Below are 54,446 nucleotides of genomic sequence, written 5' to 3'. Positions count from 1 at the left end.
GTGGACGTAGTCGAGGAGGATGCGGCGTAGTTCGCGGCCTGCGTGGGTGGGGACCACGTCGTGGCGGCGGGCCACCACTATGGTGCGCCGTACGCCCGGCGGGGCGAGCCGGGTGACCCGGATGCCAGGGCGGCGGGCCACCACGATGCCGGGCACCAGGGCGACGCCGAGCCCGGCCTCCACGAAGCTAAGCACGGCGTCCATCTCCCCGCCGTCCACCGAGAGGGTCGGCTCGAACCCGGCCTCCCGGCATGCCTGAAGGGTCGCATCGCGCAGGTCGTACCCCTCGCGGAACATCACCAGGGGTTGGTCGCGCAGGTCAGTGATGCGCAGCTCGCCGGTCGGCGAGGCGGTCGGCAGCGGGTCGACGGAGGCGACCACCAGGCTCTCGGTCAGGATCGGGTCGACCCGCAGCCCCGGGTCGGTGCCGTGCGCGGGCATGATGATCAGCGCCAGGTCCAGATCACCGCGGAGCAGGTCGCGGACCAGGTCCTGGGAGCCGCCCTCCTCCACCCGCAAGTCCACTGTGGGATGGGCGTCGCGGAACCGGCGCAGCACCGGTGGCGCGAGGGAGGTGGCCAGGCTGGGGGTGGCGCCGAGGCGGACCCGACCGCGCCGCAGGCCGACCAACTCCTGCACCTCGCGGGTGGCGGTCTCGACGTCGGCGAGGATCCGCTTGGCCAGCGGCAGCAGCACCTCCCCGGCGACGGTCAGGGTGATGTTGCCCCTTACCCGCTCGAAGAGCGGCGCACCGAGGGTGTCCTCCAGGGCGTGAATTTGCTTACTCAACGAGGGCTGGGTTATCCCGACGATGTCGGCCGCCTGGGTGAAATGTCGTACTTCAGCCACCGCGACGAAGTACTTCAGCTGATGGAGCTGCATCTACATAGCCTATGGCTATCAAGACTGCGGTGTCGATGCATTGGACGACTGATCGAAGTACTCCTAGCGTCGGTCGCGTGGCAGTCACGACAAGAACCCGGTCGCCCATCCGATCCAATGTCGGCCTGAAGGCCGTCATGGCGGTGACGGGCATCATGCTGGTGCTGTTCCTCATCGCGCACATGCTCGGCAACCTGAAGGTCTTCGCGGGCGACGCATCGTTCAACGGCTACGCGCACTGGTTGCGCGAGATCGGCACCCCGGTGCTGCCGGACGTCTGGTTCCTGTGGATCATGCGGGTCGGGCTCCTGGTCGCGGTGCTCGGGCACATCTGGGCCGCCACGGTGCTCGCGCTGCGCGCCCGCGCCGCCCGCCCGGTGCGCTACGCCCACCGCAAGAAGGTCCAGGGCAGCTACGCGGCCCGCACCATGCGCTGGGGCGGCGTGATCATCCTGCTCTTCGTGATCTACCACATCCTCGACCTGACCACCGGCACCCTGAACCCGGTCGGCGACCCGTCCCGGCCGTACGCCAACGTGGTCGCCGACTTCGCGCCGGAACGCTGGTACGTCACCCTGTTCTACACCCTGGCGATCGTCGCCCTCGGCTTCCACCTGCGGCACGGCGTGTTCAGCGCGGTACGCAGCCTCGGTCAGCAGACCCCGCGCGGCGAGCAGCGTGCCCGCGCGGTGGCGCTGGTCTTCGCCGTCGTGCTCTGCGTCGGCTACCTCGTGGTCCCGTTCGCCGTACTCACCGGATTGGTGTCCTGATCATGGAGCTGTACATCGAGGGCGACCCGGTCGCCGACACCAAGGCTCCCGAGGGTCCGATCGAGACCCGTTGGGAACGCCGCCGCTTCGAGGCCAAGCTGGTCAACCCGGCCAACCGGCGCAAGATGACGGTGATCGTCGTCGGCACCGGCCTGGCCGGTGGCTCTGCCGCGGCCACCCTCGCCGAGCAGGGTTACCGGGTCAAGTCCTACTGCTACCAGGACAGCCCGCGCCGGGCGCACTCGATCGCCGCCCAGGGTGGCATCAACGCCGCCAAGAACTACCGCAACGACGGCGACTCGGTGCACCGGCTCTTCTACGACACCGTCAAGGGCGGCGACTTCCGCTCGCGCGAGTCGAACGTACACCGGCTGGCCGAGGTCTCGGCGAACATCATCGACCAGTGCGTCGCCCAGGGTGTGCCCTTCGCCCGCGAGTACGGCGGCCTGCTCGACACCCGCTCCTTCGGCGGCGCCCAGGTGCAGCGCACCTTCTACGCCCGGGGTCAGACGGGCCAGCAGTTGCTGCTCGGCGCGTACCAGGCGCTGGAGCGGCAGATCGGCCTGGGCAACGTGGAGATGAACGCCCGGCACGAGATGCTGGAGCTGATCGTCATCGACGGCAAGGCCCGGGGCATCGTGGTTCGGGACATGGTCACCGGCGAGATCAGCAGCGAGTTCGCCGACGCCGTGGTGCTCGCCTCCGGCGGCTACGGCAACGTCTTCTACCTCTCCACGAACGCCAAGGGCTGCAACGTCACCGCCACCTGGCGGGCGCATCGCAAGGGCGCGTACTTCGCCAACCCCTGCTACACGCAGATCCACCCGACCTGCATCCCGGTCTCCGGCGACCACCAGTCGAAGCTGACCCTGATGAGCGAGTCGCTGCGCAACGACGGCCGGGTCTGGGTACCGAAGGCCAAGGATGACGACCGCGCCCCCCGCGACATCCCCGAGGACGAGCGGGACTACTACCTGGAGCGGATCTACCCCTCCTTCGGCAACCTGGTGCCCCGGGACATCGCCTCCCGCGCCGCCAAGAACGTCTGTGACGAGGGCCGGGGCGTCGGCCCGACCAAGCTCGGCGTCTACCTCGACTTCTCCGACGCCATCTCCCGGCTCGGCCGCAAGGCCATCGAGGCCAAGTACGGCAACCTGTTCGAGATGTACGAGCGGATCACCGGCGAGGACCCGTACGAGGTCCCGATGCGAATCTACCCCGCCGTGCACTACACCATGGGCGGTCTCTGGGTCGACTACGACCTCCAGTCGACGATTCCCGGGCTGTTCGTGATCGGCGAGGCGAACTTCTCCGACCACGGCGCGAACCGGCTCGGCGCCTCGGCGCTGATGCAGGGCCTGGCGGACGGGTACTTCGTGCTGCCCAACACGATCGCCAACTACCTGGCCGCCGGCCCGTTCGAGGCGGTCGACGGCACCCACCCGGCGGCGATCGAGGCGCGCCGCGACGTGGAGGACCGGATCCAGCGGCTGCTCGCCATCAACGGCGACCGCACGGTGGACTCGTTCCACCGTGAGCTGGGCCAGATCATGTGGGAGCACTGCGGCATGGAGCGCTCCGATGCCGGGCTGCGCAAGGCGATCGACGAGATTCGTGCCCTGCGTGACCAGTTCTGGCAGCGGGTGCGGGTGCCCGGCGACGGTGAGGGGCTCAACCAGTCGCTGGAGAAGGCCGGCCGGGTGGCCGACTTCTTCGAGCTGGCCGAGCTGATGTGCATCGACGCCCTGCACCGCGAGGAGTCCTGCGGCGGCCACTTCCGGGCCGAGCACCAGAGCGCCGACGGCGAGGCCGAGCGCGACGACGAGCACTTCTCGTACGTCGCCGCGTGGGAGTTCACCGCCACCGGGCAGCCCTCGGTGCTGCACAAGGAAGACCTGAACTTCGAATACGTCCACCCCACGCAGCGGAGCTACAAGTGAATTTGACCCTGCGCATCTGGCGCCAGTCCGGCCCTTCGGACCAGGGTCGGATGGTGACCTACCAGGTCGACGACGTCTCCCCGGACATGTCGTTCCTGGAGATGCTCGACGTACTCAACGAGCGGCTCATCCTCGACGGCGAGGAGCCGGTCGCCTTCGACCACGACTGCCGCGAGGGCATCTGCGGCATGTGTGGCCTGATGATCAACGGCAACGCGCACGGGCCGCAGCGCGGCACCACCGCCTGCCAGTTGCACATGCGGCAGTTCAAAGACGGCGACACCATCGACATCGAGCCGTGGCGGGCCCGCGCCTTCCCGGTCATCAAGGACCTGGTGGTCAACCGGGGCGCCTTCGACAAGATCATCGCGGCTGGCGGGTACATCACCGCACCGACCGGCAGCGCGCCCGAGGCCCATTCGGTGCCGGTGGCCAAGGCGAACGCGGACGCCGCGTTCTCCTCGGCCGCCTGCATCGGCTGCGGCGCCTGCGTGGCGGCCTGCCCGAACGGCTCCGCCATGCTCTTCACCGCCGCCAAGGTAACCCAGCTCTCGCTGCTCCCCCAGGGCCAGCCGGAGCGCCACACCCGGGTCATCGGCATGGTGGACGCGCACGACGAGGCCGGCTTCGGCGGCTGCACCAACGCCGGCGAGTGCACTGTGGTCTGCCCGAAGGGCATCCCGCTGAGCACCATCGGCCGCCTCAACCGCGACTACCTGACCGCCACCACCAAGAGCGGCGACAACACCCCCGGCACCTGACCCATCGGGCTTCGACCTGTTGGGCCCGACCCCGCACCTGGTCCCCGGCGCTTGACCTTTGCGGCCCACCCCCGCGCCTGGCCACGTCGAACGGCCGCCCTGCCACCCCCGGCACGGCGGCCGTTCGCACACCCGGCCCGCACCCGCAGCATGCGCCCGATCATGGAGTTGTGGCTGCGGTTCTGTGGCGATTCGGAGGGCTTCAGACCACCCAGGTGACCGCCGAGGGCAAGGACGCGACGCGATGAAGGCCGTCCGGCGCGGCGGCACGGTCTCGATCTCCGGGGTGTACGGCGGCGAGGTCGACCCGCTGCCGTTGATGGAGATGTTCGACCGGGGCATCCAGTTGCGGATGGGCCAGTGCCACGTACGCCGGTGGACCGACGAGATCGTCCCGCTGCTCACCGACGAGGACCCGCTCGGTGTCTCGGACCTGCGCACCCACCGGCTGCCGCTGGAGCAGGCCCCGCAGGCGTACGAGATGTTCCACCCCAGCCGGGTGACGGTGGGGCACGTGCTGGCGAACCTGCTCACCGTCTCCGACGACGTCGCGGTGCAGCTGTGCGCGCTGGTCTGCCCGGCCGTCGAGGTCAACCGGATCCTGGTGGCGAAGGGCTTCCCGGACACGGCTGTGCAGCCGGTGGCCGACTCGCCCCGGTTCCACCTCGGCACCAGTACGGCCCGCGAGACGCACGACCTGCTGCGGGCACTCGTCGGCGGCACCCTGCTCTCCCCCGCCTCGACGGCGTTCGTGCTGCGGCTGCTGCGCTCACCGGTGGCGTTCACCGACGGCATCCGGCGCAGCATGTCCTCGGCCGAGCGAGCCCGGATCGCCACCAAGGCCGGCTGGTTCCGCGACGCCCGACACGAGGCCGGGGTGATCTTCGACACGACCGGGACGCCCCGGCTGACGTACGCCTTCTTCGCCGCCGGCCAACCGGGGGCGGACGGCTTCGGGGCGACCCACCCCGCCGTGCAGGCCCGGGCCCGGTTGGGCCGGCGGCTGCTGGACCTGACCGACCGGCTGGGCTCGGGCGAGCCTCGCCCCCTCCGCCCCGCCATCCACAGCTGAACCGGGCGGCGAGGGCTAGCGTGGACTGCGGGGATCAGCAGAGGGGGGCAACCATGCATGCGCCGAAGGAGCCGACAGGACGAGTCACCGGCCGACGCATCGGTGGATCGGTGGTCGGGGTGGCCGTGGTGGCCGGGCTGGCCGGGCTGGCGTGGGCGGCCCGGGGCGTACCGGCCGCGCTCGGTGGCCGACTGGCCGGGGCGCGGGCGGAACGGGCGGCCCGGTCGCCGCAGTTCCACGACGGGACGTTCCACAACCGGACGGGCACCCGGACGGCGCCCGTCCCGGACAGCAACCTGTTCCGCGAGATGATCTTCGGTAAGCAGCAGCGCCGGCCGACCGGTGCCGTGCCGCTGGTCCGCCCGACGCCCGCACCGGACGTCGACCGGGCCCGCGAGCTGAACCTCGTCTGGTACGGCCACGCCTCCACGCTCATCGAGATCGAGGGCCGTCGGGTGCTGCTCGACCCGGTCTGGAGCGACAGGTGCTCGCCGTCGGACGCGGTCGGTCCGCGTCGCCTGCACGAGCCGCCGGTACGCCTCGACGAACTGCCGCAGCTCGACGCGATCCTGATCTCCCATGACCACTACGACCACCTCGACATGGCCACCGTGCGGGAGCTGACCGCCCGACAGTCGGCGCCGTTCCTGGTGCCGCTCGGTGTCGGCGCGCACCTCGACCGGTGGGGTGTGCCGGCGCACCGGGTAATCGAACTGGACTGGTCGCAGACGCACCGGGTGGCCGACCTGGAGATCACCTGCACCGCCGCGCAGCACTTCTCCGGCCGGGGACTACGACGCAACGGCACGCTCTGGAGTTCCTGGGTGGTCTCCGGTCGGCAGCGGAAGGTCTACTACACCGGGGACTCCGGCTACTTCGACGGGTACGCCGAGATCGGGGCGGCGCACGGGCCGTTCGACGCGACGCTGGTGCAGATCGGCGCGTACGACCGGGCCTGGCCGGGGATCCACATGTTCCCGGAGGAGGCCGTCGCCGCCCACCTGGACCTACGCGGCGGGCTGTTCGTGCCGGTGCACTGGGCGACGTTCAACCTCGCGCTGCACGACTGGTCCGAGCCGGTGGACCGGCTCTGGGCCGAGGCGAAGGCCCGCGACGTCCGGCTGGCCGTGCCCCGACCCGGCGAGCGGGTCGTGGTGGACGACCCGCCGCCGGTCGACGGTTGGTGGCAGGCGGTCGCCTGACCGGTCGTCCGGCGCGTCAGGCGGCGCCTGCCGCCTCGCCCGCGAAGTGCAGCGTCAGGAGGAACTCCTGCACCTCGGTGGCGCCCGCCACGGCCACGTGCTCCCGGTCGGCGGCCGAGAGGAAGTGAGCGATGTGCGGCGAGTCCCGCAGTATCTCGCCGGTGCGGGGGTCACCGTAGACGCCCGCCATCGGCGAGTACGGCACCCAGTCCTGCTGGCGGCGACGCCAGTAACCGGCCTCGGCCCGGTGGCGGACGGGGGTACCGCCCACCGGAAAGGCCATCAGCTGCGGGGCGTTGCGCGCGATCACCCTACGGTGGAAGTTGCTACCCAACTTCTCGGTACGCGGCAGCGCGGCGACCGCCCGGATGACCCGGGCATCCAGGAACGGCGACATCGGCGCCGTGAAGTAGCCGCACAGATTCAGGCCGTTACCGATGAAATGCCGCACCCGTTCGGTGGCGTAGAACCGGTCGAGGACGTCCAGGCCGTCGGCACGCGTGGTCGTGACGAGCCGCAGCGACCGCTCGCTGAAGGCGATCGCGTCAGTCCTGCCGTTCGGTGTCAGGAACGGTAGGAACGCGGCCATCCGCCGGGCCCGTCCGCCGATTCTGGCAGCCCAGTAGGCGCGGGCGGCCAGTCGCCCACCCAGGCCCACGCCACGGGCGAGCACCCCCTTGTCCCAGAAGAATGTCCGGGCGAACTCGCCGTTCGAGCCGACCAGGTGGGGTTCGTTCGGCGGCCGATCCTGACAGTAGAAGAACGCGTGCCAGTTGCCGATGGTCTTCGTACCCCCGGTGAGTCTGGTGATCAGGGCGGCGTGCCGGAAGTAGTCCTCGGCCTCCAGCTGCACGACGGAGTGCTTGAGGCCAGTGGCCTCAGCGATCCGCGTGGCGATCACCACGTCGGTGCTGCGTCCATGCCCCATCGTGAGGGCGTCGGGAGTCAGGCCGACCGCCAACGCACGTGCCAACAGGGCCCGGGAGTCGAACCCGGCGGTGAGGGAGATCAGCGGCCGATGGGCCAACTGCTCGTCGAGCACGGTGTCAAAGATGTCGACCGCGTCGTCGAGTCCGATCCGCGGAGTGCCGAACGTGTCGTCCCAGAACGGGTCGGCCGTCACCCGCCAGTGACTCCCGCTATGAATCAACACCGAGGCGGGCGGCACCCGCTGAATCTCGGGATGCAGCGTGTGGGTTCCTACCGTGTGGCCGAACCAGGCGACCCCGCGCAGCGCGTCGAGGTTCCAACGCCACGGGAGCCGAGCCGACCGGGCCAGGGCGAACAGGTCTCTACCGTGGTGGGGCGTACCGGGCCGATCAAGGTAGAAGTAGGGCCGCGTCCCCAACACGGAGGTGGCGATCAGTTGCGGACCACCGTCCGGGCGACTGGCGATCAGGACGAAGTCTCCGGGCAGGTCCCCCACACGCTCACCTGCGACCAGGGCCGACAGCAGCCTGGAGGGGGGCCAGGGCGAGTGGCCGATCAGGTCGAGGCGAGTCTGCCCGTCGGTCCAGATCCTGCTGTCCACGCTCCGGCTCCTCCCGCCCGTGCGATTCCCACAGGCCACGGGCACCCGCCAACGGATGCACGCAACCGGCCAGGTCAACGACCGAGGCGTATCGAGGTGTCGCCTGAGCTTCCCGGACGACGTGAGGAAGGGTCCCCTGCTATACCGCAGGCGTTAGCAGGGGGCCCTTCCTTTCATCACTGTCAGAGGACGAAGGCGTCGGTCCAGAGGGCGCCGGAGCGGCCGGAGAGGGCGTCCAGCATCGCCACCGCCTGCCCGTCGGTGAGCTGGGCGACGAAATCCACGATGGCGCGGCCCCGGGCCTTGCCGATCCGGTCCGGGGTACGCGGGTGCAGCTCCGCCTCGGCCAACTCCACCAGGTCGTGCAGCCGCCGGGGCAGCCGAGACTCCTCCTCCGGGTCGAGCAGCCATTCCAGCAGCGCCTCGACCAGCGTGCCGAGCAGTCGGGCCTGGCCGCGCTGGTGCAACGCCAGGTCGGGGCGGGCCAGCACGAAGCGGTGGTGGACGAACTTGAGCACCTGCACCTCGTGCCACTGCGCCGGGGCCAGCAGCACGTGCCCGGAGCGCATCGACGGGGCCTCGACCACGGTGATCGCGTCGACCAAGCGGGTGGTCCAGCGGGCGGAGAAGCGGGCCACGTACTGTTCGGCCTCGATCGAACCGTCGAACGGCAGCGCGAGCAGCCCCTCCACCAGTTCCTCGCGGACGTGTTCGACGGCGGCGGCGAACGCGTCGTCGGCGGCGATCCAGCCGTCCTTGTGGTGCAGTTGGCGGCGCAGCCGTTCGATCGCCGCGCCGGGCCGCCGGGCCGAGGCGGTGAGCGCGGCGTCGGTGATGGCGCGCAGGCTCGCCCCCTCGCGCTGCCAGGCCATCAGTTCGGCGGCCACCGCGCCCTGCTGGAGCACGCCGACCCGGTAGAAGTCCTCCACGTCGTGGATGGCGTACGCGATGTCGTCGGCGGTGTCCATCACCGACGCCTCGACGGTCTGCTGCCAGTCGGCGATCCGGCCGGCGAACGGCGCGCGGGCCTGCCGCAGGTCGTCCAGCTCGGTGCGGTACGCCCCGAACTTCGCCGAGCCGCTCTCCGGGTCGTCCGGCGGCGCACTCGCCCCGCGCGGCGGCGGGTCCATCAGACGCGGATGCGGGTCGGGATGGTCGAGCCTCGTCCACGGGTATTTCAGCATCGCCGCCCGCACCGCCGCGGTCAGGTCCAGGCCGGTGGTGGCCGCGCCACGGATCTCGGTGGAGGTGACGATCCGGTACGACTGGGCGTTGCCCTCGAACCCGTCGGTGAGGCCGAGCCGGTGCCGGGCCAGCCGGTCCAGCACCCGCTCCCCCAGATGCCCGAAGGGCGGGTGACCGAGGTCGTGGGCGAGCGCGGCGGCCTCCACCACGTCCGGGTCGCAGCCGCCCAGCTTCTCCACCAGGTCACGTTGCCAGTCGTCGGCGGTGAGCCGTTCGGCGATGGCGCGGGCTACCTGGGCCACCTTCAGGCTGTGGGTGAGCCGGTTGTGCACCAGCAGTCCCGACCCGCCCGGACTGATCACCTGGGTGACGCCACCCAGCCGGGTGAAGAACGGCGAGCCGACGATGCGGTCCCGGTCGGCGCGGAACGGGCTGGTCGCGAGGTCGCCGAGGGCCCGGGCGCTGCCGCCGAAGAGACGCCTGGCGCGCGGCTCCACAGGTGGTTCCATGATCGCCACGGTAGCCCGGCAGAATGCACCACGGAACCCACACCCGAAGGCGGAGCCACATCGTGACCCTCACTGTTCATCAGCGCATCGCCGAGGAACTCGGCGTCGCCGAGCGCCAGGTACGCGCGGCCGTGGAGCTGCTCGACGGCGGCGCGACCGTGCCGTTCATCGCCCGGTACCGCAAGGAGGCCACCGGCCTGCTCGACGACACCCAGCTGCGCACGCTGGAGGAGCGGCTGCGCTACCTGCGCGAGCTGGACGAGCGCCGGGCGGCGGTGCTGGAGTCGATCCGCACCCAGGGCAAGCTGGACGAGGCCCTCGAAGCGCAGATCATGGCGGCCGACTCGAAGTCCCGGCTGGAGGACATCTACCTGCCGTACAAGCCCAAGCGGCGGACCCGGGCGCAGATCGCCCGCGAGGCCGGGTTGGAGCCGCTCGCGGAAGCGCTGCTCGGCGACCCGTCGCGGGATCCGCGCGAGACGGCGGCCGGATACGTCGACGCGGACAAGGGGGTGGCCGACGCCGCCGCCGCGCTGGACGGGGCGCGGGCCATCCTGATCGAACGCTTCGCCGAGGACGCCGACCTGATCGGCACGCTGCGCGAGCAGATGTGGTCGCGGGGCCGGCTGGTGGCCAAGGTACGCGAGGGACAGGAGAGCGCCGGGGCGAAGTTCGCCGACTACTTCGACTTCGCCGAGCCGTACCCGAAGCTGCCCTCGCACCGGATCCTCGCGATGTTCCGGGGCGAGAAGGAGGGTGTGCTCGACCTGACCATGGACCCGGAGGCCGACGGTGACGTCGACGCGCCCGTGACCGGCCCGACCCGGTACGAGGCCGCGATCGCCGGCCGGTTCGGGGTGCGCGATGCCGGCCGGCCCGCCGACAAGTGGCTGGGCGACACGGTGCGCTGGGCCTGGCGTACCCGGATCCTGATTCATCTCGGCGCGGACCTGCGGATGCGGCTGTGGCAGGCGGCCGAGGAGGAGGCCGTCCGGGTCTTCGCCACCAACCTGCGCGACCTGCTGCTGGCCGCACCGGCCGGTGCCCGGCCCACGATGGGGCTGGACCCGGGGCTGCGGACCGGGGTGAAGGTGGCAGTGGTGGACGCGACCGGCAAGGTGGTGGCCACTGACACGATCTATCCGCACGAGCCGCGCCGGCAGTGGGACGCCTCCCTGCACACCCTCGCCACGTTGGCCGCGAAGCACGGGGTCGAACTGGTCGCCATCGGTAACGGCACCGCCAGCCGGGAGACCGACAAGCTGGCCGCCGACCTGATCAAGCGGCATCCCGAGCTGAAGCTGACCAAGATCGTGGTCTCCGAGGCCGGCGCCTCGGTCTACTCGGCTTCGGCGTACGCGTCCCAGGAGTTGCCCGGGTTGGACGTGTCGCTGCGCGGCGCGGTCTCCATCGCCCGGCGGCTCCAGGACCCGCTCGCCGAGCTGGTGAAGATCGACCCGCGGTCGATCGGCGTCGGGCAGTACCAGCACGACCTGTCCGAGGTGAAGCTCTCCCGGTCGCTGGACGCGGTGGTGGAGGACTGCGTGAACGCCGTCGGGGTGGACGTCAACACCGCCTCCGCTCCCCTGCTCACCCGGGTCTCCGGCATCGGTGCCGGGCTGGCCGAGAACATCGTGCTGCACCGCGACGCCAACGGGCCGTTCCGCACCCGGGCCGAGCTGAAGAAGGTGGCCCGGCTGGGCCCGAAGGCGTTCGAGCAGTGCGCCGGCTTCCTGCGCATCCCCGGCGGCGACGACCCGCTGGACTCCTCGAGCGTGCACCCCGAGGCGTATCCGGTGGTGCGGCGGATCCTCACCTCCACCGGCCAGGACCTGCGGTCGGTGATCGGCAAAAGCGCGATCCTGCGTGGGCTGCGGGCCACCGACTTCGTCGACGACACGTTCGGCCTGCCCACCGTCACCGACATCCTCGCTGAGCTGGAGAAGCCGGGTCGTGACCCGCGACCGGAGTTCAAGACCGCGACCTTCGTCGAGGGCGTCGAGAAGATCAGCGACCTGACGCCGGGGATGGTGCTGGAGGGTGTGGTCACCAACGTGGCCGCCTTCGGCGCGTTCGTGGACGTCGGGGTGCACCAGGACGGGCTGGTGCACGTGTCGGCGATGTCGCGCACCTTCGTCAAGGATCCGCGTGAGGTGGTCAAGTCCGGCGACGTGGTCAAGGTCAAGGTGCTGGACGTGGACGTACCACGTAAGCGCATCTCGTTGACGCTGCGGCTGGACGACGACGCGGAGGCCGCACGCGCAGGCACGCGCGAGCGCGGTGGTCGGGAGAACCCGGGCCGTCCGGAGAACCAGGCCGGTCGGGAAAACGGGGACGGCGGAGGGCAGGGCGGACGCGGCCGGGACGGCGGCGGGCAGGGCAGTGGTGGACAGGGTGGACGCGGCGGCGGTCGTGGTGAGCGGGGTGGGCAGCGCGGCGGCCCGCAGCAGCGGCAGAGCCGGGGTCCGGCCGGGCCGGCGAACGACGCGATGGCCGAGGCGTTGCGTCGGGCCGGACTGGCCTGAGTCCTTCCCCGGTGGGCGGCGTACGGTGAGCGCCATGGCGGGCGACGAGGACTGGCGGGAGCAGCGGCGGCGGGCGGTGCACGCGCACGCCGAGGCCGAGTCCCGGGCCCAGGCCGTGGAGCAGGCCGCGGCGGCGGAGCTGGTGCACCGCTTCGCCGCCGACGCGACCGCACGCGGGCTGCGCCCGGAGCGGCTGCGGGTGACGTCGTACGACGGGCGGCACCGCTACCGCACCGGGCTGACCGGCTGGTACGTCGACCGGGCGCGGTCCCGAGCGGTCGACACCCGGGGGAACTTCTATCTGCTGACCGTGCCGAACAGTCTGCGTGCGCTGCTGTTCGGCACGGTCTGCCCGCCGGTGCCGCCGCCGCTGGTGGTCGGCCGGGGCGGCCGGGACGGCGAGTCGCTGCCGCTTGCGGAGCTGCTCGACCGGCGGCTCGCCGCCGGTGACGACTGGCCCTGACGAAGCGACCCGACCATGACCGTCCGAGGCCGGGCAGCCGTCAGCGTCGGTGGACGTGGACCACCTCGGACAGCGCCCGCTCCACCCGTTGCGCACCTGCGGCAACCGAGAAGACCCGCTCGTAGTGCTGCCGACCGGCCTGCCCGAGCAGGTCGAGCTTCTCCCGGCCCAGGCCGCAGAGTTCGCGCAGCGCGGCGGCGATCGAGTCGGGGTCGCCGGGCCGGGCGGTGATCCCGGCTCCGCTGTCGCGGGCCACGTCGGCGGCGTCGCCCTCGGCGGCCACCAGCAGCGCCCGTCCGGCGGCCAGGGTGGCCTGCACCTTGCTCGGCATGGTGTACGCCGACATGCCGCCCGGCCGCAGGCTCACGTAGTGCACGTCGCCGGTGGCCATCAGCGCGGGCATCCGTTCCCGGGGCAGGTGCCCGAGGAAGCGCACGTTGGCCGCGCCCAGTTCCTCGGCTCGGCGACGCAGCCGTTCCTCGGTGGTGCCGGAGCCGGCGATCACGCAGACCAGTCGGGGGTCGGCCACCCGGGCGCAGGCGTCGATGAGCGAGTCGAGCCCCTGCGCCTCGCCGAGCGCACCGGCGTACACCAGGACCACCTGGTCGGGTCGCAGGCCCAGCTCCGCGCGCAGGTCACCGGCGCGGGGCCGGGGTGTCTCGTCGGCCCACATCGGGATGTGCCGCAGCTTCTCCCGGGGCACACCCCGGGCGGCGAGCAGGTCGACGGCGCCGGGCGAGACACAGGCGACGCGGGCGGCGCTGCGGTACATCGCGCCGCACCAGCCGGCCATGCCCCGCTGCACGGTCCGGGACAGCCGCCCGGTGCCGAGGAAACCGCTGGCCACCACGCTGTCCGGCCAGAGGTCGAGGACGTGCAGCAGCACCGGCACCCGGTGCGCGTACCGGGCGAACCACATCGGCAGGGCGACGCTGATCGGCGAGTTGCCCACCCAGAGCGCGTCCAGCCCGCGCAGCACCGGCGTGCCGGAGGCCAGCGCGGAGACCGCGAAGGAGCCGTAGTTGGCCACCCGGCGCAGCGCGGAACGGTCGTGACTCGGATAGAGCGCGACCCGCCGGATCCTGGTCGCGCCGACGGCCTCGTCCCGGCGGCGGGCCATCCGGTAGCCGGGGGCAAGCCGCCCGGTCGGGTAGTTGGGGAAGCCGGTGAGCACCTGCACCTCGTGCCCCCGAGCGGCGAGGGCGGTGGCGAGCATCCCGGGCAGGGCGGCCGGGCCGGGTTCCGGGTCGAACCATTGCGTGAGCAGGCCGATCCGCATGCGCCTCATGCCGTCTCCAGTTCGACCAGCGGGCGTACCGGCGGCGCGGCGCCGTCGGCACGCCACAGCGCGGTCAGCGACTCGCGCAGGTCGTACGCGGGCGCCCAGCCGAGCACCCGCCCGGCGCGTGTGGTGTCCGCGCGCATCCACGGCACGGTGGCGGAGCGACCGGCGTCGGCAGTGCAGCTACCGTCCCGGATGTCACCGGTGAAGCCGGCCACCTCGGCCAGCAGGCGGACCACGTCGCGGACGGCCACCGCCCGGCCGCTGCCGACGTTGACGACGCGGTCGGTCGTGGGCGCGCTGCGCGTCGCCGCCAGGACCGCCGACGCCACGTCCCGCACGTCGACGAAGTCGCGGTACGTGTCGTGCAGTCCGAGCGCGATCCCGTCGTCCCCGGCTGCCTCAGCGGCTCTGATCAGCGCGGTGACCCGACCGAGCACGTTGCCCGCTGGCATGCCCGGCCCGACCGGGTTGAAGACCCGCAGCACGACCGTGTCGAGCCGGCCCGCCGCACCAGCCAGTTCCGCCAGCCGGGTGGCGGTCAGGTGGCTGAGCCCGTACTCGCTGACCGGCGCGCACGGGTGGTCCTCTGGCACCGCGAGGCCGTCCGGCACAGCACCGTACTCGGCGGCCGATCCGATCCGGACCAGCCGGGCCGTCGGTATGGCCGCCGCCATCGCCTCGATGAGTTTGGCGGTGGCCAGCACGTGCGCGCGGACGAAGTCGTACCCGGAGCCGACGATCCGGCCAGCGGCTGCCACCACCACGTCGGGCCGTTCCCGATCGAGCAGCGCGATCAGCGCCGGCAGGTCGATGCGGACCAGGTCACAGGCCATCCGGTCGGGTGCTCGGACGTCGGCGTGCGTGGCGAGCAGGGCCCGGACATGCCGCCCGAGGAACCCGCCGGCGCCGAACAGCAGGACCCGGCTCATCGGCGGTTCGCGGGATCCGCCTCGGAAACCGACGACTGCGGTGGATTGCCGGTGAACTCGTGCCAGGTGGCCGCGCCCGGGGCGGAAATGCCCTGACGGCTGGCCACCACCCAGACGGTGGCCAGCAAGATCTTGAGGTCCAGCAGGAAGGAGCGCCGGTCGACGTACTCGACGTCGTAGGCGAACTTGGCCTGCCACTCCAGCGCGTTGCGGCCACGAACCTGCGCCAACCCGGTGATGCCGGGTCGTACGTCGTGCCGGCGGGCCTGTTCCGGGCTGTAGAGATCGAGGTACTGCACGAGGTGCGGGCGGGGGCCGACGACGCTCATCTCCCCCCGCAGCACATTCCAGAACTCCGGTAGCTCGTCCAGGCTGCTGGCCCGCAGCCAGCGGCCGGCCCGGGTCAGGCGTTGCGCGTCGGTGACCAGTCCACGGTCCGGGTCGGGGTGGCGCATGGTCCGGAACTTGACCATCTCGAACAGCTCGCCGTGCAGGCCGGGTCGCTTGTGCCGGAACAGCACTGGGCGGCCATGCGCGACCAGCACCACCAGGGCAATCAGAGCCATCAGCGGTGCGCCCAGGACCAGCACGAGGATGGCAGCCAGGAGATCGAGTAGCCGCTTCCACCGATCGTACGGTCGCCGGTTGGCGGAATCCTCGGAGATCCGTCGCCGAGGCCTCGGCTGGCCGGAGGCCCCGGCACCCGTGCACGTCGCGTGGTAAGCAACTTTTGGCATGCGATACGCATATCATTTTCCGCTGGGTCGGATCCCCTTTTTTGCATCTCCTGGCGCGCCGTTCGACACGAACCACAAAATGAAACTCGCTCACCTGACACCCGCCACCCCGAAAACCGAGTCAAACTCTGCTTCTAATTCAGAAAAGCCGCTCCAAAACTGGTCGCGGATCGGTATGTTCGCCGGTGTATGCGCCCCGATGAACCGCAGGACAACGGACAGGGAAAAGGCAGGGGGAGCTGTGATTTCCTCGCTTTCGAACAGGCGATTTCTCATTACCGGCGGCACCGGTTCATTCGGCCAGACGATGGTTTCCCGGCTGCTCGACGCCGGTGCCGCCGAGGTGCGGGTCCTCAGCCGCGACGAGTCCAAACAGGACGCGATGCGCCACCGGCTGCACGACAACCGGGTCCGCTACTACGTGGGCGACGTCCGGGACTACGACAGCGTGCTCAAGGCCGCCCGGGGCATGGAGTTCGTCTTCCACGCCGCCGCCCTCAAGCAGGTGCCGTCCTGCGAGTTCTTCCCGCTGGAGGCGCTGCGCACGAACGTGCTCGGCAGCGCGAACGTGGTCGATGCCTGCGAACGGGTCGGCGTCGAGACGCTGGTGCTGCTCAGCACCGACAAGGCCGTCTACCCGGTGAACGCGATGGGGATGACCAAGGCCCTGATGGAGAAGGTCGCCCAGGCGCACGCCCGGAACAACGCACAGGCCCGGACCCGGGTCTGCTGTGTGCGCTACGGCAACGTGATGTACTCGCGCGGCTCGGTCATCCCGCTGTTCATCGAGCAGATCCGCCGGGGCGTGCTGCCGACCGTCACCGAACCGTCGATGACCCGCTTCCTGATGTCGTTGGCGCAGTCGGTCGACCTGGTCGAGCACGCCTTCCGCCACGGGCAGCCGGGCGACGTGTTCATCCGCAAGGCCGACGCCTGCACCATCGGCGACCTGGCCACCGCGCTGTGCAACCTGTTCGGGGCACCTGCCAAGTTCGACGTGCTCGGCATCCGGCACGGGGAGAAGCTGTACGAGACCCTGGCCAGCCGGGAGGAACTCGCCCACGCCGAAGACCTGGGGGAGTTCCTCCGGGTGCCGGTGGACAGCCGCGACCTGAACTACGCCCTCTACTTCGAGGAGGGCAACGTCGAGCGGGGCGCGCTGGCCGACTTTCACTCGCACAACGCCCGCCGACTGTCCGTACCGGAGATCGAGGCGCTGCTGCGGACCCTGCCCGAGGTGCGGGCGCAGCTCGAGGCCGCGGCGGCCGCCGTCGTACCCGCATGACCGAGCGGCGCGGTGCCGACCCGGTCGCGGGCGGCGGCGCGACGGAACGGGTGCCCCGGCGGCGCGACCAGGCCGACGCCGCGTCGCGCCCGGCCACCCGGCGGGTACTCGTCGTCGGGGTGACCGGCATGCTTGGCCACGCTCTCCTGCGCGAGCTGAGCGAGGATCCCGACCTGGACGTGCACGGCCTGGCCCGGCGCGTCGACGACGACGCGGGGTGGTTCCCGGCGCACCTTCGCGACCGGATCACCACGGGTGTCGACGCCACCGGGTTCGCCGAGGTGCGCCGCTTCCTCGACCTGCTGCGGCCGGACGTCGTGATCAACTGCGTCGGCGTCATCAAGCAGCGGCCGGACGTGCAGGAGGCGGTGCCGACCGTCACGCTCAACGCGCTCCTGCCCCACCTGCTCGCCGCCGCCTGCGCCGATCTCGGCGGCCGGCTGGTGCACGTCAGCACCGACTGTGTCTTCTCCGGTCGGCGGGGCGGCTACGCCGAGGACGACCTGCCCGACCCGCCCGACCTGTACGGGCGGTCCAAGCTGCTCGGTGAGGCCACCGGCCCGTCCGCACTCACTCTGCGTACCTCGATCGTCGGGCACGAGTTGGCCACGCACCGCTCCCTGGTGGACTGGTTCCTCGCCCAGCGAGGTCAGGTCCGCGGTTTCACCCGGGCCGTCTACACCGGCGTGACAACCGTCGAGTTCGCCCGGCTGCTGCGCACGGTGGTGCTGCCCCGCAAGGACCTGACCGGGCTCTATCACGTCGCGGCCGAACCGATCACCAAGCACGACCTGCTACGGCTGGTCGCCGAGGTGTACGGCTGGCCCGGTGAGCTGGTCCCGGACGACGGCTTCGTCTGCGACCGCTCGATGCGGGCCGACGCGTTCGCCCGGGCCACCGGCTACCGGCCGCCGGACTGGCGGGAGATGGTCCGGGCCATGCATGAGGCCCGGACCCGCTGGACCGACACGTCGATGGACAGGCCCGACATCCGGGTCTGACGGCGGACAAGGACGACCGCCGGCCGCCTGATGCGCGGGCCGGCCGCGAATCGAAGGACAACACGTGATGAACCGTTTGGCCCAGTGCAGCATTGTCGCGGGGGCGGCGGGGCTGGTCGTGGTCGCGACCCTGCTCGCGGTGGACGCCCCGCTGGTGGCGATCGGGCTGCCCCTGCTGCTCCTGCTGGTCGCCCTTGTCCGTCGGATGGACGGCTGGCGGTGGCTGCTGGGCCTGGCAACGGCGCTGCTGGTCTGCGCCGCATCGGACCTCCCCACCCTGGTCGAGCTGAGCTTCTACCCGCGCTACGCCGCAGTCGCCGGCCTCGTGGTGTGGGCGCTGTTCCAGCCGCTGCGGGCCCCCGTCCGGCTCGCTTCGTGGACTCGCATCCTCGTCGGCGCGCTCTGGGCGATCGCCGGGCTCGCCACGCTCAGCGCCCTCTGGTCGGTGGTCCCGCTGGAAACCTTCCAGCGGGGGGTGGCCCTGGTGCTGTTGGCCGCCCTGGTGCACGTGCTGCTCCGGCGGCGCTGGTCAGAGCGTGCGGTGGTGCTGGCCGACCTACGGACGATATACCTGGTCCTCAGCGTGTCCGCCCTGGTCAGCCTCGGATACGGGTTGACCAACGGCGTGTTGCCCGCCGCGCTGCCCGGCAACCAGCGGTTCCAGGGCATCTACAACAACCCGAACCTGCTCGGCATCGTGTGTGCACTGGCCATCCCGCTGGGCTGGGCGATGTACCAACAGTTCCGCCGGCCCGTGCTGCTGCTCGGCACACTGCCGGCCGGCGTCTGCCTGCTGCTGTCGCAGTCGCGTACCGGGATCGTGGCAGTGCTCGTCGGTGCCGCCTGGGTCCTGCTGCGTCGCGGGTTCGGGCCGGTGACCCGCACCGCCTCCGCGGTGGCCGTGACGTTGCTGTTGGCGCACCTGCTCAACCTGCTGCCGATCATCTTTTCCGCGCCATGGATGCAGCGGATCGTGCTGCGTTTCACCGATCCCGGAGGCACCGATCTGTCCAACGGCCGGACAGAGATGTGGCAGGCCACCATCGACCTGTGGTGGCAGGAGCGACCCACGCTCGGCTTCGGCTACGCGTCCCGCAACCACCTGATCGAACTGGCCGGTTACGACGGGGCCTTCGCCGCGGGTATCAGCCTGGTACACAACAGCTATCTGCAACTGCTGCTGGAGTTGGGGCTCACCGCCGTCGTCCCGCTGGTGGCGCTGCTGCTGGCTGTCGGGCGCGGCGCGCTGCGCGTACCGGTGCGCGGGGCCAACTCGGGCCTGGTCTGGCTCGTGGTCAGCGGCGTGATAGTGCAGTTGACCGAGTCGGCCATCTTCGGCACGGGGCAGCCGTACCCGTACGTGTTCTGGCTCGCGGTCGCCGCCCTGCTGCACCAGCCGACCGCAGACCAGGACGGCGAGCGCAGCGCCGCCGAAGGCGAACCGCGCGACACCACCCGGCTGGACCAGCGGGTACCCGCCGCACCCGCCGTGCTGTCCCACTGATCAGCGACCGCCCGGGGCGGTCAGGAACGCGCTGATCCGGGCCTGCCAGGCGCGTTGGTCGAACGACTCACGAGCACGGGACAGGGCCGCTCGGCTCATCGTTGCCCACTGCTCGTCCCGCAGACACAGCGCCCGTTCGATCCCCCGGCGCACGTCGTCCGGTCCGTTGCCGTCGAGCACCAGGCCCTCGACGCCGTCGCGCACGTAGCCGGCCAGGTCGCTGGTGTGGTTGAGCAGCACCGGACAACCGGCGGCGAGGCTCTCCGGCACCTTCGACGGAAACCCGTGGGCGGCGTACCCGCCGGTGGGCCGGACCAGCATCGAGAAATGCGCGCCGCCAAGCAGCGTCAGCACGGTGTCGCGGGGCACCCGCCCGAGGAAGGTCACCTCGGCGACGACCTCGTCCAGCAGAGCCGGGTCCAGGTCCGACCCGGTGGCGGCCTGCTCACGGGTGATACCCGCGATGGTCAGGCTGACCCGCCGCTGCTCCTGCGGGTCGAGCCGGCTGATCCCGCGCACGATCACGTCGAGCATGTCCTTACGGCCGGGAGTGCCGGCGTACAGCAGCCGCAGCCCGGCGGCCAGCGACGGCGGCCGGGGCGGCCGGAACTCCGCACAGTCGACCTGCGGCGGCACCACAAGCACGTCTAGGCCGTACCCGGCGAGGTGATCGGCGAGCGCGCCGGTCACCGCCGTGGCCCGTCCCACCAGCCGGGTCGCCAGGAACGTGGACCAGCGGTGCCGAACGAAGTACGGGGTGAGCCAGCCGTGGGCGAACTGGTGCCGGTCGTGGCGTTCGCTGGCGTCCACCACCACCGGGGCACGCAGCACGAGCCGCAGCACCGCCCAGTTGCCGAGCGTCATCAGCGCCATCGGCAGCAGCACCACGCCGATCTCGTCGCGATCCACGCCGTGCCGCTGCAAAGCACGCAGCACGCGTACCGGCCGGGCCAGGCGGGCCGCCATCCGGGTGAGCCGGTTGCCGCCCCGGATCCGCATCGTGATCAGGTCGATTCCGGCGAGGTCAGTGACCTCGCCGGGGTAGGGCACCTCGCCGGGCCAGTCGTTCACCACAAGGGTCCGCAGCCCCTCGGGCGCGGCGCTGCGGGCCAGCTGCCGCAACCGGTTGGAGGTGGCGTCACCGTACGGGAAGGCGTACGCGCCGACGAGCAGTGGCCGGGCCTGGCGTGATCGGGTGGCCGGCCGATGGTGTTGCGCCGGGCCGCGTACCAGGGTCTGATCGTTCATCTTGGTCCCCGTTCCGAGCCGACGGGCTGCCGGCTCCGCTGCGCTGTCGGATGGTCCCGTGGTCGGTAGATGGCGAGGTGCGCGGCGAGAGCCGCGTCGATGGCGAAGACGCTGCCGGCGAAACGTGCGGCGGCCGTCTGCGGAGTCGTCGTCGCGGTGTACGCGGCAGCGGTCCGTACCGCCTCGGCCCAGACCCGCGGCGGCGCGTCGGTGTCGACGACCGTCACGCCCGGCAGGTGCGCCTCGATGAACCGCACCCCGGGCAGGTCGGCGGCGACGGTGCCGATGCCCAGCGCGACGGGTTCCAACACTCCCCCGGGCAGCCCTTCCAGGCAGGAGGGGTGCACGACCACGTCGGCCTGCCGGAGCAGGTGGCCGACGTCGTCGCGGGGGCCGATCAGGTGCACCCGGTCGGCGAGGCCGGCGGCGTGTGCCGCGGCGCGTACCCGCGCATCGTCGTCCGCACCGTCGCCGGGCCCGACCAGCACCGCATGCGCCGGTACGCCCAGCGACCGCAGCTCGGCCAGGATCGGCGGCAGCAACCAGCGCCGCTTTTCCGGCGTGGCCCGCCCGACGCTGACGCAGACGAGGGCGCCTGGTTCCGCGCCGACCAACGCCCGCAGATCGTCGCGGCCGGGCGCCCACAGCCGGTCGAGGTCGAGACCGTTGAGCACCACCCGGCAGCGGTTGTCGTTCTGCCACGCCACGTCGTAACCGAAGGTGAGCGCGCTGGGCGAAACACCGAGGATGTCGGTAGCGCTGGCTCGCAGCAACCGCCCGCAGAGCCAGCGTGAGATGCGCCGGCGCAGGCTACGGCGTACGTTGTCGTCGCCTCGGAAGTGTGCCACCCGCACGGGTACACCACCCAGCCGGGCCAGCGTCAGCGGTACGCCGGAGAAATTGGCACAGTCGACGTGCACCACGTCCGGCCGCAACCGCCTTAGCAGCCCGAACAGACGCGGGGCGAATCGCGCGTCCAGGGCGATCGGGGTGACCAGGCCACCGTGCCGGATGACCGACTCCGCCAGCGGTCCGGAACCGATCCGGTCGCTGAGCGTCACCAGGTGCACCTCGACACCGGCGGTGGCCAGCCGGGGCAACAATTCGGCAGTACGCATCTCCGTGCCGCCGAAATTCAGTTCACCGACGATCCGCAACACCCGGCACGGACGGTCGGGCCGGTACACGCCCGGCAGCACCGGGTCATTGCGGAAGGGGGACATCTGCCCGCTCCTGCCCTCGACGGGATCGGCTCGACGGGGCACCGGCAAGCGCCCGCCGGTAGCCCACCAGCACCGCCGGCCACATCGTCAGCACGTACGCCAGACAGGCCGCGACCGGCAGCCCAACCAGCCCGAACTGCCGCAGCCCCCAGACCTTGAGCCCGGCCGCCAGCACCAGGAACGACGCCCAGCCGACGAACTGCGGCCGAAGCAGGCCGACGCTGTTCTGCACCATGATCAGCGGGGATGTGACGGCCACCAGAAATGACCAGCCGGCCAGCCCGGCCAGCAGCGGAATCGGCACCGAGGCCCGGTCGATGCCGCCCACCCACAGCTCGACCAACCGCGCGCCGAAGCCGACCAGCACACCCCCTACCGCAGCGACGACCGCCCCGTAAAGGAACACCATGCGCCGGGTGTTGCGCCGGACCCAGGCCACGTCGCCTTGGGCCAGGGCGGTGCCGTTGACCGGCCAGATCGTCATACCGACCAGCCCGACGAAGATCGACAGTACCCCGAACAGCTTCCCCACGACCGCGTAGTGGGCCGCCATCGACGGCCCGAGCAGGTACGCGACCAACGGACTGTCCATGTTGAGCGCGATCGACGACATGGTGGTGAGCGCGAAGAACTGAAGGCCGAGCCGGAGCAGGCCGACGGCGGTGGCCCGGTCCACCAGCGCCGGACCGGGCCGCAGCGCGGGCTCCTGGAACCAGAAGTAGGCCACCGTGTTCAGCAGGTTGGTCAGCGGGACGGCCAGCACCGCGCAGCCGATCACCACCAGCGGACTCCATCCGGCGGCGATGGCACCGAGCACCCCGCCCATCGCCACCAGCGCGCCGGCTGACTGCCAGACGTTGCTCTGCACCACCTGGCCCCGGGCGTACTGGATCCGCTGGATCAGCGAGAACGGGATGTTGACGGCGAAGGCCCCGAAGCAGAGCAGCACCATCGTGGACGCGTCGGCCGCGACCCGCGCGTCGGTCACGCCGAACAGCCCGGCCCAGGGCACCGTGGGTACGACCAGCACCAGCACGACGACCAGCACCACGGCGACCGCGCCGAGGGTGGCGAAGGCACTGGAGATCTCCCGCGCCTGCGCCCGCACGTCGGTGACGTGGTGGCTCAGCCGGGTCAGCAGCCCGTTGCCCAGCCCCAGGTCGGCGAACCAGGCCATGCCGGTCAGCGCGGTGACCGCCATCCACAGGCCGTACCGCTGGTCGCCGAGGTAGGCGAAGCAGGCCGGGGTGACGACGAGCGGAGCGGCCAGGCCGATCCCCTTCGCCGCCATGGCTGCGGCGATGCCGACGGTGACGTGCCGATCCCGGCCTGCCGCCGCCACGGACGGCGAGGCGTGCCCGGCGACCGGGGTGGACGCGGCCGGTTCGACGGTCGTCGGTGCCGAGATCGATGTAGGACCGGCCAGTTCCGTGCTCGGATTAGCCGGCCGGGCCGGTCCGGCTCGACTCGCCGCCCGATTCACCGGAACCCGGCGGTGGCGACGTCGCGCCGCCCGGACATCCACTCGACGGTGGCGCGCAGTCCGTCGAGGCGGTCGACCGGGGCCACGTCCGGAAACAGCTCCCGCAGTCGGGTGTCATCGGACAGGGAGTGCGGTACGTCGCCGGCCCGCGCTGCGGCGTGTTCGCGGGCGATCGGCCGCCCGAGCAGACCCGCTAGCTCGTCGATGACCTCCAGCAGGGTGACCCGCGCCCCGAAGGCGAGGTTGACCGGATGCGGATGCTTCACCCTGCGGCGCAACGCGTCCAGGATGACCTGGCAGACCGTGCCGACGTAGGTGAAGTCGCGGGACTGGGTGCCGTCACCGTGCACCACTACCGGCTCGCCGTGCAGTGCGGCGTGCACGAACCGCGGGATCACCGCCGCGTACGCATGATCGTGGCGCTGCCCCGGCCCGAACACGTTGAAGAACCGGAACGCCAGTGTGGGCAGGCCGAACGACGCCTGGTACGCCAGCGCGTAGGCCTCAGCGGAGAGCTTGCTCGCCGCGTAGGGACTCATCGGGCGGGTCCAGGTCAGCTCGGCCTTGGGCAGCAAGGGGTTCGCGCCGTAGACCGAGGACGAGGACGCGACGACCACGTGCCCGACGTGGTGCCGGCGGGCCGCTTCCAGCACCATCAGCGTGCCGGTCGCGTTCGCGTGGTGGGAGGCCATCGGATCCCGCAGGGAACGCGGCACGCTCGGCAGCGCAGCCAGGTGGACCACCGCCTCCCGGCCCGCCATCGCCGTGTCCAGGGCGACCGGGTCCAGCACGGAACCCTCGACCAGGTCGACGCTGAGTCCGGTCAGGTTGCCGGGCAGTCCGACCGAGAGGTCGTCAAGGACGGTCACCTCTTTGACGGCTGGATCGCCCAGCGCCGCACGGGCCAGATTGGATCCGATGAAACCGGCCCCGCCGGTTACCAGAACTCGCATCGACAAACCCCCAGAATTTATGTCGAAGATATGTATATCGACTCATCTGGTCCACGTCCCGCGTTCGGGAGAATCCCCCCGCTGCTGTCCGAGAGCCGACCATATGTCGCTTAACGTGGGCGACATGGCCCAAGGTGACCTGGTTGGTACGAGTCACGGCGGAGGTGCCGGCCATGCCCGAACTGATCGTCTACCGCTCCAACGCCCTGATGTGCGTCCGCTCGCGTTTCGACGACACCCGGGACGTGCTGCTGCCGGTGAACCTCGCCTTTCCCGAAGGCATGGTCGGCATGTGGCAATCCAGCCTGCCGCAGGTCACACTCGTCCCGTCGACGGCGACCGACGCCCAGGTCTGGCCCTCCCCGTCGGCCGTGGGCACCCCGATCCACGACACCTCCGACGACAACTGCCCGATCAACACCGGCTGGTCCTACGTGGGCGGCAACCACGGGTACAACGTGGGCAACCAGATCGCCGTGACCAACCACGGCAAGACCACCGCCGACGTGGGTTCCCGGTGGACCGACGGCACCCGGGTCTTCACCCTGCTCGCCGTCACCAACCCCAACAGCCTGCTGTTCGGCAACCCGTATGTGCTCGTGGACGGGATCGCCCAGGGCGCACGGGTCAGACCCGCAGCGCCGCTGACTCACGTGGCGGGGGCCAAGAACCGCACCACTGTCCCGATCACGGGTCTCACGCCGGATGTGCAGATCCGTCCTGTCACCCACACCCACGTGGTGAGCGTGGAACTCGACGGACGGCCGGTGCCGGACGGTCGGAGCACCGGCCAGGAGCTGCGGATCCGGGAGTCCTACCTGATCCCCTCCTACCGCGGGATGATCGACACCGCCCAGGCGAACATCGGCACGCCGATCGCCACGATCATGCCGCGAATCCCATCGCTGTGCCGGATCGACAACCTCTATCGCTGGGGCAGAGCCGGACTGCTGGTCGCGCAAACGGTCACCGCGCTTGACCGTTTCGCTCTGAACACCGGGGTCACCCAGTGTTCCGCGCTGACCGTGCCGACGGGCGGCAGCCGCCGGCAGTTCATGCCCAATGTGGGGGTCGCCGGCACGCTCAACTGGTCTACCTGGGCGAAGCTCGACACGCTGCCCGCTCTCACCGACATCACGCCGGCAGCGCTACGGGATCCGCTGACGCCCGCAGCCAGCATGACCCAGTGGGTCGTGGACGCCGGTGGTGCGCAGAAGTGGGGCATCGCGGTCGGGCTGTTGCCCTTCGACGACGGCCAGCCGGTGACCCGGGCCCGGCACACCACGACGAAGTGCTGGTTCATCAGCTCCAGTCTGAAGAAGAACTATCCGCAGCTGGTGTGGGGACGCATCCTGGAGCCGGGTGACTCGGTGACCGGCACCGCGTACCGCCGCTATCTGGCACCGCCCTCGACCGCCACCGAGATCGTCGTCTCCACCGGCGCCCACGACGTGGTGGTGATCGAGCGGGTCGACCCGATCGCCCAGACCCGGATGGCGGCATCCCAGTTGGTGCACCGGAGGCTGGTCGCGGACGGTCCGACCAACCTCACGGTGCCCGACCGAGTCGCTGTCGACGGCATCCCGTACGCGGTGCCCATTTCGCCCGGCTACGGCATGTGGCGCGTCGAGCCTGTCCCGCCGGCTCCGCCGCAGGTGCCCGGCGCCACGCTCGGCGTCGGCAGCTACTTCCTGCTGTTGGCCGGCCCCACCCGGGCCAGCAACTACACAGGCGCATTCCAGCGGCTCCTGCTGCACCCGGTGTACCTGGTCGAACCGACGCCGGTCGACCGGGCCTGCGTCGAGGTGACCGCAGCCGGCACCGGCGTGCTGCGCCACGGCGTGTACGCGCACGACCCGACCACCGGGCGGCCCGCGCTCCTCGGCCCGATCGCCGACTTCGGCACGCTGGCGGCCACCACCGGAATCAAGGAATCGGTGCTGACCACACCGGCGATGCTGCCCAGCGGCTGGCACTGGTACGCGCTCGTCTGGCAGGGCACCGGCACCACCGCGCCGACGTTGCTGGCCGAGGCGTCGGGCGGGACGGCGTTGAACCTCGGCACCGGGCGGGAGGCGATGTCCGGCGACCGGTACGGCTACCAGGTGTCCGGCGTGACCGGCGCCCTGGGCGCGATCACAGTCGGCGGCGTACACCAGTTCCCGCCACCGCGCGTGGCCTACCGGCGGGCCTGACGGCCGTCAGACCGTGGTCACCCCGTAGATCCGCTTCATCGCCTCGTGTTTGGCGGGCACCGGCAGGTCACCGATCCCTAACGACTTGGCCTGCAACCGCGCGAGGTATTCATCGGTGGTCCGTAGCGGTCGCGCCGGCACCCCGGCGGCCACGGTGTTGTCCGGGATGTCCCGGGTGACGATCGAGCCTGCCCCGATCACGCACCGGTTACCGATGGTGACCCCCGCCAGGATCATCGACCGCATCCCGATGTAGACGTCGTCGCCGATCACGATTGGCGCGGTCCAGTCGAGGTCCGGGTGTTCCTTGCGAAGAATGAGCGTGCCGCCGTCGTGCGTGACGAACTGGACCTCGGCGGTGATGTAAACGTTGTCACCGATAGTGATCAGCCAGGGCTCCGAACCGAACATCGCCCGACTGATCCCGTAGAACCGGACCCGGCCGGTCAGGTTCACCCCGAGCGAGCGGGCGAACGCCTCCGGGTCGCGGGTGGCGGCGAGATGGTCCCGCACCCGCTGGACCATCGTACGAACGCGACTGGACACCTGACGTCCTCACCTGACGAAGTGCGCGGCGTCGGGCAGACACGCCCGCACCACCGGACACCTCAGGTAACGAGCCGACCCGGCACGGGTGACGGACCCGCAGGGTCGACGGTCAGCGGCAGAACCGCCGGGCATGCTCCAGCACATTGAGTTCCCGGCTCTGCTGCCGCCAGATCCGGTACCGCCGGGCCGCTGCCCGTTTCGCCTCGGCACGTTCTCCGACCGACCGGTCGGCCAGCCGGTCCAGCACCGCGCTGAACGCGGCTGCCGTCGCAGGGCGTACCACCGCTCCCCCGGCCTCGGCGATCTGCTCGCTGAACGGTGTCTCGTCCGAGCAGACCACCGGACAGCCGGCCGCCATGCTCTCGACGATCACGTGACCGTAGTTCTCGCCAAGCGTCGGGAAAAGGAACGCGTCGTACCTGCCGAAGGTCTCCAGCACCTGCGCCGTGGGGAGTTCGCCCCGATAGGCGACCCGGACGTGGCCTGGCATCGACTCGACGATCCGGCGACACCGTGCCCAGTACTGCTCGTCTTCGACCGGCCCGAAGATGTCGAACTCGATGGGCCGGGTCGTGCCAGCCACCGCCTCCAGTGCCGTGACCAGGTTCTTCATCGGCGAGATCCGGCCGATGAAGACCAGCCGTAGCGGCCCGTCACTCGGCTCGGCGGGCGGCGCGGGGACCTCAGGCACGGCACACTCGTTGCCGTTGACCATCACCTGGGCCCACGGCACTGCCGCCCTGATCTGCTCTTCCTCTCGCCGGCTACAGGCCTGCCAGCGCACATCGAGCCGGCGCAGCAGTGGCGCCCAGACCGACAGGAAGAGTCGCTTCTTGCGCGACCTGATGCCAAGGGCGGCAGGTGCCAGTTCACCACGTGGCGCGAGCAGGATCGCTCCGGCGCGCAGCACACCCAGGGCGACCGCGAGAATCGCCACCACCGAGAACGGCGACCAGAGACTGTTGACGTACAGCAGGTCGACCGGCCGGGACCGGACGTGCCGCAACAGCCGGGCCCAGTGCCGAAGCGCGAACGGGTCGAGGTAGAACACGGCAGAGCGGGGGTCCCGGCGCAACAGCCGCCCGGACAGCCCGGGATAGGACACCGGCGACCGCAGGTCACGGTCCCGGGTGACCAGGGTGACATCAAGATCGTCCGGCAAAGTGTCCAGGATGTACCGCAGGGAGCGGATCGGCCCGCCGCCCCGGAAGCCAGGCTCGAACACACCGGCGGTCGCGACGACCCGATAGCCGCCTGCCACCGCGGCGGACCGCGACGTCGACCGGAGTGCCCCGGCGGTCTCGGGCGGCTGGGTTCTCACCAGCTCGTTCACTGTGTGGCTCACCTTCAAGGAAGCGGGTGTCGTCACCGCAGGCCGCAGCCGTACCGTCCGGCCCGGATAGGTACCGGGCCGGAGTCGGCGCGACGCGGCGGCACGGCCGTCACCATCGAGTCGTTCGAACTGTTCAGATGGCGGGAGAGCGACAGGCGTTCTTCGCGGGCGAGGGAGGCCACGGATGACGACCGACATAGTGATCGTAGGAGTCGGCGGCATGGGGCGGGAGGTATTTAGAGTGATTTGTCTGATTAATCGGGCAGCGTCTCCCGGCGAACCCCGCTGGCGAGTTCTCGGCTTCGTCGATGACTACCCCACCGAGCCCGACCTCGTGCTGGTGCACCGCCTCGGAGCGCCCTTCCTCGGTCCGACCCGCCGGCTCAGCGGGCTGCCCAGTGCCACCCGGGTCGCGCTCGGCGTCGGCCGGCCGCGGCTGCGTCGGGAGACTGCCGACGCGATCGCCCATTACGGGCTTCCCGCCGCCACGGTGATCCACCCGGACGCGGAGATCGGTGCGGACTGCGTGGTCGGCGAGGGACTGTTCGCCGCAGGTGGCGCGCGGGTGACGACCAATGTGGTCCTCGGCCGGCACGTGCACCTCAACCAGAACTGCACGGTGGGACACGACGCGGTGCTGGGCGACTACGTGTCGGTCAATCCGCTGGCCGCCGTCTCCGGGCACTGCCGCCTGGCGGAGGGCGTGCTGGTCGGCACCACCGCCGCCGTCCTGCCCCGGCTGGCGGTCGGCCGGGACGCCGTCGTCGGTGCCGGGGCCTGCGTGACCCGTGACGTCCCGGCCGGTGTCGTGGTCACCGGGGTGCCGGCCCGGCCGGCACCGCCCTCAGCGCCGGATGCCCGCCCAGTCGTGATGGCGGCGCACGGTCGACAGGATGAAGTCGACCACCCGGCGTGAGGTGTCCGGGACCTGGTAGTCCAGCGGGCAGACAGCGGCACCCAGTTCCGCCTGCGCGATCACCACGCGAACCGCCTCCACCACCCCGGCGGGGTCCAGGCCGGTCATCACGATCGACCCGGTGTCCAGCGCCTCCGGACGCTCGATCGACTCACGCAGGGTCACCGCCGGGAAGCCGAGGATCGCCGACTCCTCGCTGACCGTGCCGCTGTCGGAGAGCGTGCACCGGGCGTGCCGTTGCAGGGTGACGTAGTCGAAGAAGCCGAACGGCTCGTGGAAGGCGATAGCCTCCAGTCGCGTACCGTCCACGGCGAGGGACTCCAGCCGCTTGCGGGTCCGTGGGTGGGTGGAGACCAGCAACGGCAACCCCCACTCGTCGCGGACCGCGCAGAGGCAGTCCAGCAGCCGACGGAGCCGGTCCGGGTGGTCGACGTTCTCCTCCCGGTGCGCGCTGACCACGAAGTACCCGCCAGGCTCCAGGTCCAGCCGCGTCAGCACAGCGGATGCCTCGATCTGCGGCCGGTAGTGGTCGAGCACCTCGCGCATAGGCGAGCCGGTGTGCAGGATACGCCGCGGATGCAGGCCCTCGGCGAGCAGATTACGCCGGGCGTGCTCGGAATAGACGAGGTTGAAATCGGCGACATGGTCGACCATTCGCCGATTGGTCTCCTCCGGCACGTTCAGGTCGAAGCAACGGTTGCCGGCCTCCATGTGGTACACCGGCACCTTCATCCGCCGGGCCATCAGCGCCGCGATCGCGCTGTTGGTGTCCCCGAGCACCAGCAGCGCGTCCGGACGCGTCTGGGCTATCGCGGCCTCGGTGCCGACCAGGACGGCGCCGAGCAGGCTGCCGAGCGAGCTGGTGTCCGCCCGCAGGAACCGGTCCGGCGCGCGGACCCCCAACTCGGTGAAGAAGATGTCGGACAGCGCCGGGTCCCAGTTCTGTCCCGTGTGCACCAACGTGTGCTCCGCGGTGCGGTCCAGCGCGTCGATCACTCGGGCCAACCGGATGATCTCCGGCCTGGTCCCGACGACTGTCATCACTCGGGTCACCGGCATTCTCCTCACAGCGGTTTCTGACGATCGGGGCGGCGGGCGGCGTGGCCCCACCGGCTCAGGACCTGCGGCACTGTGCGGACACCTGGTACGTCGGGTCGCTGATCACGTGTCGCGCCTGGTCAAGCACGCTGACCGAGGTAAGGCCCGCCCGCCAGCGCCGGTAAGCCGCCCCTGCGGTCACCCGGGCCGCGTGTCGCTGTTCGGGCGCGGCCGTAGCGACCTGCGTGACCAGAGCGCCAAGCGCGGTCGGGGTCAGTTCGGTAAGCACCAGCCCGCCGCCGTCGCGCAACACACCGGTCCAGGGAGTGCGGTCGGAGCAGAGCACCGGACAGTACGCCGACAGGCTCTCCGCGATGGCGTTGCCGAAGTTCTCGCCCAGGGTCGGCAGCACGAAGGCCTCGTACTGGGAGAAGGTCTCCCGGACCTGGTCGGGATGCAACTCCCCCCGATAGGCCACGGTGGCCGAGTCAGGCAGGTCCGCAACCATCTTCTGGCATCGACGCCAGTACCACGGATCCTCCACCGGACCGTAGATGTCCAGCCGGACCGGTACCGGCACGTGGGCGAGCGCACGCAGCGTCAGATCGAGGTTCTTGATCGGGGAAATCCGGCCGATGAAGACCAACCGCGCCTGCCGCGCCGGTGGCAGCGCGACAGGCTCCGGCTCCGGCTCGGGTCCGCTGGCGACGGCTACCACCCCGATCCGGGCCCGGGGCAGCACTCGACGGATGTCGGCGGCTTCAGCCGGGGTAGTGGCATGCCACAACACTCGTGGCTGCCCGAGCATCCACCGCCAGCCAGCCAGAAAGATCCGCTTCCGCACGCCGTGCAGCCGCAGCGCGGCCGAGCCGAACTCGCCTCGGGGCGCCACCAGCACGCGCCGCACTCGCAGCAGGCCGAGCCGCGCCGCGACGATGGGCAGGATGGAGAACGTCGACCAGACACTGTTCACGTAGAGCAGGTCGAACCGGACCGCGCGCAGCGCCCGCCAGAGTCGCCGCCAGTGTGCCGGATGACGTACCCCGAGGTAAAAGATGTTGGTCCGACCGAATCGCACCCATCGGCCGGAGAGTCCGGGATAGGGGGTGCGGGAACCGAGGTCGTGGTCGCGGGTCAACATCGTCGTCTCGATGTCGTCGCTGGCTCGCGCGAGCACGTCCGAGATCGAGCGCACCGGCCCACCGGCTCGCCAGCCGGGGGCAAAGTACTCCGCGGTGACGAGGACGCGGAAATGTTTCTCGCCAGATCCCGCGGCACCCTCCCGAAATCGCGACACGGGGGCGGTGTCGTTGACCATCTTCGCTCCATCGCCGGGCGAACAGGAATGCTTGGATCAACGAGCGAGCGCTTCTTTGGTGACTCCCGACCGCAGTAGGCGACACGTTCCGAACAGTATGCGCAAAAACGGAGGAAAAGACTGCGGAAACCGCTATAAAAATCAGGCGAACCCAACCGCCGATACAGCACTAGGGGACTTGATGTCGCGAGTGGCACTCATATCAGGTATCACCGGACAGGACGGCAGCTACCTCACTGAATTCCTGCTCGACAAGGGATACACGGTGCACGGGATCAAACGGCGCTCGTCGTCGTTCAACACCGACCGACTCGACCGCATCGACGTCCACCCGCGCAACTCGGAGGCCCGGCTGTTCCTGCATTACGGTGACCTGTCCGACCCGGCGACGCTTACCTCGATGATCCGGGACATCCGGCCGGACGAGATCTATAACCTCGGCGCCCAGAGCCACGTGCGGGTCTCCTTCGACATCCCCGGCTACACCGCCGACGTCACCGCGCTCGGTGCCCTGCACATGCTCGAAGCCGCCCGCGCTGCCGGCATCGACTGCCGCTACTACCAGGCGTCCTCCTCGGAGATGTTCGGCTCGACACCGCCCCCGCAGCGCGAGGAGACGCCGTTCCATCCACGCAGCCCGTACGCGTGCGCCAAGGTCTACGCGTACTGGTCGGCAGTGAACTACCGCGAGTCGTGGGACATGTTCTGCGTCAACGGCATCCTGTTCAACCACGAGAGCCCCCGGCGCGGCGAGAACTTCGTCACCCGCAAGGTCACCCGGGCGGTAGCCCGCATCGAGGCGGGCCTGCAGGACCGGCTCTACCTGGGCAACCTCGACGCGGTACGGGACTGGGGCTACGCTCCGGAGTACGTCGAGGCGATGTGGCTGGCACTGCAACAGGACACCCCGGACGACTACGTGGTCGCCACCGGTGAGGGGCATACCGTCCGCGATTTCGTCCAGGCCGCGTTCGAACAGGTGGGGCTCGACTGGGAGCAGTACGTCCAGATCGACCCGGCCTACTACCGGCCGGCCGAGGTCGACGCCCTGATCGGCGACTACGGTAAGGCCCGCCGTCGCCTCGGCTGGGCACCCAAGACCCTCTTCGGCGACCTGGTGCGGATCATGGTCGACGCCGACCGTCAACTGCTCGAGGACGAGCGGATGGGACGCCTGGTGCGGGTGGACCGATGAGGGTCACCGTCGACGCCACCCCGATCCGCCCCGGTCACGCGGCAGGTGTCGAGGCGTTCGCGTACGGCCTGTTGGCGGGGATGGCCGCCGAAGACTCCTGCGACCTGCGGGTCGACGTCCTGCGCGGCACGCTGGACCAGTGGCGCGGCTACCTGCCCACCGACCGGATCGACTGGACCGAGGTGACCCAGCCGCTGCGGTCGGACAATCCGGCCGGGCAACTGCTGCGACGCTGGACTCCGACCCGGATCCGTAACTCGGTGGCCGTCCGGCGGACGGTCAACCTGCTGCGCCAACGCTCCGGACCGCCGTCGTCCAGCGCGGACGTGACCCTGTACCCATTCCACTGCGCCCCCACCGGGTCCGGCAGGTCGGTGGTGGTCCTGCACGACCTGCGGCACCTGCTCGCCGACTTCCACTCCCCCGGGTATGCGGCCGTGGTCCGCGAGAACGTGGCCAGGGCCGGTGCCGTCGTGGTGACCTGGCCGCACCCGTACCGGCAGGCGCTGCGCCTGTTCCCCGAGGCAGCGCAGCGCATCGTGCTCATCCCGACCCCCACCTTCCAGCCCGCGCCGGACCGGGCCGACGCCCGCCCGGAACAAGGCCTGCTCGTCTACCCGTCGTCGACCGCGACGCACAAGAACCACGCGACGCTGCTGGAGGCGATGGCGCTGCTGCCGGAGTACCGCCTGGTCTGCCCGGGGCCGCTGGTCGAACCCGAGGCGAGTCGCCTGCTCGCCCGGGCCGCCAAGCCGGACCTGCGCGGCCGGGTGTCCTTCCCCGGCTTCGTCAGCCTGGACGACCTGAACGCCCTGTACGCCCGCGCCGACGCGGTGGTGGTGCCATCGCTCTGGGAGGCGGCGAGCGGGACAATGCTGGAGGCGTTCAGTTGGGGGCTCCCGGTGGCCTGCGCCGATTCGGAGCCGCTGCTGGCCCAACTGGAATTCACCGGGGCGCAGGCGGCGGTGTTCCGGGCCACCGACCCGTCCGCTCTGGCCGACGCGGTCCGCCGGCTGTCCGCCGACCGCGCGCACTACGCCGCCGCGTCCCGCCGTGCCGACGGCCGGCTGGCCACCCGCACCTGGGCGGCCACCGGTCGGGACTACCTGGACGTGCTGCGGTGGGCGGCGGACGGGCAGCCCGGCCCGGTGCCCCGGTCCGCGTTCGCCACCGCCCTCGACCCGGAGGTGGTGTCGTGAGCGCGCCGGCGCGTTTCCCGGTCGCCCGGCCCAGCATCACCGACCTGGAGGAGCGCTACGTCGTCGACGCGATCCGCAGCGGCTGGATCTCGTCGCACGGCCCCTACCTGCGGGAGTTCGAGGACCGCTTCGCACGCCGCTGCGCCGTGGACGCCGCGGTGTCCACCGGCAACGGCACGGTGGCCCTGCACCTCGTGTTGGCCGCCGCCGGCATCGGGCCGGGCGACGAGGTGATCGTCCCGGCGCTGACCTACGTGGCGACGGCGAACGCGGTCGCGTACTGCGGTGCCCGCGCGGTCTGCGTAGACGTGCTGCCGCAGAGCTGGTGCATCGATCCGGCCGCGGTACGCGCGGCGATCGGGCCGCGTACCCGGGCGGTCATCGCCGTCGACCTGTACGGCCACCCGGCCGACTACCCGGCCCTGCGTGATCTCTGCCACCGGCACGGACTGCTCCTGGTCGCCGACGCGGCCGAGTCGTTCGGCGCCACGCTCGACGGGCACCCCACCGGGTCGCTGGCCGACGTCACCACGTTCTCGTTCTTCGGCAACAAGGTGATCACCTCGGGCGAGGGCGGCTGCGTGACCACCTCCGACAAGGCCCTAGCCGACCGGATGCGCCTGCTGCGCAACCAGGGCATGGACCCGCACCGCCGCTACTACTTCCCGGTGCTGGGCTACAACTACCGGATGACCAACCTGAGCGCGGCGGTGCTCTGCGCCCAGCTCGACCGGGCCGACGAGATCATCGCGCGGCGCGACCGGGTGATCGCCGACTACGAGGAGCAGTTGGCCGACGAGCCGGCCCTGACCCGCCAGCCGGTGCTGCCCGGGGTACGCCGGGGGCCGTGGATGGCCGCGTTCCTGGTCGGCGACGCGGGGAACGCCACGTCCCGGGACGCGCTGGCCCGGGCACTGGACCGGCGCGGCGTGGACACCCGCCCATTCTTCGTACCGATCACCGAGCTGCCCGCGCACCGCGACCCGGCGGCGAACTGCCCGGTGACCACCGACCTCGCCCGCCGGGGCATCAACCTGCCCACCCATGCGGAGTTGAGCGAGGCGGAGGTCAAGACCGTGGTGGAGCGGATCCGCGCCGCCCTGGTCGACGTCGCCAGCTGAACGGGGACGCGGCGCCGGTCAGCGCGAGTCGGCCGGTGTCGCGTTCAGCCGCCGGTAGCTCAACCACCAGCAGGCGGCGCTGAGCAGGGCCAGCACCGCCAGCGCACCGGCCGCGCCAGCAGCGCCGAACAGCACACCACCCGCCACGATCGTCGCGATCCGCAACGGTCCGAGCAGCACGCCGATGGCCAACGCCCGCGCGCCCGCCGACTGCACCCGGTGCCCGGCGAACGCGACCAGCGCGATCGGTTCCAACAGCGCCTCGACGGAGAGCAGCGGCAGCAGCGGACGGGCTGCCTGCCAGTTGTCACCCAGCACTGCCCGGCCGACCTCGTCAGGCAGCAGACACACCACGATGACCAGCGGCAGAAGGACACCCACGGTCAGGGCGACAGCCGCACCGGCGGCCCGTAGCCGAGCCCGGGGCGTATCGGCCCGGGACTGCGCCAGGTACGGCACGATCAGCGCGGAGAGCGTGGTCGTCAGCAGGGTCACCGGCCCGAAGACCGTCCGGGCCGCGCCGAGGGCGCCCACCACGGCCACCCCCGCCGTGGCAGCCAGAGCGCTCAGGGCCAGTTGGGCCGAACCAGCGGTGACCAGGAACTGCCCGGCGAACGAGGCGGCGACCCGGCTGTCCCGACGATCGAGCCCCCAGCGGGGCAGCATGCCATAGCGCTGCCAGCGGGCGACCACGATGCCGAGGACGGCACCGGAAGCCGCCCAGCCAACGAAGATCATCACCGGCGGCGCATCCGCGACCAGCACCGTCCCGACGGAGAGCACAGTCAAGCCCAGCCAGGCGCACTCCTGGGCCCATGCCACCCGGGTTCTACCGACGCCGATGCTGATCGCCTTGACATAGTCATAGGCCACGAGGCCGGGCAGGGCCAGGCCGGCGACAGTGAGGTACGGAGAGCCGAGCACCGCCCCGGTGGCCGCTGTGATCACTCCGGCCGCCACCGCGACAGCGGCAGCCCGGCGAGCCCCTTGCCTGATCGTGCACCGCGCCGGTGCCGTACGCGCGGCCAGCACCGCCTCGGTGACCGCCGTTCGCACCAGACCGATGACCAGCACATAGAGCGAGAGGGTCAGGGCGAACTGGCCCAGTCCGGACAGCGACTCGCCGCGTGCGACGGAGACCGAGACCATCAGGTTGCCCACACTCGACAGCCCGTTCACGGACAACGCCGTCACCGCCCGGCGGGCGAACGCGCGCCAGGAAGCCGAGCCACCGGCAGCACCGGTGGCCGCCGGACCAGGCCGGGATGAAACCCGGGTCGTCACGTGCCGGACCGGGCGCCCTGCGGCACCACCCGCGACCGCCTTCGCCCCAGGCGCAGGAGCAGCAGCACCGGCAGCGCGGCAACGACGAACTGCACGAACAGAATCATCGACTCCGGATACGTTCTCGACCACATCAGCGGCGCCGCGACCACAAAACTGAAGAGCCCGAGGCGGATCGGCCCGGGTGCGCCGCCGGCCCGCAGCAGCAGGATGCCGACGAGCGCCCAACCGATATGGAACAGCACCACACCCCACGGGCCGTCCAGGAAGTAGATTGTGCCGAGCGAGAGGAAGGTGTAGGCGGAGGTGGATGTGCCGCCCAGGTACTCGTTGATCCGGATGCCTGTCGAGATGGCCGGCCGGTCCTGATCGAGCATTCGGGGCACCAGCCCGTACCGCACGATCTGACTCGGGCCGGGGCGCTCGATATCGACAGGGGCGTCGTGCCCACTGGCCCGGGTCACCTGAAGGTCGAGCCGCAGCCGGTCGCCGGAGGTCTCCGTCTCGTCGACCGCCACGCCGCCATCGGTGCGCAGGTCGTTGCGAGCTTCGTACATCGCCGGCCAGATCAGGAACAGCGCCAGCGCGGTGACGATGATGAACCGGCTGTGCAGCAGGCCGCAAATGGCCGCGAGCGCCACAAGGAAGGACAGGTAGGTCATCAGCGGCGCAGTCAAGGCCGTTGCCAGCACGACCACCAGTTGCGTCCCGAGCAGACAGAGCGTCCAACGTAGACAGGCAAGCCGGCTGGCCTGGCCAGCTAGCAGACTTGCGACCAGCAGGGCGAAGGCAAGATAGCGCCAGCCCATGAACAGCCCGCTGACCAGTGCCGCCGGTGAGGCGACGATCTCGCCGGTGACCTGGGCGAAGATGGTGCCCTGGCCGGCCCAGGCATTTAACAGGTCCGCGGTGACGCTGACCAGCGCGGCCGAGCGGGCGATCTTGTAAAGGTAAGGGTAGCCGCTGTTGGCCTCGACCAGAGCGCGTTGCCAATCCCCCCGCCGACCCATCCGCTTGAGAAAGGCGAACTCCACCACCAGGCAACCCGGCAGGGCCAGCGCCAGCAGCATGATGATGAAACCGATGTCCGGGTTGTCGTTGAGCACCGCCATCGGGACGATCAGCAAGGCGTACGGGGCGAGCACCACAGTGGTTACCGGAAAGAGTTGCAACAGCCAGGTAAGCCGGGGCAGCTTCCGCCGCCGGCCACGGACCAGGCTCGTCGTGTTCTGCACCGGAACCCGCGCCTCGACGATCCGGTATGACGTGGAAGCGTTCACCTGCTACGCACTCCCGTCCGGCGGCGCGCAGCGGGCACGGCGTACCGAGCGTGAACGGAAACCTCCAGTTGCCGGTCACGTGGCGAGCAGGACGCCTCTCGAATGCGAACCGCACTCGGCGCATTCCTCATGTACAGGCCTCCGCGATATCCGTTCAACGCCTGTCGGACAAATCAAACTAACACCGGGGGCGGAGATTATCCGACAAGCGAGGCAATGAAACGGCTTCACATTTGCTCCGGAGTCCGTCGACGGACTGCAGTCACACAACGAGGACTCTCCCCACCTCACGACGCTACGCGACAGATGCTCACGATTCTGGACCGTAAATCCAGTCAGAGAAACGTGAAAACTGCATTCGCACGACCTTAATTCCGCTAAGCAGTTAGGGGACGTGCGTGGCCGCTGACCTGAGGCGGGTCACCACAGTCACGGACAGGACAGGGGAGATCGTCATGCCACCCGAGACAACGCCGACGCCCCAGCAGCGGACCAGAGTGAACCGACGCCGTACCGCCATCTTTTTGGCCGCCGACACGCTCGCCTGGGTCAGCGGCTTCATCGTGGCCGGCTGGGCCAGGTACGAACAGGTGCTCAACGCGGAGCAGACCACCAATGTGATGCTGCTCGGTGCCGCCACAGCCGTTCTGCACGTTGGCATCAGCGCGCTGCGGCGGATCCACTCCGGCCGGCAGCCGTTGGGCACCATCGAGGAGGTCCGTGGGCTCGCCGGCACGACCGCCACCACTGCCGTCCTGGTGCTGCTGGCGCTGCTCGCCTTCGGCGACCGGCCGATTCCGGCCAGCACGCCGGTGGTCGGCGGCGCACTGGCGCTGCTGTTCATGTTCTGCTCCCGCCTGCTACACCGGCACCGCCGCGACCGCGCCATGCGTCCGGACGCCCGGTCCGCCACCCCGGTGCTCCTCTTCGGTCTCGGCGAGGCCGGCCAGGGACTGGTTCGTGCCATGCTGGGCGACCCGAAGGGGCGCTACCTGCCGGTCGGCGCGCTTGACGACGACCCGGAGCGGCACGATCTGCGCATCGCCGGGGTCCCGGTGCTGGGCGGCCGGATGCAGCTCGCGGAGGCGATCCGCCGTACCGGCGCTACCACGCTGATCTTCTCAGTGGCGAATGCCGACGCCACGCTGATCCGGGAGATTCGGGAGATCACCCTCCGGACCGGCGCCGACTTCAAGATCATTCCACCGGTCCGAGAGTTGGTGGACCACCGGATCAGGGTCAGCGACGTCCGCGACGTGCAGATCAGCGACCTGCTCGGCCGCCGCCAGGTGGTCGGCGACCTGACGCTGGACAACAACGGCCTCGCCGGCCGGCGGGTGCTGGTCACCGGTGCCGGAGGCTCGATCGGCGCGGAACTGTGCCGACAGATCATGCGCGCCAACCCGGGCGAACTGATGATGCTCGACCGGGACGAGTCCGCCCTGCACAGCCTCCAGATGTCGCTCACCGGGCGGGCATTGCTCGACGACTCCGAACTCATCCTCGCCGACCTCCGCGACGAGAAGGGGATCCGGCGGATCATGCGGGACCGCAAGCCCGAGATCGTCTTTCATGCCGCCGCGCTGAAGCACCTGACCCTACTGGAACGGCACCCCGGCGAGGCGATCAAGACCAACGTCTGGGGCACGCTCACCTTGCTGGACGCCTGCCGGGACGTCACCCGCTTCGTCAATATCTCCACTGACAAGGCCGCCAACCCGATAAGCGTGCTCGGCTACTCCAAGCGTCTCACCGAGATGCTGACCGCCCACGCTGCGGCAACCCACCCGGGCACGTTCCTCAGCGTCCGGTTCGGCAACGTGCTCAGCAGCCGCGGCTCGGTGGTGACCGCCTTTCAGCGGCAGATCGAGGCCGGGCAGCCGTTGACCGTCACACACCCCGATGTGACGCGGTACCTGATGACCGTGCAGGAGGCGGTGCACCTGGTACTCCAGGCAGCCAGCATCGGGCGTGACGGGGAGGCGCTGGTGCTCGACATGGGCGAACCGGTCCGCATCGACGACCTGGCACGCCGCATGGCCGCCCAGGCCGCCAGCCCGGTGCCTGTCATCTACACCGGGCTCCGTCCCGGCGAGAAACTGCACGAGGACCTGTTGGGCCACGAGGAAACCGACCACCGGCCACTGCACCCGCTGATCTCGCACGTGACCGTGCCGGCCCTGGACCCGCTCGATGCCAGCGCGCTCGACCCGGACGGCGCCCCGGGTCTGATCGTCGGACAACTGGCCGCGCTCTGCGGCGTCGCGCAGGCGGCGCCCCGCACGCGTCAGCCAGGCGTTCCGCTGGCCCGCTGACGCACCACCATGCCGTCACCCGAGCCGATCCAGTTGATCGCATGCGGGGCGCAGGTTCGGATCGCTGCGGCTGCCCGACCATGCCGGCGCGGTCAGGCTCCGGCCAGCACCTCGGTAACCAGTTCCTGCGCCTCTCGCTGGACACGGGCCAGGTGCTCGGGCCCATGGAACGACTCGGCGTAGATCTTGTAAACGTCCTCGGTGCCGGACGGACGGGCGGCGAACCAGCCCGACTCGGTGGTCACTTTCAGCCCGCCGATCGGGGCGCCATTACCCGGTGCGGTGGTCAGCGTGGCGGTGATCGGCTCGCCGGCCAACTCGGTCGCGGTCACCTGCTCGGGTGAGAGCTTGCCGAGCACGGCCTTCTGCTCCCGGGTGGCGGGCGCGTCGATGCGGGCGTACGCGGGCGCGCCGAAGCGCTCGGCCAGCTCGTTCCAGTGCTCGCTGGGCGTCCGCCCGGTCACGCCAATGATCTCCGACGCGAGCAGGCAGAGCAGGATGCCGTCCTTGTCGGTGGTCCAGGTGCCGCCGTCGCGGCGCAGGAAGGACGCCCCGGCGCTCTCCTCCCCACCGAAGCCGACCGTGCCGTCGAGCAGGCCGGGCACGAACCACTTGAAGCCCACCGGCACCTCCAGCAAGGGACGCCCGAGGTCGGCGGCGACCCGGTCGATCATCGAGGAGGAGACCAGGGTCTTGCCGATCACGGCGTCCGGGCCCCACTGGTCGCGGGTGCCGAACAGGTGGGCGATCGCCACCGCGAGGTAGTGGTTCGGGTTCATCAGCCCGGCGTCAGGGGTGACGATGCCGTGCCGGTCGGCGTCGGCATCGTTGCCGGTGGAGACCTGGTAGTCGGCGCGCCGGGCGATCAGCGAGGCCATCGCGTTCGGCGACGAGCAGTCCATCCGGATCTTGCCGTCACCGTCCAGGGTCATGAACCGCCAGGTCGGGTCGACGTCCGGGTTGACCACGGTCAGCTCCAGGCGGTGCCGCTCGGCGATCTCACCCCAGTAGGCGACGCTGGCGCCGCCGAGCGGGTCGGCGCCGATCCGCACGCCGGCCGCGCGGATCGCGTCCAGGTCGAGCACCGCCGGCAGGTCGTCGACGTACGCGCCGAGGAAGTCGTACGTGCCTGTGGTGTCGGCGGTGCGGGCCCGCGCGTACGGGATGCGACGCACCTCCTTGAGCCCGGCGGCGAGGATCGCGTTCGCGCGGTCCTGGATCCACTTCGTGGCGTCGGAGTCGGCGGGTCCGCCGTGGGTGGGGTTGTACTTGAACCCGCCGTCGTCCGGCGGGTTGTGCGACGGGGTGATCACGATGCCGTCGGCGAGCCCGGCGGTGCGGCCCCGGTTGTGGGTGAGGATCGCGTGCGACACCGCCGGGGTGGGGGTGTAGCCGTCGCGGCTGTCGACCAGCACGGTGACCTCGTTGGCGGCGAGCACCTCCAGCGCGTCGACCGCCGCGGGGGCAGAGAGCGCGTGGGTGTCCCGGCCGAGGAAGAGCGGGCCGTCGATGCCCTGCTCCCGCCGGTAGTCGCAGAGCGCCTGGGTGACCGCGAGGATGTGGTCGGAGTTGAAGGCGTTACGCAGGCTCGACCCGCGGTGCCCGGAGGTGCCGAAGGAGACCTGCTGCGCCGGGTCGGCCGGGTCGGGATGCTCGGCGTAGTACGCGGTCACCAGTCGCGGCACGTCCACCAGGTCGCCGGGCTGGGCCGGCTGACCGGCACGAGGGTGACTACTCACGGCTGTACCTGCCTTTCGTTCGCGACTGCGGGGCTCCGCTGCGCTGCACTCCTCGCGCTCACGGCTACCTGCCTTTCGTTCGCGACTGCGGGGCTCCGCTGCGCTGCACTCCTCGCGCTCACGGCTACCTGCCTTTCGTTCGCGACTGCGGGGCTCCGCTGCGCTGCACTCCTCGCGCTCACGGTTCTACCTTCTGGCCTTTGCCGATGACCACGATGCCGTTGTCGGAGACGGTGTAGCGCTGCCTGTCGCGTTCCAGGTCCACGCCGATCTCGGCGCCCTCGGGCACGTAGACGTTCTTGTCCAGGATGGCCCGGCGCACCACCGCGTGCCGGCCGATCTCGACGCCCTCCATCAGCACCGCGCCGTCCACGTGTGCCCAGGAGTGCACCTTCACCTTGGGCGAGACGATGGAGTTCTCCACCAGCGAGCCGGAGATCACCGCGCCGGGCGAGACCATCGAGGCGACCGCCCGGCCGACCCGCTCCCCCCACTGGTGGACGAACTTGGCCGGCGGGTACGGCGGCTGCTCGGTGTAGATCGGCCAGTCGAAGTTGTAGAGGTTGAACACCGGATGCACGTTGATCAGATCCATGTGTGCGTCGTAGAACGAGTCGAGCGTCCCCACGTCACGCCAGTAGCCCAGGTCCCGGTCGGTGCTGCCGGGCACCTCGTTGTCGCGGAAGTCGTAGACGTTGGCCTCGCCCCGCTCGACAAGCATCGGGATGATGCTGCCGCCCATGTCGTGCTTGCTGGTCTTGTCCTCGGCGTCGCGTTCGACCGCCTCGATCAGCGCCCGGGTGGTGAAGACGTAGTTGCCCATCGAGGCGTAGATCTGGTCGGGGGCGTCGGGCAGGCCGACCGCGTCGGTGGGCTTCTCCCGGAAGGCCCGGATCCGCCTGCCGTCCTCGCCGACCTCGATCACACCGAACTGGTCAGCGGTGGACAGCGGCTGCCGGATGCCGGCGACGGTGACCCCGGCGCCGGAGGCGATGTGGTCTTCCACCATCTGCCGCGGGTCCATCCGGTAGATGTGGTCGGCGCCGAACACGATCACGTAGTCGGGCTGCTCGTCGTAGATCAGGTTGAAGCTCTGGTAGATGGCGTCGGCGGAGCCGGCGAACCACCACGGGCCTCGGCGCTGCTGGGCGGGCACCGGAGTGACGTAGTTGCCGAGCAGCGTCGACATCCGCCACGTCTTGGTGATGTGCCGGTCGAGGGAGTGGGATTTGTACTGGGTCAACACGACGATCTTGAGATAGCCGGCGTTGGCCAGGTTGGAGAGGACGAAATCGACCATGCGGTACATCCCGCCGAACGGGACGGCCGGCTTGGCCCGGTCCGTGGTCAGCGGCATCAGGCGCTTGCCCTCTCCGCCGGCCAGGACGATCGCGAGCACCTTGGCAGCCATGAACAGACGCTATCCATAGCCGTGCCGGTTCACCACTCGTACGGCACAGTTACGCGACGGGTGTGGCGTCGAATTCTGCACTAGGGTGCCGGTCATGACCGACTCCAGCCCGCTCCGCGTCGACCTGCTCACCCGGGAGTACCCGCCGGAGGTCTACGGCGGCGCCGGGGTGCACGTCGAGTACCTGGCCCGGGAGCTGCGGCGGCTCACCGACGTCCAGGTGCACTGCTTCGGTGCGCCGCGCACCGAGCCGGGCGTGCGGGCGTACGCCGAACCGGCGGGGCTGGCCGGCGCGAACCCGGCGCTGCGGACCATGGGCGTGGACCTGGAGATGGCGGCCGGCTGCGCGGGCGCGGACGTGGTGCACAGCCACACCTGGTACGCGAACCTGGCCGGGCACACCGCGAAGCTGCTGTACGGGGTGCCGCACGTGGTGACCGCGCACAGCCTGGAGCCGCTGCGGCCGTGGAAGGCCGAGCAGCTCGGCGGCGGCTACGCCCTCTCCTCCTGGTGCGAACGCACCGCGTACGAGTCGGCCGACGCGATCGTGGCGGTGAGCGCGGGGATGCGCCGCGACGTGCTGGCGGCGTACCCGTCGGTGGATCCGGACCGGGTGCACGTGATCTACAACGGCATCGACACCGCGCAGTACGCCCCGGATCCGGGCACCGACGTGCTGGCCCGGCTCGGCATCGACCCGGCCCTGCCCAGCGTGGTCTACGTCGGCCGGATCACCAGGCAGAAGGGCCTGCCGCACCTGCTGCGCGCGGCCCGGGACCTGCCCGCCGACACCCAGCTGGTGCTGCTGGCCGGTGCCCCGGACACCCCGGAGATCGCCGCCGAGGTACAGGGCCTGGTCACCGAGCTGCGCTCACGCCGGTCCGGGGTGATCTGGGTGGCCGAGATGCTGCCCAAGCCCGAGGTGATCCAGGTGCTCACCCACGCCACCATCTTCGTCTGCCCGTCGGTGTACGAGCCGATGGGCATCGTCAACCTGGAGGCGATGGCCTGCGAGACGGCGGTGGTGGCCACCGCCACCGGCGGCATCCCCGAGGTGGTCGCCGACGGCGAGACCGGCCTGCTGGTCCCGATCGACCAGGCCGGCCTGGATGGCACGCCGGTGGATGCGGCGCGCTTCGAGGCCGACCTGGCGGGGCGGCTGAACGAGCTGCTGGCAGCTCCCGAGCGCGCCGCCGCCCTGGGCCGCGCCGGTCGCCGGCGCGCGGTCGAGCACTTCTCGTGGGACGCGATCGCCGCCCGGACCCTGGAGCTCTACCGCTCCCTGCGGTAAGGAGGGGCCCCCTGCTAACGCCTCGTGTATAGGAGGGGCCCCCTGTTAACACTTCCCAGCACGGCTCGCGGTCAGCCACTCGGCGTGATCAACTCAAGCTTCGGAAAGTACGTTCGATAGCGCTCCCCGTCCCGGGTGAGCAGTCGGTACCCGCACACGGCGGCATGCGCGCCGAGATACAAGTCAGCGATCGGCGATCGCTTGGTACCGCCCTGCCTGCGGTAGGCAACGTACGCCTTGCCGGCGAGAAAGCCGGCCGGGTAGGGCAGTTCCTCGCGGAGGAAGTCACCAGCTGGCAGCGCCTCGTCCTTCCTGCGGTGGAGAGCGGTTGCAGGGGTCGTGACGTGATGTGGGTAGGGTCTGCGCGTGCGCGAGATCAACAATCGAATCGGTCTATCCCGTCGGCGCCTGATGCGGGCCGGCGGAACCGTCGCCCTCGGTGCTGCGACCGGGCTGTCCGGCGGCGCGGCCATCGCCAAGGTGACACCGGCTTCCGCAGCGCAACCCGGGCCGACCGGGCTGCTGACCGCCCTGCTGGACACTCCGCTCGGCGTGACCCCCGACCGGCCGCGACTGAGTTGGATCGTGCCGGCCCTGCAACCGGCGGCCCGACAGGTCGCCTACCAGGTCCAGCTCGCGTACACCCGGGACGACCTGCTTACCCGGGGCGGGGTGGTCTGGGACAGCGGCCGGGTCGACAGCGGCGACTCGACCGCCGTCGCGTACGCCGGTCCGCCGTTGCGGCCCTCGTCGCTCTACCACTGGCGGGTCCGCACCTGGGCCACCCCGACGCTCGCCTCGGGCTGGTCCGAGCCGCAGGCGGTGGTCACCGCGGCCGGCGACACCTGGACCGCCCGGCCCATCTGGGCACCCGACGGTGCGGTGACGTTGCGCGACGGCGTGCTCGACGTGTCCGTCACCATCACCTCAGTCGCCGCCAGCCTCTGGTTCCGGGCGCAGAGCGCCAGCAACAACTACCTCTGGCAGCTCCGGGCCGGTTCCCCCGGGGTGCTGAAGACCCATGTCCAGCGCAACGGCACGTACACGGTGTTGAGCGAACGGTCGCTCGGGCTGCCGGTGGCGACGGGCACGCCGTACCGCTTCCGGGTCGAGTTGGCCGGTTCCACCATCCGGACCTATCTCGGCAACACCCTGATCGACACCACAGTCGACGGCACGTACGCCTCGGGCAGCGTCGGGTTCCGCAACGGCAGCACCGAAGCCCACCGGGTGCACTCGGTCTCCTTCACCGACCCGACCGGCACGGTCCTGCTGAACGAGGACTTCACCGACGGACCTGGCGCCTTCGTCGGCGGCACCGTCACCGGCGGCGACCTCGTCGTCGACCGTGGTCAGTCGCTGCTGGCGACGCTGGGCGAGAGCAACGACTGGGCGCTGCTGCGCACCGAGTTCGTCCTTCCCGACAAGCCGATCGCCGCCGCGTACGTCCATGCCACGGCGCAGTCACCCGAGCCGACCCGGCAGTACGTCTACAAGCTCTGGGTCAACGACACCGTCGCGGGCGTCGGCCCGGTCCGGGCGATGGCCGACGAGGCGCGCTATCAGACCCACGACGTGGCCGCCCAGCTGAGCGCGGGTCGCAACGTGATCGCGGCGCTCTGCTATTCGCCGCAGGAACGCGCCTTCCTCGCCGAGTTGGTAGTCGTGTTCGCCGACGGCACCCGCCAGGTGGTCGCGACCGGCGACGGGTGGCGGACCCGGCGGGCGGGCCGCTGGCGCCCGGCGGCGGGCTTCACCGGGGGCGGCTACTACCAGGCCCCGCAGGAGTATCTCGACGCCCGGCACGAGCCGGTCGGCTGGACGGGGCGCGGCTTCGACGACCGGAGTTGGCAGCCGGCCACCGCGGCGGCGCTGAGTCGCCGGCTGGAACCGGCCTGGGTGTCGAACATGGCCTACACGTACCAACGCCCGGTCGCGGTGGAGCGGCTCGGGGCGGGTCGGTGGCTGTTCGATCTCGGGCGCGTGGTGGTCGGTGGCATCAGGTTGTCGGTGAACGGCCGGGCAGGTCAGACGGTGGAGGTCCGGCTGGGTGAGGAGCGGACCGCCACCGGTGCCCGCTACGACCTGCGGTCCGGGCAGACCTACCGCGAGGTGTGGACGCTGCGCGCCGGATGGCAGCAGCTCGAACACTGGGGCTACCGCGCGTTCCGCTGGGTCGAGCTGGTCGCCGACCCGGCGCTGGACCTCACCAACGCCGTCGAGGCGGCTGTGCTCAAGCTGCCGTGGAACGACGACGACGCGACGTTCGACAGCTCCGACCCCGACCTGAACCGGGTCTGGCAGATGTGCCGCTACTCGATCGAGGCCACCCGGCAGGATCTGTACCAGGACACGCCCACCCGCGAACGTGGCCCGTACGAGGGCGACGCCATCATCAACCAGCTCTCGGAGTACGCCACCCAACGGTCGTACGCGTTGGCCCGGTACTCCACGTCGTACCTGGCCCGCCGGCCCACCTGGCCGGCCGAGTACCGCTTGCAGACGGTGCTGACCGCCTGGGAGGACTATCTCGCCACCGGCGATCCGAGCAACCTGGCGGCCGACTACGACCTGTTCGTGGACCGCCAGCTCGACGAGGCGCTCAACGCCGCGGGTCTGGTGGAGAAGAATCCCGGCAGCTCCAGCCAGAGCAACGCCGATCTGGTCGACTGGCCGGCGAGCAACCGCGACGGGTACGTCTTCACCCGGGTCAACACCGTGATCAACGCGTGGCAGTACGCCGCGTTCGAGGCGCTGGCCCGCATCGCCGGCGTGCTCGGCCGGGCCGCCGACCAACGCCGGTACGCGGAGCTGGCCGCGCGGCTGCGGACGGCCCTCAACAGTCAACTGCTGGACCGGACGGCCGGGGCGTACCGCGACGGGGTGGGCACCACCCACCAGGCCCAGCACGCCACCGCGTTCCCGCTGGCGCTCGGCGTACCCGAGGAGCGCGACGTCCGCGCCCTCGGCACCTGGCTCGCGGCGCGCGGCATGCGGGTGAGTGTCTACGGCGCGCAGTTCCTGCTGGAGGCGCTGTACCGGGCCGGGCTGGGGCACGCGGCCCACGGGCTGCTCACCAGCCGCGAGCAGTTCTCCTGGCTACACATGATCGACAACCTGGGCGCGACGATCGTGATGGAGGCATGGGACCCGTCGATCAAGCCGAACACCACCTTCTCGCACGCCTGGGGATCCGCGCCCGCAAACATCGTGCCCCGCTTCGTCGCCGGTGTCCGGCCACTGGCGCCCGGCTACCGCGAGGTGCTGATCGCCCCGCAGCCGGGCCCGCTGACCTGGTTGCACGCGAAGGTACCGACGATCCGCGGCCCGATCGAGGTGTCGCTCGACCGCCGCAACGGCTTCCGCCTGACCGTCGACCTACCCCCCAACGTCACCGGCCGCATAGACCTCGACCTGACCCAACTCGCCATCCCCGCCTCCCACCCCCTCCACATACAAACCGACGGACAGTCCCCCACAACACAGATCGCCGCAGGCCGCCTGACCATCACCCCGATCGCCGCCGGCCGCACCCGCGTCGATCTAGGGCCAATCGTCGCTGCAGGAGATCAACTCACGACAGTTGGCCCTAGATCGACGCGGTGAGCGGCGGATGGGGTTCCTGGTTGTCGGCTGAGCGCGAGGGGATCTCGCACAGTAGGTTGAGGCGGTGAGTGGACGGTTCCCAATCGAAGACGTGTCCCCCGCCGTCGCCTGCGGGCGTTATCCGGCTCGGGCGGTGGTCGGCGAACTGGTGCCGGTGTCGGCAACCGCGTACCGGGAGGGGCATGATGCGCTGGGCTGCAACGTGGTCTGGCTCGGCCCGGACGGAAGGGCACGGCCGTTCACCCGGATGCGGCCCGGCGAGCCCGGAAAGGATCGCTGGCACGCCATCATCACTCCCGACGCGGTCGGCGAGTGGATCTTCACGGTGGAGGCGTTCAGCGATCCCTACCTGACCTGGCACAACGCGGTGACCAAGAAGATCGCCGCCGGCCAGGGCGCGGCCGAGTTGGCCAACGACCTGGCCGAGGGCGTACGCGTGCTGGACGCCGCCGTGGTGCCCGAGGCGGAGCAGGCCCGACTCGACCGCGCCGCACGGGCCCTGCGCGACGGTGATCTGCCGTTGCCGCAGCGGGTCGGTCCGGCGCTGGAGTTGGCCGACCTGCTCTGGGAGCACCCGGTGCGGGAGCTGGTCACCACCGGCGCGGAGTACCGCATCTGGGTGGACCGTGAGCGGGCGCTCTTCTCCGCCTGGTACGAGTTCTTTCCCCGCTCCGAGGGGGCGATCCCGGCCACCGTCGACGCGCCGGCCCGCTCCGGCACCTTCGCCACCGCCACCGCGCGGCTGCCGGGGGTGGCCGAGATGGGCTTCGACGTGCTCTACCTGCCGCCGATCCACCCGATCGGCCGGGTCAACCGCAAGGGCCCCAACAACAGCCTGGTCGCCGGCCCGGACGACGTCGGCTCGCCGTGGGCGATCGGCGCCGACGAGGGCGGGCACGACGCCATCCACCCCGATCTGGGTACGCCGCAGGACTTCCGCGACTTCGTCGTCGCCGCCGCTGCACACGGCCTGGAGGTGGCGATGGACCTGGCGTTGCAGTGCGCCCCCGACCACCCCTGGGTCACCGCGCATCCGGAGTGGTTCACCACCCGGGCCGACGGCAGCATCGCGTACGCGGAGAACCCGCCGAAGAAGTACCAGGACATCTACCCGCTGAACTTCGACAACGACCCGGAGGGCATCCGGGCGGAGGTGCTGCGGGTGGTGCGGCACTGGGTCGGCGAAGGCGTGAAGATCTTCCGGGTGGACAACCCGCACACCAAGCCTGTCGACTTCTGGCACTGGCTGATCTGGGAGGTCAAGCGGACCGACCCGGACGTGCTCTTCCTCGCCGAGGCGTTCACCCGGCCGGCGATGATGCACGGGCTGGCCAAGGTCGGCTTCACCCAGTCGTACACGTACTTCACCTGGCGGACCTCAGCGGCGCAGATGCGCGAGTACTGCGCGGAGTTGGTGGCGGCGGCCGACTACATGCGGCCGAACTTCTGGCCCAACACCCCCGACATCCTGCACGCCTCGCTGCAGCACGGCGGACCGCCGATGTTCAAGATCCGGGCGGTGCTGGCCGCGCTGCTCTCCCCCTCCTGGGGCATGTACGCCGGCTTCGAGCTCTTCGAGCACGTGGCCCGGCCGGGCGCGGAAGAATACATCGACAACGAGAAGTACGAGCTGCGGCCCCGGGACTGGGCCGAGGCCCAGGCACAGGGGCGCTCGCTGGCCCCGTTCGTCGCCACCCTCAACCGGGTCCGCCGGGACAACCCGGCCCTGCACCGGCTGCGCAACCTGGTCTTCCACGACATCGACAACCCGGCGCTGCTCTGCTGGTCCAAGCGGGATCCGGTGACCGGCAACACGGTGCTGGTGGTCTGCTCGTTCGACTCGCACACCGTGCAGTGGGGCAACACCACCCTCGACCTGCCGGCGTTGGGGTTGGACTGGCATGACCGGTTCACCGTGCACGACGAGCTGACCGGGGCACGCTACGAGTGGGGGCAGCGCAACGCCGTACGCCTCGACCCCTATCTGCAACCCGCGCACGTGTTCACCCTGCCCGACTCCAGTGCCGCCGGTCCCCGCGGCGGCTCCGACACCGTGACGAAGGACGACGCCCGATGGACCAGCTGATCTCCGGGGAGACCCACGACCCGCACGCCGTGCTCGGGGCGCATCCGGCGGACGGGCGTACGGTGATCCGCACCCTGCGCCGGGGCGCGGGTGAGGTGAGCGTGCTTGTCGGGGAACGGCGGTACCCGGCCAAGCGGGTGCACGACGTGGGTGTCTTCGAGGCCGTCGTGCCCGGTACGGTGCTCGACTACCGGGTCGAGCGGGACGGGCAGCGGCACGACGACCCGTACCGCTTCCCGCCGACCCTGGGTGAGCTGGACCTGCATCTGATCGGCGAGGGCCGGCACGAGCGGCTCTGGGAGGCACTCGGCGCGCGCGTCCTCGACGGCGGCGTGGCGTTCGCGGTGTGGGCGCCGAACGCCCGCGGCGTACGCGTGGTCGGCGACTTCACCGGCTGGGCGCCCGACGACGGCTGGCCGATGCGGTCGCTCGGCTCGACCGGCGTGTGGGAGATCTTCGTGCCGGGGGTGCCGGCCGGTGCCCGGTACAAGTACCGCATCCTCGGTGCCGACGGGTACTGGCGGGACAAGGCCGACCCGCTCGCCGGGTACGCGGAGGTGGCACCGGCCACCGCCTCGGTGGTGCATCACTCGACGTTCCAGTGGAACGACGCGGACTGGCTGGCCCGGCGGGCTCAGCGGCAGCCGCACCAGGAACCGATGAGCGTGTACGAGGTGCACCTCGGCTCGTGGCGGCCCGGCCTGGGCTACCGGGAGCTGGCCGAGCAGCTTGTCGCGTACGTGACGGAGCTGGGCTTCACCCACGTGGAGTTCCTGCCGGTGATGGAGCATCCGTTCGGCGGCTCCTGGGGCTACCAGGTCACCGGATACTTCGCGCCGACCGCCCGGTTCGGTGACCCGGACGATTTCCGTCACCTGGTGGACCGGCTGCACGCCGCCGGCATCGGGGTGATCCTGGACTGGGTGCCGGCCCACTTCCCCAAGGACGAGTGGGCCCTGGCCCGCTTCGACGGCACCCCGCTCTACGAGCATCCCGACCCGCGTCGCGGCGAACACCCCGACTGGGGCACGTACGTCTTCGACTTCGGTCGCCGCGAGGTGCGTAACTTCCTGGTCGCCAACGCGCTCTACTGGCTGGACGAGTTCCACGTCGACGGGCTGCGGGTGGACGCGGTCGCCTCGATGCTCTACCTGGACTACTCCCGCACTGACGGGCAGTGGGTGCCGAACCAGTACGGCGGCCGGGAAAATCTCGAGGCCATCGCGTTCATGCAGGAGACCAACGCGACGGTCTACAAACACCACCCCGGGGTGGTGATGATCGCTGAGGAGTCCACCGCGTGGCCCGGGGTGACCCGGCCGACGAGCGACGGCGGGCTGGGCTTCGGCTTCAAGTGGAACATGGGCTGGATGCACGACACCCTGCTCTACACCTCGAAGGACCCGATCTACCGGCAGCACCACCACAACCAGCTCACCTTCTCCCTGGCGTACGCCTGGAGCGAGAACTACGTGCTGCCGATCAGCCACGACGAGGTGGTGCACGGCAAGGGCTCACTGCTCGCCAAGATGCCCGGCGACCAGTGGCAACGGCTGGCCAACGTCCGCGTGCTACTGGCGTACATGTGGGCGCACCCGGGCAAGCAGTTGCTCTTCATGGGCTGCGAACTCGCCGACGACCGGGAGTGGAGCGAGGAACGCGGCCTGGACTGGTACCTGCTGCACGACCCGGCCCGGGCCGGCGTACAGCGGCTCGTCGGTGACCTCAACCGGGTCTACCGCGACACCCCCGCCCTCTGGACGCAGGACACCTCCCCGGCCGGTTTCCGCTGGTTGGCCGGCGACGACGTCGCCAACAACACGGTGTCGTTCATCCGGATCGCGCTCGACGGCACGCCCCTGGTCTGCGTGGCCAACTTCTCCGCCCTGCCGCTGGACGACTACCGCGTCGGCCTGCCGTCGGCGGGTGCCTGGGCGGAGGTGCTCAACACCGACGCGCATCACTACGGCGGCTCCGGCGTGGGCAACCTCGGCACCGTCCACGCCGAGCACCTGCCCTGGCACGGCCAACCCGCCTCCGCCTCCCTGCGCGTCCCCCCACTCGGCGCCCTCTGGCTACGTCCGCAGTGAAAGGAGGGGCCCCCTGATAACGCCTCGTGTATAGGAAGGGTCCCTTATTAACACTGAACCGTGGGCGCTCCGGGTCCGTACCTCCGAAGGCAAGGGACGCGACTGGGCGGAGGATCTATGGCGAGCAGCGGGCGTACGGCCGGAAGGCGCGGGACCTCGCCGCGGCAGCGGAAGATCGCGAGTGTCGCGGCGATCGGGGTGACCCTGGGAGTGGCCTTCGCCGTGGCGACCGGCACCAGTTCGGCAAGCGAGAACTGCGAGGGCCTCGACACCGCGGTGGGCAACAACCTCGCCTTCATCGCCGACCAGTTGGTGTTCCCGGACGCGCTCTCCGAGGCCCGGATCGCCAACCGGCAAGCCGTGATCGACCAGCTCGAACAGCGGCGGGCCGCGGCCGGCTGCACCGGCGAGGTGGAGGTGCCGGACGCGGATCCGAACGCCGCGCTCAACGGTGGTGCGGCGGAGAACTGCGACGGGCTCGACACCGCCGTACGCAACAACCTCGCCTTCATCGACGGGCAGCGGCGCAACCCCGACGCGCTCTCCGAGGCCCGGATCACCAACCGGCAAGCGGTGATCGATCTGCTTGAGGATCGTCGTACGGTGGCCGGTTGCACCGGCGAGGTCACGCTGACGCCCGGCGGCTGACGCGGCGGCCGCGGGCAGCCGGGCACGCGGCCTCCGCCGCCGGGTGGAGCCGCACGCGACGCTCCGCCCGGCGGCGGAGGCAACCCACAGGCCCTAGACCAGGCCGGCGCCGCGCAGCAGGGTCCAGAGGCCGGCGCCGTCGGGGGCAGAGAGCCACTTCTGCCCCACCGGCCCCTCTTCCGGACGATCGTGCGGGACGGGGAGGCTACCGGCGAGCACCGACTGGGCGGGTGAGAGGCGGCGGATCGCCACACCAGCCACGTTGTCCGGGTGCGCGGCGGCGAACTCCCGGTAGATCTCCTGGTCGTGCTGGCCGTCGTCGCCGACGAGCAGCCAGCGTACGTCGGGGAACTCCTTGGCCAGCCGGGCCAGGGTGGCCCGCTTGTGTTCCCGTCCGCTGCGGAACCAGCGGTCCTGGGTGGGTCCCCAGTCGGTGAGCAGCAACGGTCCGGCCGGATAGAGGTGCCGGGACAGGAACCGGGTGAGCGTGGGGGCCACGTTCCACGCCCCGGTGGAGAGATAGAAGACCGGGGCGCCGGGGTGGGCGGTGACCAGTCGCTCGTACAGCACCGCCATGCCGGGCACCGCCGCGCGGGCGTGCTCGTCCAGGACGAAGGTGTTCCACGCGGCGAGCAGCGGACGCGGAAGTGCGGTGACCATCACCGTGTCGTCGATGTCGGAGAGGATGCCGAAGCGGACCTCCGGGTCCAGGATGCGTACGGGGGCGTCGACCGGCTCGACGTCCGGCATGCTGAGCCGCACCGAGCCCCAGCCCGGCGGCAGGTCCGCCGCCACCATCGTGTCGATGAAGCCGCTGCGGTCCGCCTGTGCCTCGTGGGCCACTCCGCCGGTCTCGATGGTCACTGTGACGTGCTTGGCCGGCAGGGTGGTGAAGCTCCGCCAGCCCCGGACCTTCTCCAACCGACCCCGCTGGCGGGTGTCCGGCCGCCCCAGCAGCACCCGGCACATCACCCGTACCCAACCGGGCGCACCGTATCCGGTGTAGGCGATGATGTTGGTCCGCCAGCCGGTCCGCCGCAGCCGGCGTTCGACAAGCGCGTGCACGGCGTCCTCGATCCGTGCGGCCCGATGCAGGTTCGGTATGGCCAGTTGGCCAGCGGCGGTGGGTGGCACGGGTGCAACCCTGCCACACCCCGGCGACCTCGGCCACGCGAGCACACCGGTACCCCGCGCCGCCGGGCAGCGGCGGGACCGCGCCGGCATCCGGCGCGGTTCGTCGGCTGGTCCGCCGCATCCGCGCTCCCGGTACGCCAGTTGTTAAGAGGGGGCCCCTCCTATACACGAGGCGTTAACAGGGGGCCCTTCCTTGCGAGGGGGTGGGGG

At 70.7% G+C, this 54,446-nt stretch carries 40 protein-coding genes; 21 read left to right on the top strand and 19 right to left on the bottom strand.

The features are described from left to right. A partial coding sequence (locus C1I93_RS02520; protein ID WP_111241564.1) for a LysR family transcriptional regulator occupies positions 1–882 on the bottom strand: 882 nt, incomplete at its 3' end. A gap of 77 nt (positions 883–959) precedes the next feature. On the opposite strand from C1I93_RS02520, the gene C1I93_RS02515 reads away from it, so the two are divergent. The 5 genes from C1I93_RS02515 (at position 960) to C1I93_RS02495 (ending at position 6,627) form a co-directional block, all read left to right on the top strand. Continuing rightward, positions 960–1,652 carry a succinate dehydrogenase cytochrome b subunit gene (locus tag C1I93_RS02515; RefSeq protein ID WP_223256355.1) on the top strand — a complete coding sequence of 231 codons (693 nt, stop codon included), beginning with the start codon at positions 960–962 and terminating at the stop codon, positions 1,650–1,652. A gap of 2 nt (positions 1,653–1,654) precedes the next feature. Then, positions 1,655–3,592, top strand: a complete 1,938-nt coding sequence (locus tag C1I93_RS02510; protein WP_111241563.1) for a fumarate reductase/succinate dehydrogenase flavoprotein subunit — start codon at positions 1,655–1,657, stop codon at positions 3,590–3,592. Beyond that, positions 3,589–4,353, top strand: coding sequence for a succinate dehydrogenase/fumarate reductase iron-sulfur subunit (locus tag C1I93_RS02505; protein WP_111241562.1), 765 nt, complete (start codon positions 3,589–3,591; stop codon positions 4,351–4,353). The genes C1I93_RS02510 and C1I93_RS02505 overlap by 4 nt, the downstream gene beginning before the upstream one ends. 244 nt (positions 4,354–4,597) lie before the next feature. Beyond that, positions 4,598–5,425: a serine hydrolase gene (locus C1I93_RS02500; RefSeq protein WP_181444982.1), complete on the top strand. Its 828-nt coding sequence runs from the start codon at positions 4,598–4,600 to the stop codon at positions 5,423–5,425. A 53-nt stretch (positions 5,426–5,478) separates the two neighbouring features. Further along, positions 5,479–6,627 carry an MBL fold metallo-hydrolase gene (locus C1I93_RS02495; protein WP_111241561.1) on the top strand — a complete coding sequence of 383 codons (1,149 nt, stop codon included), beginning with the start codon at positions 5,479–5,481 and terminating at the stop codon, positions 6,625–6,627. A gap of 16 nt (positions 6,628–6,643) precedes the next feature. Here the strand turns inward: C1I93_RS02495 and C1I93_RS02490 are convergent, their stop codons facing one another. After that, a complete protein-coding gene (locus C1I93_RS02490; RefSeq protein WP_111241560.1) occupies positions 6,644–8,158 on the bottom strand; it encodes an asparagine synthetase B family protein in 1,515 nt (504 codons plus the stop codon). A gap of 182 nt (positions 8,159–8,340) precedes the next feature. Then, the gene (locus C1I93_RS02485; RefSeq protein WP_111241559.1) at positions 8,341–9,852 is read right to left on the bottom strand and encodes a deoxyguanosinetriphosphate triphosphohydrolase family protein; all 1,512 of its coding nucleotides are present in this window, start codon (positions 9,850–9,852) and stop codon (positions 8,341–8,343) included. A gap of 62 nt (positions 9,853–9,914) precedes the next feature. On the opposite strand from C1I93_RS02485, the gene C1I93_RS02480 reads away from it, so the two are divergent. Next, positions 9,915–12,377 carry a Tex family protein gene (locus tag C1I93_RS02480; RefSeq protein WP_111241558.1) on the top strand — a complete coding sequence of 821 codons (2,463 nt, stop codon included), beginning with the start codon at positions 9,915–9,917 and terminating at the stop codon, positions 12,375–12,377. 34 nt (positions 12,378–12,411) lie between these two features. Continuing rightward, positions 12,412–12,840: a hypothetical protein gene (locus C1I93_RS02475; protein WP_111241557.1), complete on the top strand. Its 429-nt coding sequence runs from the start codon at positions 12,412–12,414 to the stop codon at positions 12,838–12,840. Positions 12,841–12,880: 40 nt separating this feature from the next. Here C1I93_RS02475 and C1I93_RS02470 read toward each other — a convergent pair whose 3' ends face one another. The 3 genes from C1I93_RS02470 to C1I93_RS02460 are packed head-to-tail and all read right to left on the bottom strand — an operon-like array spanning position 12,881 to position 15,644. Then, positions 12,881–14,128, bottom strand: a complete 1,248-nt coding sequence (locus tag C1I93_RS02470) for a glycosyltransferase family 4 protein (RefSeq protein WP_111241556.1) — start codon at positions 14,126–14,128, stop codon at positions 12,881–12,883. After that, a complete protein-coding gene (locus tag C1I93_RS02465; RefSeq protein ID WP_111241555.1) occupies positions 14,125–15,054 on the bottom strand; it encodes an NAD-dependent epimerase/dehydratase family protein in 930 nt (309 codons plus the stop codon). Before C1I93_RS02465 ends, C1I93_RS02470 begins: the two co-directional genes overlap by 4 nt. Next, positions 15,051–15,644, bottom strand: coding sequence for a sugar transferase (locus C1I93_RS02460; protein ID WP_498070716.1), 594 nt, complete (start codon positions 15,642–15,644; stop codon positions 15,051–15,053). The genes C1I93_RS02465 and C1I93_RS02460 overlap by 4 nt, the downstream gene beginning before the upstream one ends. 346 nt (positions 15,645–15,990) lie before the next feature. On the opposite strand from C1I93_RS02460, the gene C1I93_RS02455 reads away from it, so the two are divergent. The 3 genes from C1I93_RS02455 (at position 15,991) to C1I93_RS02445 (ending at position 19,581) form a co-directional block, all read left to right on the top strand. After that, on the top strand, positions 15,991–17,076 hold the full coding sequence (locus tag C1I93_RS02455; RefSeq protein ID WP_111241553.1) for a polysaccharide biosynthesis protein: 1,086 nt from the start codon (positions 15,991–15,993) through the stop codon (positions 17,074–17,076). Then, complete coding sequence (locus C1I93_RS02450; protein WP_111241552.1) at positions 17,073–18,077, top strand: dTDP-4-dehydrorhamnose reductase family protein; 1,005 nt, start codon at positions 17,073–17,075, stop codon at positions 18,075–18,077. Before C1I93_RS02455 ends, C1I93_RS02450 begins: the two co-directional genes overlap by 4 nt. Before the next feature lie 67 nt (positions 18,078–18,144). Beyond that, complete coding sequence (locus C1I93_RS02445) at positions 18,145–19,581, top strand: O-antigen ligase family protein (RefSeq protein ID WP_111241551.1); 1,437 nt, start codon at positions 18,145–18,147, stop codon at positions 19,579–19,581. Here C1I93_RS02445 and C1I93_RS02440 read toward each other — a convergent pair whose 3' ends face one another. The 4 genes from C1I93_RS02440 to C1I93_RS02425 are packed head-to-tail and all read right to left on the bottom strand — an operon-like array spanning position 19,582 to position 24,488. Beyond that, entirely contained in the window at positions 19,582–20,829 is a 1,248-nt protein-coding gene (locus tag C1I93_RS02440) for a glycosyltransferase (protein WP_111241550.1), read from the bottom strand. After that, positions 20,826–22,052: a glycosyltransferase family 4 protein gene (locus C1I93_RS02435; protein WP_111241549.1), complete on the bottom strand. Its 1,227-nt coding sequence runs from the start codon at positions 22,050–22,052 to the stop codon at positions 20,826–20,828. Before C1I93_RS02435 ends, C1I93_RS02440 begins: the two co-directional genes overlap by 4 nt. Then, entirely contained in the window at positions 22,033–23,535 is a 1,503-nt protein-coding gene (locus C1I93_RS02430) for a lipopolysaccharide biosynthesis protein (protein WP_146603410.1), read from the bottom strand. Before C1I93_RS02430 ends, C1I93_RS02435 begins: the two co-directional genes overlap by 20 nt. Further along, positions 23,532–24,488: an NAD-dependent epimerase/dehydratase family protein gene (locus C1I93_RS02425; protein ID WP_111241547.1), complete on the bottom strand. Its 957-nt coding sequence runs from the start codon at positions 24,486–24,488 to the stop codon at positions 23,532–23,534. The genes C1I93_RS02430 and C1I93_RS02425 overlap by 4 nt, the downstream gene beginning before the upstream one ends. Positions 24,489–24,661: 173 nt before the next feature. On the opposite strand from C1I93_RS02425, the gene C1I93_RS02420 reads away from it, so the two are divergent. After that, positions 24,662–26,683, top strand: coding sequence for a hypothetical protein (locus C1I93_RS02420; RefSeq protein WP_146603409.1), 2,022 nt, complete (start codon positions 24,662–24,664; stop codon positions 26,681–26,683). 6 nt (positions 26,684–26,689) lie between these two features. Here the strand turns inward: C1I93_RS02420 and C1I93_RS02415 are convergent, their stop codons facing one another. Both C1I93_RS02415 and C1I93_RS02410 read right to left on the bottom strand, forming a co-directional pair. Further along, the gene (locus C1I93_RS02415; RefSeq protein ID WP_223256354.1) at positions 26,690–27,229 is read right to left on the bottom strand and encodes an acyltransferase; all 540 of its coding nucleotides are present in this window, start codon (positions 27,227–27,229) and stop codon (positions 26,690–26,692) included. Positions 27,230–27,341: 112 nt separating this feature from the next. Beyond that, a complete protein-coding gene (locus C1I93_RS02410) occupies positions 27,342–28,565 on the bottom strand; it encodes a glycosyltransferase family 4 protein (protein WP_111241544.1) in 1,224 nt (407 codons plus the stop codon). A gap of 184 nt (positions 28,566–28,749) precedes the next feature. Here C1I93_RS02410 and C1I93_RS02405 point away from each other — a divergent pair, with 184 nt between their 5' ends. After that, positions 28,750–29,481 carry a NeuD/PglB/VioB family sugar acetyltransferase gene (locus C1I93_RS02405; protein WP_111241543.1) on the top strand — a complete coding sequence of 244 codons (732 nt, stop codon included), beginning with the start codon at positions 28,750–28,752 and terminating at the stop codon, positions 29,479–29,481. Here C1I93_RS02405 and wecB read toward each other — a convergent pair. Beyond that, positions 29,410–30,534: a non-hydrolyzing UDP-N-acetylglucosamine 2-epimerase gene (gene wecB / locus C1I93_RS02400; RefSeq protein ID WP_111241566.1), complete on the bottom strand. Its 1,125-nt coding sequence runs from the start codon at positions 30,532–30,534 to the stop codon at positions 29,410–29,412. The two genes, C1I93_RS02405 and wecB, sit on opposite strands and share 72 nt — an antisense overlap. A 61-nt stretch (positions 30,535–30,595) precedes the next feature. Beyond that, positions 30,596–31,714, bottom strand: coding sequence for a glycosyltransferase (locus C1I93_RS02395; protein WP_181444981.1), 1,119 nt, complete (start codon positions 31,712–31,714; stop codon positions 30,596–30,598). A 304-nt stretch (positions 31,715–32,018) separates the two neighbouring features. Between C1I93_RS02395 and gmd the strand changes: the two genes are divergently transcribed. From gmd to C1I93_RS02380, 3 genes are read left to right on the top strand one after another with little or no spacing between them, the layout of a single operon-like run. Next, the gene (gene gmd / locus C1I93_RS02390; RefSeq protein WP_111241541.1) at positions 32,019–33,032 is read left to right on the top strand and encodes a GDP-mannose 4,6-dehydratase; all 1,014 of its coding nucleotides are present in this window, start codon (positions 32,019–32,021) and stop codon (positions 33,030–33,032) included. After that, positions 33,029–34,231: a glycosyltransferase gene (locus tag C1I93_RS02385; protein WP_111241540.1), complete on the top strand. Its 1,203-nt coding sequence runs from the start codon at positions 33,029–33,031 to the stop codon at positions 34,229–34,231. Before gmd ends, C1I93_RS02385 begins: the two co-directional genes overlap by 4 nt. Continuing rightward, positions 34,228–35,352, top strand: a complete 1,125-nt coding sequence (locus C1I93_RS02380) for a DegT/DnrJ/EryC1/StrS family aminotransferase (protein ID WP_111241539.1) — start codon at positions 34,228–34,230, stop codon at positions 35,350–35,352. Before C1I93_RS02385 ends, C1I93_RS02380 begins: the two co-directional genes overlap by 4 nt. Positions 35,353–35,370: 18 nt before the next feature. On the opposite strand, the gene C1I93_RS02375 is transcribed toward C1I93_RS02380, so the two are convergent. Beyond that, the gene (locus C1I93_RS02375; RefSeq protein ID WP_146603408.1) at positions 35,371–36,537 is read right to left on the bottom strand and encodes an MATE family efflux transporter; all 1,167 of its coding nucleotides are present in this window, start codon (positions 36,535–36,537) and stop codon (positions 35,371–35,373) included. 95 nt (positions 36,538–36,632) lie between these two features. Beyond that, positions 36,633–37,784 carry a hypothetical protein gene (locus C1I93_RS02370; RefSeq protein WP_146603407.1) on the bottom strand — a complete coding sequence of 384 codons (1,152 nt, stop codon included), beginning with the start codon at positions 37,782–37,784 and terminating at the stop codon, positions 36,633–36,635. A gap of 587 nt (positions 37,785–38,371) precedes the next feature. Here C1I93_RS02370 and C1I93_RS02365 point away from each other — a divergent pair. After that, entirely contained in the window at positions 38,372–40,231 is a 1,860-nt protein-coding gene (locus C1I93_RS02365) for a nucleoside-diphosphate sugar epimerase/dehydratase (RefSeq protein WP_111241536.1), read from the top strand. A 92-nt stretch (positions 40,232–40,323) separates the two neighbouring features. On the opposite strand, the gene pgm is transcribed toward C1I93_RS02365, so the two are convergent. Together pgm and glgC are read right to left on the bottom strand one after the other, a co-directional pair. Beyond that, positions 40,324–41,970 (bottom strand): phosphoglucomutase (alpha-D-glucose-1,6-bisphosphate-dependent), encoded by a 1,647-nt coding sequence (gene pgm, locus C1I93_RS02360; RefSeq protein ID WP_111241535.1) that lies wholly within the window; start codon positions 41,968–41,970, stop codon positions 40,324–40,326. Between the two features lie 178 nt (positions 41,971–42,148). After that, a complete protein-coding gene (gene glgC, locus C1I93_RS02355) occupies positions 42,149–43,381 on the bottom strand; it encodes a glucose-1-phosphate adenylyltransferase (protein WP_111241534.1) in 1,233 nt (410 codons plus the stop codon). A 94-nt stretch (positions 43,382–43,475) separates the two neighbouring features. Here glgC and glgA point away from each other — a divergent pair, with 94 nt between their 5' ends. The 5 genes from glgA (at position 43,476) to C1I93_RS31330 (ending at position 53,102) form a co-directional block, all read left to right on the top strand. Beyond that, positions 43,476–44,672 carry a glycogen synthase gene (gene glgA, locus C1I93_RS02350; RefSeq protein WP_111241565.1) on the top strand — a complete coding sequence of 399 codons (1,197 nt, stop codon included), beginning with the start codon at positions 43,476–43,478 and terminating at the stop codon, positions 44,670–44,672. Positions 44,673–45,038: 366 nt separating this feature from the next. Next, positions 45,039–48,278, top strand: a complete 3,240-nt coding sequence (locus C1I93_RS02340; protein WP_146603406.1) for a family 78 glycoside hydrolase catalytic domain — start codon at positions 45,039–45,041, stop codon at positions 48,276–48,278. Positions 48,279–48,342: 64 nt separating this feature from the next. Beyond that, positions 48,343–50,364: an alpha-1,4-glucan--maltose-1-phosphate maltosyltransferase gene (locus tag C1I93_RS02335; protein ID WP_111241532.1), complete on the top strand. Its 2,022-nt coding sequence runs from the start codon at positions 48,343–48,345 to the stop codon at positions 50,362–50,364. Then, a complete protein-coding gene (glgB, locus tag C1I93_RS02330) occupies positions 50,352–52,454 on the top strand; it encodes a 1,4-alpha-glucan branching protein GlgB (RefSeq protein WP_111241531.1) in 2,103 nt (700 codons plus the stop codon). Before C1I93_RS02335 ends, glgB begins: the two co-directional genes overlap by 13 nt. A gap of 117 nt (positions 52,455–52,571) precedes the next feature. After that, complete coding sequence (locus tag C1I93_RS31330) at positions 52,572–53,102, top strand: hypothetical protein (RefSeq protein ID WP_181444983.1); 531 nt, start codon at positions 52,572–52,574, stop codon at positions 53,100–53,102. Positions 53,103–53,195: 93 nt separating this feature from the next. On the opposite strand, the gene C1I93_RS02320 is transcribed toward C1I93_RS31330, so the two are convergent. Then, on the bottom strand, positions 53,196–54,236 hold the full coding sequence (locus tag C1I93_RS02320) for an App1 family protein phosphatidate phosphatase (RefSeq protein WP_111241530.1): 1,041 nt from the start codon (positions 54,234–54,236) through the stop codon (positions 53,196–53,198). Positions 54,237–54,446 lie beyond the last annotated feature (210 nt).

The organism is Micromonospora endophytica (assembly GCF_003236305.1).
GTDB lineage: Bacteria > Actinomycetota > Actinomycetes > Mycobacteriales > Micromonosporaceae > Micromonospora > Micromonospora endophytica.
The sequence above is the reverse complement of the archived record's forward strand: the minus strand, read 5'-3'. Positions and strand labels throughout refer to the sequence as shown.

What these genes read in the sequence shown, in the direction of transcription:
- C1I93_RS02510 (WP_111241563.1), top strand. Translation starts at nt 1,655, where the DNA reads ATGGAGCTGTACATCGAGGGCGACCCGGTCGCCGACACCAAGGCTCCC.
- C1I93_RS02500 (WP_181444982.1), top strand. Translation starts at nt 4,598, where the DNA reads ATGAAGGCCGTCCGGCGCGGCGGCACGGTCTCGATCTCCGGGGTGTAC.
- C1I93_RS02495 (WP_111241561.1), top strand. Translation starts at nt 5,479, where the DNA reads ATGCATGCGCCGAAGGAGCCGACAGGACGAGTCACCGGCCGACGCATC.
- C1I93_RS02485 (WP_111241559.1), bottom strand. Translation starts at nt 9,852, where the DNA reads ATGGAACCACCTGTGGAGCCGCGCGCCAGGCGTCTCTTCGGCGGCAGC.
- C1I93_RS02475 (WP_111241557.1), top strand. Translation starts at nt 12,412, where the DNA reads ATGGCGGGCGACGAGGACTGGCGGGAGCAGCGGCGGCGGGCGGTGCAC.
- C1I93_RS02470 (WP_111241556.1), bottom strand. Translation starts at nt 14,128, where the DNA reads ATGAGGCGCATGCGGATCGGCCTGCTCACGCAATGGTTCGACCCGGAA.
- C1I93_RS02465 (WP_111241555.1), bottom strand. Translation starts at nt 15,054, where the DNA reads ATGAGCCGGGTCCTGCTGTTCGGCGCCGGCGGGTTCCTCGGGCGGCAT.
- C1I93_RS02455 (WP_111241553.1), top strand. Translation starts at nt 15,991, where the DNA reads ATGAACCGCAGGACAACGGACAGGGAAAAGGCAGGGGGAGCTGTGATT.
- C1I93_RS02450 (WP_111241552.1), top strand. Translation starts at nt 17,073, where the DNA reads ATGACCGAGCGGCGCGGTGCCGACCCGGTCGCGGGCGGCGGCGCGACG.
- C1I93_RS02445 (WP_111241551.1), top strand. Translation starts at nt 18,145, where the DNA reads ATGAACCGTTTGGCCCAGTGCAGCATTGTCGCGGGGGCGGCGGGGCTG.
- C1I93_RS02440 (WP_111241550.1), bottom strand. Translation starts at nt 20,829, where the DNA reads ATGAACGATCAGACCCTGGTACGCGGCCCGGCGCAACACCATCGGCCG.
- C1I93_RS02435 (WP_111241549.1), bottom strand. Translation starts at nt 22,052, where the DNA reads ATGTCCCCCTTCCGCAATGACCCGGTGCTGCCGGGCGTGTACCGGCCC.
- C1I93_RS02425 (WP_111241547.1), bottom strand. Translation starts at nt 24,488, where the DNA reads ATGCGAGTTCTGGTAACCGGCGGGGCCGGTTTCATCGGATCCAATCTG.
- C1I93_RS02420 (WP_146603409.1), top strand. Translation starts at nt 24,662, where the DNA reads ATGCCCGAACTGATCGTCTACCGCTCCAACGCCCTGATGTGCGTCCGC.
- C1I93_RS02405 (WP_111241543.1), top strand. Translation starts at nt 28,750, where the DNA reads ATGACGACCGACATAGTGATCGTAGGAGTCGGCGGCATGGGGCGGGAG.
- gmd (WP_111241541.1), top strand. Translation starts at nt 32,019, where the DNA reads ATGTCGCGAGTGGCACTCATATCAGGTATCACCGGACAGGACGGCAGC.
- C1I93_RS02385 (WP_111241540.1), top strand. Translation starts at nt 33,029, where the DNA reads ATGAGGGTCACCGTCGACGCCACCCCGATCCGCCCCGGTCACGCGGCA.
- C1I93_RS02365 (WP_111241536.1), top strand. Translation starts at nt 38,372, where the DNA reads ATGCCACCCGAGACAACGCCGACGCCCCAGCAGCGGACCAGAGTGAAC.
- glgC (WP_111241534.1), bottom strand. Translation starts at nt 43,381, where the DNA reads ATGGCTGCCAAGGTGCTCGCGATCGTCCTGGCCGGCGGAGAGGGCAAG.
- glgA (WP_111241565.1), top strand. Translation starts at nt 43,476, where the DNA reads ATGACCGACTCCAGCCCGCTCCGCGTCGACCTGCTCACCCGGGAGTAC.
- glgB (WP_111241531.1), top strand. Translation starts at nt 50,352, where the DNA reads ATGGACCAGCTGATCTCCGGGGAGACCCACGACCCGCACGCCGTGCTC.
- C1I93_RS31330 (WP_181444983.1), top strand. Translation starts at nt 52,572, where the DNA reads ATGGCGAGCAGCGGGCGTACGGCCGGAAGGCGCGGGACCTCGCCGCGG.